Annotated in this window: 48 protein-coding genes and 1 pseudogene; 24 read left to right on the plus strand and 25 right to left on the minus strand. The window is 69.6% G+C overall.

All coding sequences use genetic code 11. From position 1 onward, the window contains the following. Nucleotides 1–137 precede the first annotated feature (137 nt). Nucleotides 138–659, minus strand: a complete 522-nt coding sequence (locus JF886_RS08180; protein ID WP_337311364.1) for a hypothetical protein — start codon at nucleotides 657–659, stop codon at nucleotides 138–140. A gap of 120 nt (nucleotides 660–779) precedes the next feature. On the opposite strand from JF886_RS08180, the gene JF886_RS08185 reads away from it, so the two are divergent. Both JF886_RS08185 and JF886_RS08190 read left to right on the plus strand, forming a co-directional pair. Next, the gene (locus JF886_RS08185) at nucleotides 780–968 is read left to right on the plus strand and encodes a hypothetical protein (protein WP_337311366.1); all 189 of its coding nucleotides are present in this window, start codon (nucleotides 780–782) and stop codon (nucleotides 966–968) included. A gap of 14 nt (nucleotides 969–982) precedes the next feature. Continuing rightward, nucleotides 983–1,162: an alpha/beta hydrolase family protein gene (locus tag JF886_RS08190; protein ID WP_337311369.1), complete on the plus strand. Its 180-nt coding sequence runs from the start codon at nucleotides 983–985 to the stop codon at nucleotides 1,160–1,162. A gap of 53 nt (nucleotides 1,163–1,215) precedes the next feature. On the opposite strand, the pseudogene JF886_RS16925 reads toward JF886_RS08190, so the two are convergent. Next, a pseudogene (locus tag JF886_RS16925) lies at nucleotides 1,216–1,356 on the minus strand (dihydrofolate reductase family protein); the annotation flags it as partial. Beyond that, nucleotides 1,353–2,216 (minus strand): DNA-methyltransferase, encoded by an 864-nt coding sequence (locus JF886_RS08200; protein ID WP_337311370.1) that lies wholly within the window; start codon nucleotides 2,214–2,216, stop codon nucleotides 1,353–1,355. The pseudogene JF886_RS16925 and the gene JF886_RS08200, both read right to left, overlap by 4 nt. Before the next feature lie 22 nt (nucleotides 2,217–2,238). Between JF886_RS08200 and JF886_RS08205 the strand changes: the two genes are divergently transcribed. From JF886_RS08205 to folK, 6 genes are all read left to right on the plus strand, one after another. Continuing rightward, a complete protein-coding gene (locus JF886_RS08205) occupies nucleotides 2,239–2,796 on the plus strand; it encodes an AhpC/TSA family protein (protein ID WP_337311371.1) in 558 nt (185 codons plus the stop codon). A gap of 68 nt (nucleotides 2,797–2,864) precedes the next feature. After that, complete coding sequence (locus JF886_RS08210) at nucleotides 2,865–3,041, plus strand: CsbD family protein (protein WP_337311373.1); 177 nt, start codon at nucleotides 2,865–2,867, stop codon at nucleotides 3,039–3,041. Nucleotides 3,042–3,280: 239 nt separating this feature from the next. Beyond that, nucleotides 3,281–3,787 carry a DinB family protein gene (locus JF886_RS08215; protein WP_337311375.1) on the plus strand — a complete coding sequence of 169 codons (507 nt, stop codon included), beginning with the start codon at nucleotides 3,281–3,283 and terminating at the stop codon, nucleotides 3,785–3,787. 73 nt (nucleotides 3,788–3,860) lie between these two features. Continuing rightward, nucleotides 3,861–4,364: a MaoC family dehydratase gene (locus JF886_RS08220; RefSeq protein ID WP_337311377.1), complete on the plus strand. Its 504-nt coding sequence runs from the start codon at nucleotides 3,861–3,863 to the stop codon at nucleotides 4,362–4,364. Then, on the plus strand, nucleotides 4,361–5,593 hold the full coding sequence (folP, locus tag JF886_RS08225; protein WP_337311379.1) for a dihydropteroate synthase: 1,233 nt from the start codon (nucleotides 4,361–4,363) through the stop codon (nucleotides 5,591–5,593). Before JF886_RS08220 ends, folP begins: the two co-directional genes overlap by 4 nt. Beyond that, nucleotides 5,590–6,021, plus strand: a complete 432-nt coding sequence (gene folK / locus JF886_RS08230) for a 2-amino-4-hydroxy-6-hydroxymethyldihydropteridine diphosphokinase (protein WP_337311380.1) — start codon at nucleotides 5,590–5,592, stop codon at nucleotides 6,019–6,021. The genes folP and folK overlap by 4 nt, the downstream gene beginning before the upstream one ends. Nucleotides 6,022–6,231: 210 nt before the next feature. Here the strand turns inward: folK and JF886_RS08235 are convergent, their stop codons facing one another. The 3 genes from JF886_RS08235 to JF886_RS08245 are packed head-to-tail and all read right to left on the minus strand — an operon-like array spanning nucleotide 6,232 to nucleotide 7,880. Continuing rightward, nucleotides 6,232–6,891 (minus strand): hypothetical protein, encoded by a 660-nt coding sequence (locus JF886_RS08235; RefSeq protein WP_337311382.1) that lies wholly within the window; start codon nucleotides 6,889–6,891, stop codon nucleotides 6,232–6,234. Further along, on the minus strand, nucleotides 6,892–7,161 hold the full coding sequence (locus JF886_RS08240) for a hypothetical protein (RefSeq protein WP_337311384.1): 270 nt from the start codon (nucleotides 7,159–7,161) through the stop codon (nucleotides 6,892–6,894). It abuts the gene before it with no gap. Nucleotides 7,162–7,172: 11 nt separating this feature from the next. Next, entirely contained in the window at nucleotides 7,173–7,880 is a 708-nt protein-coding gene (locus tag JF886_RS08245) for a response regulator (RefSeq protein WP_337311386.1), read from the minus strand. A 188-nt stretch (nucleotides 7,881–8,068) separates the two neighbouring features. Here JF886_RS08245 and JF886_RS08250 point away from each other — a divergent pair, with 188 nt between their 5' ends. From JF886_RS08250 to JF886_RS08270, 5 genes are all read left to right on the plus strand, one after another. After that, nucleotides 8,069–9,367, plus strand: a complete 1,299-nt coding sequence (locus JF886_RS08250) for a DUF4388 domain-containing protein (protein WP_337311388.1) — start codon at nucleotides 8,069–8,071, stop codon at nucleotides 9,365–9,367. Next, nucleotides 9,312–11,168 carry an Ig-like domain-containing protein gene (locus JF886_RS08255; RefSeq protein WP_337311389.1) on the plus strand — a complete coding sequence of 619 codons (1,857 nt, stop codon included), beginning with the start codon at nucleotides 9,312–9,314 and terminating at the stop codon, nucleotides 11,166–11,168. Before JF886_RS08250 ends, JF886_RS08255 begins: the two co-directional genes overlap by 56 nt. 125 nt (nucleotides 11,169–11,293) lie before the next feature. Beyond that, nucleotides 11,294–12,454, plus strand: a complete 1,161-nt coding sequence (locus tag JF886_RS08260; RefSeq protein ID WP_337311391.1) for an MGDG synthase family glycosyltransferase — start codon at nucleotides 11,294–11,296, stop codon at nucleotides 12,452–12,454. Continuing rightward, nucleotides 12,451–13,620: a DNA replication/repair protein RecF gene (gene recF, locus JF886_RS08265; protein ID WP_337311394.1), complete on the plus strand. Its 1,170-nt coding sequence runs from the start codon at nucleotides 12,451–12,453 to the stop codon at nucleotides 13,618–13,620. The genes JF886_RS08260 and recF overlap by 4 nt, the downstream gene beginning before the upstream one ends. After that, entirely contained in the window at nucleotides 13,620–13,907 is a 288-nt protein-coding gene (locus JF886_RS08270) for a DciA family protein (RefSeq protein ID WP_337311396.1), read from the plus strand. The genes recF and JF886_RS08270 overlap by 1 nt, the downstream gene beginning before the upstream one ends. 4 nt (nucleotides 13,908–13,911) lie before the next feature. Here the strand turns inward: JF886_RS08270 and JF886_RS08275 are convergent, their stop codons facing one another. The 4 genes from JF886_RS08275 to dnaA all read right to left on the minus strand — a co-directional run bounded on the left by JF886_RS08275 (nucleotide 13,912) and on the right by dnaA (nucleotide 19,674). Further along, nucleotides 13,912–15,831, minus strand: coding sequence for an ABC transporter ATP-binding protein (locus JF886_RS08275; RefSeq protein ID WP_337311397.1), 1,920 nt, complete (start codon nucleotides 15,829–15,831; stop codon nucleotides 13,912–13,914). A 90-nt stretch (nucleotides 15,832–15,921) separates the two neighbouring features. Then, nucleotides 15,922–16,878: a zinc-binding dehydrogenase gene (locus tag JF886_RS08280; RefSeq protein WP_337311399.1), complete on the minus strand. Its 957-nt coding sequence runs from the start codon at nucleotides 16,876–16,878 to the stop codon at nucleotides 15,922–15,924. 12 nt (nucleotides 16,879–16,890) lie between these two features. Continuing rightward, nucleotides 16,891–18,009 carry a DNA polymerase III subunit beta gene (dnaN, locus tag JF886_RS08285; RefSeq protein WP_337311401.1) on the minus strand — a complete coding sequence of 373 codons (1,119 nt, stop codon included), beginning with the start codon at nucleotides 18,007–18,009 and terminating at the stop codon, nucleotides 16,891–16,893. Between the two features lie 258 nt (nucleotides 18,010–18,267). Continuing rightward, nucleotides 18,268–19,674, minus strand: coding sequence for a chromosomal replication initiator protein DnaA (gene dnaA / locus JF886_RS08290; RefSeq protein WP_502711414.1), 1,407 nt, complete (start codon nucleotides 19,672–19,674; stop codon nucleotides 18,268–18,270). A gap of 370 nt (nucleotides 19,675–20,044) precedes the next feature. Between dnaA and rpmH the strand changes: the two genes are divergently transcribed. The 7 genes from rpmH (at nucleotide 20,045) to ndk (ending at nucleotide 24,689) form a co-directional block, all read left to right on the plus strand. Continuing rightward, nucleotides 20,045–20,191, plus strand: a complete 147-nt coding sequence (gene rpmH, locus JF886_RS08295) for a 50S ribosomal protein L34 (protein WP_337311454.1) — start codon at nucleotides 20,045–20,047, stop codon at nucleotides 20,189–20,191. Next, the gene (rnpA, locus tag JF886_RS08300; RefSeq protein ID WP_337311403.1) at nucleotides 20,188–20,583 is read left to right on the plus strand and encodes a ribonuclease P protein component; all 396 of its coding nucleotides are present in this window, start codon (nucleotides 20,188–20,190) and stop codon (nucleotides 20,581–20,583) included. Before rpmH ends, rnpA begins: the two co-directional genes overlap by 4 nt. Further along, complete coding sequence (gene yidD / locus JF886_RS08305; protein ID WP_337311405.1) at nucleotides 20,580–20,861, plus strand: membrane protein insertion efficiency factor YidD; 282 nt, start codon at nucleotides 20,580–20,582, stop codon at nucleotides 20,859–20,861. The genes rnpA and yidD overlap by 4 nt, the downstream gene beginning before the upstream one ends. Continuing rightward, entirely contained in the window at nucleotides 20,861–21,922 is a 1,062-nt protein-coding gene (locus JF886_RS08310) for a YidC/Oxa1 family membrane protein insertase (protein ID WP_337311407.1), read from the plus strand. The genes yidD and JF886_RS08310 overlap by 1 nt, the downstream gene beginning before the upstream one ends. Before the next feature lie 34 nt (nucleotides 21,923–21,956). After that, on the plus strand, nucleotides 21,957–22,703 hold the full coding sequence (jag, locus tag JF886_RS08315) for an RNA-binding cell elongation regulator Jag/EloR (RefSeq protein ID WP_337311409.1): 747 nt from the start codon (nucleotides 21,957–21,959) through the stop codon (nucleotides 22,701–22,703). 225 nt (nucleotides 22,704–22,928) lie between these two features. Further along, nucleotides 22,929–24,188: a M16 family metallopeptidase gene (locus JF886_RS08320; RefSeq protein WP_337311411.1), complete on the plus strand. Its 1,260-nt coding sequence runs from the start codon at nucleotides 22,929–22,931 to the stop codon at nucleotides 24,186–24,188. A 39-nt stretch (nucleotides 24,189–24,227) separates the two neighbouring features. Further along, nucleotides 24,228–24,689: a nucleoside-diphosphate kinase gene (ndk, locus tag JF886_RS08325; RefSeq protein WP_337311413.1), complete on the plus strand. Its 462-nt coding sequence runs from the start codon at nucleotides 24,228–24,230 to the stop codon at nucleotides 24,687–24,689. A 15-nt stretch (nucleotides 24,690–24,704) separates the two neighbouring features. On the opposite strand, the gene lepB is transcribed toward ndk, so the two are convergent. Further along, the gene (gene lepB, locus JF886_RS08330; protein ID WP_337311415.1) at nucleotides 24,705–25,454 is read right to left on the minus strand and encodes a signal peptidase I; all 750 of its coding nucleotides are present in this window, start codon (nucleotides 25,452–25,454) and stop codon (nucleotides 24,705–24,707) included. Nucleotides 25,455–25,850: 396 nt separating this feature from the next. On the opposite strand from lepB, the gene JF886_RS08335 reads away from it, so the two are divergent. After that, nucleotides 25,851–26,477, plus strand: a complete 627-nt coding sequence (locus JF886_RS08335) for a superoxide dismutase (RefSeq protein WP_337311417.1) — start codon at nucleotides 25,851–25,853, stop codon at nucleotides 26,475–26,477. Nucleotides 26,478–26,487: 10 nt separating this feature from the next. Here JF886_RS08335 and JF886_RS08340 read toward each other — a convergent pair whose 3' ends face one another. Both JF886_RS08340 and JF886_RS08345 read right to left on the minus strand, forming a co-directional pair. After that, entirely contained in the window at nucleotides 26,488–27,426 is a 939-nt protein-coding gene (locus JF886_RS08340; protein ID WP_337311419.1) for a ParB/RepB/Spo0J family partition protein, read from the minus strand. Further along, complete coding sequence (locus JF886_RS08345) at nucleotides 27,423–28,235, minus strand: ParA family protein (protein ID WP_337311421.1); 813 nt, start codon at nucleotides 28,233–28,235, stop codon at nucleotides 27,423–27,425. The genes JF886_RS08340 and JF886_RS08345 overlap by 4 nt, the downstream gene beginning before the upstream one ends. Nucleotides 28,236–28,494: 259 nt before the next feature. Between JF886_RS08345 and JF886_RS08350 the strand changes: the two genes are divergently transcribed. Then, nucleotides 28,495–29,142, plus strand: coding sequence for a hypothetical protein (locus JF886_RS08350; protein WP_337311423.1), 648 nt, complete (start codon nucleotides 28,495–28,497; stop codon nucleotides 29,140–29,142). 563 nt (nucleotides 29,143–29,705) lie between these two features. Here JF886_RS08350 and JF886_RS08355 read toward each other — a convergent pair. Genes JF886_RS08355 through sufU form a run of 4 tightly spaced genes read right to left on the minus strand, consistent with a single transcriptional unit; the run spans nucleotide 29,706 to nucleotide 31,914 of the window. Next, nucleotides 29,706–30,452: an anti-sigma factor gene (locus JF886_RS08355; protein ID WP_337311425.1), complete on the minus strand. Its 747-nt coding sequence runs from the start codon at nucleotides 30,450–30,452 to the stop codon at nucleotides 29,706–29,708. Next, nucleotides 30,449–31,051, minus strand: coding sequence for a sigma-70 family RNA polymerase sigma factor (locus JF886_RS08360; RefSeq protein ID WP_337311427.1), 603 nt, complete (start codon nucleotides 31,049–31,051; stop codon nucleotides 30,449–30,451). The genes JF886_RS08355 and JF886_RS08360 overlap by 4 nt, the downstream gene beginning before the upstream one ends. A 54-nt stretch (nucleotides 31,052–31,105) precedes the next feature. Next, the gene (locus JF886_RS08365; RefSeq protein WP_337311429.1) at nucleotides 31,106–31,471 is read right to left on the minus strand and encodes a metal-sulfur cluster assembly factor; all 366 of its coding nucleotides are present in this window, start codon (nucleotides 31,469–31,471) and stop codon (nucleotides 31,106–31,108) included. Continuing rightward, the gene (gene sufU / locus JF886_RS08370) at nucleotides 31,468–31,914 is read right to left on the minus strand and encodes a Fe-S cluster assembly sulfur transfer protein SufU (protein ID WP_337311430.1); all 447 of its coding nucleotides are present in this window, start codon (nucleotides 31,912–31,914) and stop codon (nucleotides 31,468–31,470) included. Before sufU ends, JF886_RS08365 begins: the two co-directional genes overlap by 4 nt. 53 nt (nucleotides 31,915–31,967) lie before the next feature. Here sufU and JF886_RS08375 point away from each other — a divergent pair, with 53 nt between their 5' ends. Together JF886_RS08375 and JF886_RS08380 are read left to right on the plus strand one after the other, a co-directional pair. After that, entirely contained in the window at nucleotides 31,968–33,176 is a 1,209-nt protein-coding gene (locus tag JF886_RS08375) for an MFS transporter (RefSeq protein ID WP_337311432.1), read from the plus strand. Nucleotides 33,177–33,416: 240 nt separating this feature from the next. Then, a complete protein-coding gene (locus JF886_RS08380) occupies nucleotides 33,417–33,881 on the plus strand; it encodes an SRPBCC family protein (RefSeq protein WP_337311434.1) in 465 nt (154 codons plus the stop codon). A gap of 127 nt (nucleotides 33,882–34,008) precedes the next feature. On the opposite strand, the gene JF886_RS08385 is transcribed toward JF886_RS08380, so the two are convergent. From JF886_RS08385 to JF886_RS08420, 8 genes are all read right to left on the minus strand, one after another. Then, on the minus strand, nucleotides 34,009–34,425 hold the full coding sequence (locus JF886_RS08385; RefSeq protein ID WP_337311436.1) for a VOC family protein: 417 nt from the start codon (nucleotides 34,423–34,425) through the stop codon (nucleotides 34,009–34,011). Between the two features lie 4 nt (nucleotides 34,426–34,429). Further along, nucleotides 34,430–35,677: a cysteine desulfurase gene (locus JF886_RS08390; protein WP_337311438.1), complete on the minus strand. Its 1,248-nt coding sequence runs from the start codon at nucleotides 35,675–35,677 to the stop codon at nucleotides 34,430–34,432. Beyond that, nucleotides 35,674–36,009, minus strand: coding sequence for a bifunctional 3-phenylpropionate/cinnamic acid dioxygenase ferredoxin subunit (locus JF886_RS08395; RefSeq protein ID WP_337311440.1), 336 nt, complete (start codon nucleotides 36,007–36,009; stop codon nucleotides 35,674–35,676). Before JF886_RS08395 ends, JF886_RS08390 begins: the two co-directional genes overlap by 4 nt. Beyond that, nucleotides 36,006–37,352 carry a Fe-S cluster assembly protein SufD gene (gene sufD / locus JF886_RS08400; RefSeq protein WP_337311442.1) on the minus strand — a complete coding sequence of 449 codons (1,347 nt, stop codon included), beginning with the start codon at nucleotides 37,350–37,352 and terminating at the stop codon, nucleotides 36,006–36,008. The genes JF886_RS08395 and sufD overlap by 4 nt, the downstream gene beginning before the upstream one ends. Beyond that, nucleotides 37,349–38,749, minus strand: coding sequence for a Fe-S cluster assembly protein SufB (gene sufB / locus JF886_RS08405; protein WP_337311444.1), 1,401 nt, complete (start codon nucleotides 38,747–38,749; stop codon nucleotides 37,349–37,351). The genes sufD and sufB overlap by 4 nt, the downstream gene beginning before the upstream one ends. Beyond that, on the minus strand, nucleotides 38,746–38,967 hold the full coding sequence (locus JF886_RS08410; RefSeq protein ID WP_337311446.1) for a P-loop NTPase family protein: 222 nt from the start codon (nucleotides 38,965–38,967) through the stop codon (nucleotides 38,746–38,748). Before JF886_RS08410 ends, sufB begins: the two co-directional genes overlap by 4 nt. A 469-nt stretch (nucleotides 38,968–39,436) precedes the next feature. After that, the gene (locus JF886_RS08415; RefSeq protein WP_337311448.1) at nucleotides 39,437–40,855 is read right to left on the minus strand and encodes a CUAEP/CCAEP-tail radical SAM (seleno)protein; all 1,419 of its coding nucleotides are present in this window, start codon (nucleotides 40,853–40,855) and stop codon (nucleotides 39,437–39,439) included. 3 nt (nucleotides 40,856–40,858) lie between these two features. Further along, nucleotides 40,859–41,323, minus strand: a 465-nt coding sequence (locus JF886_RS08420) for a NifU family protein (RefSeq protein ID WP_337311450.1), incomplete at its 5' end; no start/stop codon positions are given.

The following is a 41,323-nucleotide window of genomic DNA, read 5'->3' on the forward strand; positions in this document are numbered from 1 at the left end:
AGCGTGCCCGCCCTGATTGCCGCCATCGGTCGTTTCCTCACCGGCTGGAACAAGAACTCCCGGCCCTTCTCCTGGATCAAGCCCGCCGACGTCATCCTCGCCAAGGCGAACCGTCTACGTATTCCTGAGTCGGTGCACTAGTAGTTGTAGGTCACCGCGATGTCGGTGTTGGTGCCGACGGTGGTGAAGGTGATCGAGCCCGTCTGGGAGGGCGAGTCGGTGCGCGCGATCCTCCAGGTGTCGCCGCTGCTCGCCTGGCTCGGATCGTGCGTGTCGGTGGTCCAGCCGTTCTGGTGCAGCGCCTGCTCGTAGTAGGCCTCCACCTGTGCGAGAGCGTGAGGGTCGACGATCAGGAGCGTCTCGGTGTTGAGGTTGTTGCCCGCCTGGAAATGATCATGGGTCGTCGCCGCACCCGCTTCGGTGGGGAAATGCCGGAGCGGACTGCCGGTGAAGATGCGGATGAAGACGAACACGATCACCGCGATCGCCAGCAGCGCAAGGGCGGCGCAGCCTCCGCAGCCCCAGATCCACCAGCGGCGCCGGTTGACTGGCGCCGCTGGCACCCACGCCCGCGGCTGCTGCCCGTAAGGCTGCGGATACCCAAAGCCCGGATACGGTGGAGGCGGCGCGCCTGGAGGTGGCGGCGGCGGTTGCTGCATCGCGCGCGAGTGTACGCGCCACCCAACCTAGAATCGGGCCATGCCACACGCGCAGGTCGGCGACCTCGAGCTCGAGTACGAGACATTCGGCGATCAGTCGATGCCCCTCTGCTTCTGGTCATGGGGCTCGCGTACCAGATGATCGAGTGGGACGAGCGGGTCTGCCGGCTGCTCGCCGAGCGCGGCTTCTGGGTCATCCGCTACGACAACCGTGACGTCGGCCTCTCCACAAAGATGGACCATCTCGGTGTTCCCGACCTGGTCGCCGCGCTGGCGGGCAACCCCGTTCCCCCGGGCTGCGCGCGCTGACCATCCCCACCCTGGTGATCCACGGCGAGGATGACCCGCTGATTCCGCCGGACAACGGTCGTCAGACCGCGGCAGCGCTCTTCGAGGCGCGCCTGATGATGATCCCCGCCATGGGCCACAACCTGCCCCCGCGCGTGTGGCCGGAGGTGCTCGACGCGGTCGTGGAGGTGACGTCGCTCACTGCCACGGCGTGATGCATCACAGCGCGACACCGTACTGGCAACCGGACGTCGTCTGGTAGGGAGCGTGTGCCGCCGCCGATGACGATCGGCGCGACGAACAGGTGGCATTCGTCGACGAGCCCGGCGCGCAACGCCTGCCGTCCAGCGAGGTGATCGCCGAGTAGATCAACCGTGCCATCGCGGCCCTCGCGGATCGCCGGCGTCACACCAGCTCCGTCACGGGCACGGCATCGCCCAAGCGCCGGCGCATCACCGCGATGGCGCCGGGGCTGCTGTCGCAGAGAAGAAAGCGCCGGCCGAGCTCCTGGGCCGCGGCACCGGTGGTGCCGGAGCCCGCACACCAGTCGACGACGAGGTCAGCCGGCCGCGAGGACGCGGCGACGATGCGGCGCAGGATCCCCAACGGCTTCTGTGTCGGGTAGCCGGTTCGCTCGCGCGAGTTGGTGGGCACGATGGTGTGCCACCACACGTCGGTCGGCGTCTTGCCGCGCGCGGCCCGCTCGCTGGTCTGCAGCCCCGGCGCCATGTAGGGGATTCTCTCCACCTCTTCGAGGTCGAAGTGGTGGCCGCCGGCGGTGCGGGCGTACACCAGGATGACGTCGTGCTTGGCCGGCCAGCGACTGCTGCTGCGCGCACCGTAGTCGTACGCCCAGATCACCTCGTTGAGGAAGCACTCCCGTCCGAACAGCTCATCGAGCAGCACCTTGCAGTAGTGTGACTCGCGCGGGTCGACGTGAAGGTACAGCGTGCCGTGCGCGGCAAGGATGCGCCGCGTCTCCTCGAGTCGTGGCCGCAGCCAACCGGTGTAGTCACCGAAGCTGTCGTCGAAGCAGGCGACGTCGGTTCGGTCGCTGCGATAGCTGGCGCCGGCGAACCCGCGCCGCGCTCCGGCTGCGTCGCGCACCGTGCGCAGGCGAAAGCCGTCACGACGTGAACCGGTGTTGAACGGCGGATCGGCGTACACGAGGCCGGCGCAGGCGGCGGGGAGCGCAGCGAGCAATGCCAGCGATTCGCCGGCGACGATCAACCCGGCGCCCGGTTGATCGGGCGGCACAACCGTCGTCATCGTTTCAGCGTACTGTGGACGCATGAGGAATGACGGACACAAGCTCGCCGGCATCGATGTGCTCACCGCGGCCGGCCGGCCCACTCGGCTTGGCGACCTCTGGGAGACGCGGCCCGCCGTGGTGGTGTGGCTGCGCCACTTCGGTTGCCTCTTCTGCAAGGAGCAGACTGCTGAGTTCCGTGCCCGCCGCACCGACATCGAGGACCGCGGCGCGCGGCTGGCGTTCGTGGGCAACGGCGGGCCTCGCTACGCAAGCGGTTTCCGCGACGAGTTCTGCCCCGACTGCACCGTGCTCACCGACCCGGAGCTGACCAGCTACCGCGCCATCGGGGCACGCAGCGGACTGCTCAACACCCTGGGGCCGCAGGCGTGGGGAGCGGGGATCCGTGCCTTCGTGCGCGGGGCCCGCCAGCAGCGCACCCAGGGCTCGCCCTTTCAGCAGGGCGGTGTGCTGGTGATGACTCCCGGCGATTGCGTGGCGTACAGCTACCTGAGCAAGGCGGCGGGTGACCACCCGGCCGTGGACGAGGTGATCGCCGCCATTCCAGCCTCCGCGAGGACCGCGGCAGCAGCTCGCTGAGCCTCTGGCGCCGGCGGTGACAACGGGTCTAGGCTGAGGACGCACGTTCAAACGACGGAGGCACGACAATGGGTGGAGAAGCTGACAAGGCGGCCGGCAGGATCAAAGAGGCAGCCGGAGATCTCACCGACGACGACGAGCTGAAGGGCGAAGGCCAGTCACAGCAGGTTGCCGGAGACGTGAAGAACGTCGGCGACAAGGTCAAGGACAAGGCCGACGAGCTTGGGGACAAGATCAAGGAGTAGGGCGGGTTCTGCCCTCTCCCCTGTGAGTCGGAGAGGGGACGGCACGGGCTTCGTTCGCAGCCTCCGCGGCCGCTGCAGAGCCCCTTGGCTTCGCCGAGTGGGTCTCTGCGCTGCTCCGGCAAATGCTCTCTTCGCCCGTGCCGTCCCCTCTCCTCTCGTGGAGCCTGTCAGCCCTTATTGGATTGGGGGACTTTTCTGTGGGGTGGTCCGCGGATGTTTACTCGTAGAGTGGGCGCCCTATGACTGCTTCATACGACGACATTCCTCGTGAGGCTGACGAGCGCGCCACTCTGACGGCTTTTCTCGACTGGCAGCGCGCCACGCTGATGCGGAAGTGCGAGGGGCTGAGCGACGAGCAGCTGCGCGAGCGTGCGGCGCCGCCCTCGACGCTCTCCCTGCTTGGCCTGGTGCGTCACATGGCGGATGTCGAGCGTTGGTGGTTCCGGATCAACCTGACAGGTGAGCCGGTCGATCAACGGTACTCAACGGACGAGGATGAGGATGGCGACTTCGACAACCTCGACGCCGATGATGTGGCAACGGTGTTGGCGCACTGGCAGGCGGAGTGCGAGCGCGCGCGCGCGATCGTCGCCAGCCACAGCCTCGAGGACAAGGGCAAGAACAGGGACACCGGGCGGGTCATGTCGCTGCGCTGGACGCTGCTCCACATGATCGAGGAGTACTCGCGGCACAACGGCCACGCCGACCTTCTGCGCCAACGCATCGACGGCGCGGTGGGCTACTGAGCTCGCCCGGGCGGGACGCCGGGTGCGGATGGCTGGCTACAGTGGGTCGGTCGGTTTCTGGCGGAGGATGGTGATGCAGTTCGGTCGGTACTTCGAGGAGTTCGAGGTCGGCGCCACGTACAAGCACTGGCCGGGGAAGACCATCACGGAGTTCGACGACCACATGTTCTGCCTGCTGACCATGAACCACCATCCCCTGCACCTCGACGCCCACTACGCCGAGACGCAGACCCAGTTCAAGCGCAACGTGGTGGTCGGAAACCTCGTCTACAGCCTGGCGCTGGGGATGAGCGTGGCCGACGTCAGCGGCAAGGCGATCGCCAACCTCGAGGTGGAGTCACTCAAGCACGAGAACCCCACCTTCCACGGCGACACCATCTACGCGGAGACAACCGTGCTCGACAAGCGCGAGTCGTCGAGCAAACCGGACCGCGGCATCGTCAGCGTCGAGACGCGCGCGTTCAACCAGCGCGGTGAACGAGTGTGCATCTTCAGGCGCAGCGTGATGGTGCCCAAGCGCTCGGCGGTTGGCGATCTGCAACCGGCAGACCTGGCCCCCGGCGCCAGCGAGGCGTGATCGACGCCGCCGCGGCGGCACGGTACAACGTCCGCCCGCTCCTGCCGGGACCAGAGGAGGCGCTGCGCGACGCGATGCTCCGGCTCGGGCTTCCCGCTGAACGACTGACCGCGTTGGCCACGCACGGCGCCGTCGAGGCGCTCGCCGTCCAGGGGCTCGCCAGCGACCAGACACGGATCCTGGAGCGAGTGCTGCAGCAGCGCGGCGGGGTGGTTCTCAGCGACGCCGACGGCCGGCGGGTCCTGCTCCTTGCCCCGCTCATGGTGATGGGCGCGCTCCCCGCCGCGCTGGCCGAGTGGAGCGAGACCGCGGAGGCCCTCGGGCGAGCCATCGGCGACGTCCTGATGGCGCGCGGCGCCGCTCCTGCCCCCGTGCGCGCCGGTGACCACCTGCTCGACTTCTCGAGGCGGACGCTGGTGATGGGCATTCTCAACGTCACCCCGGATTCCTTCGCAGGAGACTCGCTCTACGACGATGTCGTTCGCACCGTGGAGCGCGCCCGAAGTTTCGTCGACTCCGGCGCCGACCTTCTCGACATCGGCGGCGAGAGCACCCGTCCCAACTCTCAGCCCATCAGTGCCGCTGAGGAGATGACCCGCGTCCTGCCGGCTCTGCGCACAGTCTGCGCTGCCGTCGATGTGCCGGTGAGCATCGACACGCGCAAGGCCGAGGTTGCGGCTGCAGCGATCGCCGAAGGAGCGGTGATCGTCAACGACATCTGGGGCCTGCGCGGTGACCCCGGGATGACCGATGTCCTCGCCGCCCACCCGGAGGTGGCCGTGATCGCCATGCACAACCAGCACGGCACCGAGTACGGCGACCTCATGGAGGACATCTGCGCAGCGCTGCGCGAATCGGTGCGCATCGCCGGCGCGCACGGGGTGAGCGCGGACCGGATCGTGGTCGATCCTGGCTTCGGGTTCGCCAAGACGGCCGCGCAGAACCTCGAGCTGATGCGCCGGCTGCGTGAGCTCCGCGGTCTCGGCCGTCCCGTGCTGCTCGGACCATCGCGCAAGAGCACGATCGGCGCCATCCTCGGCGGTATGCCGCCGCCCGAACGGGTCGAGGGAACGCTCGCCCTGCTCGCGCTGGCGGTCGAAGGGGGCGTCAGCATGGTGCGCGTTCATGACGTCGCCGCCGCGGTGCGCGCGGTCCGTGTCGCCGATGCGGTGGTGCGTGGCACGCCGGCGGAGATAGCCGAGCTGCCCCCACCGGGTCCCACCGGGTGACCACCGACGTCGCCTGGGTGGCGCTGGGCAGCAACCTCGGCAACCGCGGACGAGCGCTAGCTGCGCTCCGGGAGAACCTCGCCCGCAGCGGCGTGGCCATCGAAGCGACCTCGAGCGAGATCCTCACCCGCCCGGTCGGGGTCACCGGCCAGGCCGACTTTCACAACCAGCTGCTGCGGCTGCGCGCGCCCGAACCGTGGTCACCGCGGCGCTGGCTCGAGCACACTCGAGCAGCCGAGCTGGCCGCCGGCCGCCGCGACACGTACCACTGGGGCCCGCGCCGGGCCGACGTCGACATCATCCTGCTGGGAGAAAGGGGCGACCTCGCGGTCAACGAGCCGGATCTCGTTGTGCCGCACCCCGAGATCCACAACCGCCCCTTCATCACTCGCCTCCTCAGCGAGCTGGACCGCGGCAAAGCCACCTAGAGGCATGCTCCGCAGCGAAGCACCGGGACGCAGCTGGCCGGCGCACTCGTTCGGAAGGTCGGTCGGCGGGGAGACATCTCTGCTGCGCAAGTTCTGCAGGCGCCCGAGGCAGTGACGGACGTGCCAGTGGCACGTGCGGCGCTGCCGCCAATGGCGCCGAAGCCTGTTTGCAGCGAAGCGGAGATGTCTCCCCGCCGACCGACCCGCCCCTTAGATGGGCAGCCGGTCCGCCAGCTGTGGCACGAGTCGAAGCGCCGTCTGCACCTGCCGCGCAATGAGCGCCAGGTCTGGCGGCTTCTCGAAGTCGATGAGCCAGGAGTGCTCGGCGGTGAACTTCTCGACGAGCGTGGTGCGCCCGAGAGCGGCGAGCCCGATGTGCACCGAGGGGCGGTCGTCGTCGGGGAAGGCCTTGCCGATCAGCGTCTGCACGGTGTCGACCCAGGTGCCCACCTCGCCGACGTCCTGCAGCTCGTAGCCGCCGTCGCCGAGCACGAACTCCGCCTCCACCTCGACGAACGGCTGCGGCGCGAGGTGCTGGTGGGGGCAGTCCTGGGCGTCCTCCTCGTCGTGGTAGAGCTCGCAGTCGGCGCCCGCGCCGTAGCTGGCGACGTAGGTCATCAACGCGTCCCATGAGAAGTTGACGTGGACGTGGTAGCGAGACGGTGGCTCGGATGGAGAGAGCCGCACCGTGCACTCAAAGCGACGCTCGCCGATCCCCGGCTCGACATGGTGGCGCACGTCCTCGATGCTCAGCCCGCTCCCGTCGATGGCCTCGAGCAGGTCGGAGGCGAACTCCTCGTAGGAGGGGAAGGGAGGCCTGGCCTGGGGGTTGTCGCTGGGTGGGAGACCTTCAGCGGGGTGCTGCGACACCTACAGTCCCAGCCGAAGCCGGCGAACGTGGCGAAGGACGACGACCAAGAGGTCGACGCCGAACAGCGCGACGGCCACGATCGCCGTCCAGAACACCAGCGGCGCTTCGGCCCCGGGTGTCTTCCAGTCGTACACGGCGAGGATGGCGGCGAGGAACAGGCCGGCGGCCACAACGGTGAGCGCGGCGACGTTGATGGCCACCAGCGGGTCCGGGATCGAGCGCGGGGCCGCGGCGGGCCCGCGGGATCGGAGCATCGGCGGGGTGGGCATCGAGGGTCAGTCTACCGGGCACCCTCCGGGCGCGTATTGGTGAAGCGGTAGCCGATCCCGGGGACCGCCAGGATGTAGCGCGGCTGGCTCGGATCGGGCTCGATCTTGCGGCGCAGGTTGCGCACGTGCACGTCGATGACGCGCGTCTCGATCGGGTGCTCGTAGCCCCAGACGGACGAGAGGATGCGATCGCGCGAGAGCACCTCTCCGGCGTTGCCGGCGAGGAACGCGAGCAGATCGAACTCAGTGTGAGTGAGGGTGATGTCGTCGCCATCTCGAACCACGCGACGTTCGCCGGTGTCGATGACCAGGCCCCGGAAGGTGAGCCGCCGCCCCTCGCCGTTGCGGGCGGACGGCTCGTGCACCTTGCGTAGGTGCGCGGCGATGCGCGCCAGCAGCTCGCGGGGACGGAACGGCTTCTGGATGTAGTCGTCGGCGCCGATCTCGAAGCCCAGGACCACGTCGATCTCGTCGCTCTTGGCGGAGAGGATCACCACCGGGACGCGGTGGCCGGCGCGACGGATCTCGCGGCAGATGTCGAAGCCGCTCATGTCGGGCATCATCAGGTCGAGCAGCACCATGTCGGGTCGCATCGCCTCGACGGCGGCGAGCGCGTCGGCGCCGCGCTCCACCTCGGTGACCTCATACCCCTCGGACTCGCATGTCAGCCGGACGGCCTTGCGGATCATGGCGTCGTCATCGACGACCAAGACCCTCACCTGCCGAACTCCACTTCACCGTCCTTCACAACTCTTGACGCTCCGCCGATTCTAGGCGCGCCGGGTAGGTTTGGAAGCAAAGCGGCGAACTGGCCGCAGAGTGGCGCGGTTGGTACCATACGGAGCCGTTTTCGGGCGAGCTCCGGCTTATGGAGATCCGGACCGCCCAGTCAGAGGAGCCAGCCCACGTGCAGACCCAGGGTTCGCTGAAGGAGTCCGACCTCGCCTCGCTCCTCCAGACCATGCAGTCGGAGCGCGCCACCGGAACGCTCACCCTCGAGGACGGCACCGACAGCTGTTCCATGTTCTTCCTCTTCGGTCACCTCTTCCACGCGGTGAGCCCCGAAGGCGACGGCGAGGACGTGGTGACCCGCGCACTCGCCTGGCACACCGGCAACTTCCACTTCGACCCGCGCGCCAAGCTGCCCGCCGAGGAGACCATCAAATCCTCGCCCGCGGAGCTGATCGCGGCCGCCGAGGAGGGCGGGGAGCCGGCAGGCGTTGCCGCGGCAAGCTCGAGCGGCGCGCCGTCTCTGCGCGCCGTCGAAGGTCAGACCGCATCCGCGTCGACGGCTGCACCGGCAGCCGATGCCTCGATCTGGAGCCCGGTTGCCTCGGGCCCCGACCCCAACACCGAGGCGCCGTCGCCGTGGAGCACACCAAGCTCGGTCGACGGCGGCGAGCCCGCGGGCGCCGACTCGTCAACCCCCGGCGGACGCGGCGGCGAGGCGGCGCCGGCGTACGCACCGGCGGAGTTTTCACCGTCGTATGCCCCCGCCGAGCCGGCACCGGCAAACGACTCGGCCGCCGAAGCGCACAGCACCATGCCGAGCACGCCGGCGGGCGGCTCGGGTGAGCCGGCGCCGGTGGGATCCCTGCCCATCCCGTCGGGAACCGTGCAGTACGAGGGCCTGAAGAGCGCGTTCGTCGACTTTCCGCGCCTGCTGCGCACACTGCGCAGCGATCACCACACCGGCTTCATCCGACTGTTCAGCGGTTCCTCTACCGGCGTGCTGCTCTTCCGTGACGGCGAGCTCGTTGACGCGGAGGCCGGCGATGACGGAGCGGCGCACGGCGAGGAGGCGTTCACCATCTTTCGGCGCGGCATGGACACCGGCGACGGCCTCATTGACGTCGTCGAGCTCGACAGCGACACGGTCACATCCGTGGCCCGCCTGCTCACCGGACCCCCTCTGTTCGCCGGCTTGCTGGCACGGTTCGTCAACTTCCCTGCGCTGCTCGAGTACCTCGCCGAGGAGCGCCTCGACGGCTCCGTGATCGTCGTGGGTGGCACCGAGACCGGCGTGATCCTGCTCAAGCAGGGCAGCGTCCTGGCGGCGTACACGGCCGGCTCGCGTGTGCCGCTCACCAGCACCGACGCGGTCGCCGCGCTGGCCACGGAGCGGCCGGCGCGCATCGAGGTGCGCGGTGATGACAGCTCGCGCGGCGGCATCGACGCAGAGGCGGTCCTGTCCCGGCCGTCCTAGCGCGCTGGTAGCCTCTGCCGCCGCGAAGCACCGTCGCCTGCAGGGCACCGCGCGCCTGCTGGTGGGGGTGCTCGTGGGCGGGGCGCTGGCGGTGGCGCTCAGCAGCTGCTTCTCGGCTCCGCCGCAGATCATCTCTCTCGAGCCGAATCGCGGCTCGACCTCGGTTCCCGCGGACTCGACGGTGCGGGTGGTGTTCGACCGCGCTGTCGCCCACGCCAGCGTCGTCGGCCGCTTCAGCGTCATCGCCACCCCCACCACAGCGCAGACCGTCAGCCCCGCCATCCCCGGGTGTGACTTCAGCACCGTCTTCGCTGCGGCGACGACAGCACCGTGCTGGATCCACTGGCTCGACCCGCAGCCTGGCTTCGAGCTGATCCACCAGGGCGCTGTGTTCCGGCCCGCGACGCGCTACACGTTCACCCTGGCGGGCGGCTTCGCCGATGCGCAGGGGGATCGCAACGACCTCGATCACCACTGGGACCTGACCACCGCTGCCGCCCCGCTGGTGAGCGCGAGCACGCCGGCCGATCGCGGCTCCGACGTCGCCGTCGACACCCGGCTGGCAGTCTCCTTCTCGGCGCCCATGGACGCACCGTCCACCGCGGGGGCGATCGCATTGCTGCCCGTAGTCCCCGGAACGAGGGTGGTGCGCAACCTCAACGACCACAGCCGCTTCGTGATCCTCCCCGGCCAGATGCTGGCGCCGCGAACCACATACAGCATCTCCGTCGGCGGATCCGCCCGTGGAGAGGATGAGCAGTTCGTCGGCCTGCCCACCGTCGTGCGCTTTACCACCGGGGCCCGCCTGGAGAGCACGCACGCTGTGGTGCTCGCCGGCCTGGCGGCCGAGGACCCCACCCAGGTCATGCTGCCCGCGCTCGCGCCAGCGGCGCCCGGTGAGCCGAGCGCCGCCCCGGTGGTGCTGACCGCGCCGCGCTGTGCGCTCGCCATCGGCTGCGGCGCAGTGGCCAGCGGGACACCGCTGCTGACCTACACCGCCGCAGCCGTGTCCCCGGACGGTTCTCACGTCGCCGTGGTGGTGCGCAACGTAACGGCACGCACCTCGAGCCTGCAGGTCATCGACACCATCGACGGCGCCGTTCTCGAGGACCTCCCCGCCGGCACGCTGCCCTCATGGTCGCCCGACGGCGCCCAGCTGGCTTTCGCGACACCGACCGGCGTCGACCTGCTCGACCTGCGCTCGGGTGCGGTGTCGGCGGTGGCGGCGCAGACCAGCCTGGTGGCACCGCCGCTCTGGGTGAAGACCACAACCCTGGTGCTCAGCACCGCCGCCAGCGCGACGACGCCGGCGGCCGTCGAGCTCGTCAACCGCCAGCTCCAGGCGCGGTATTCGCTTCCCGGTGCGCCCGGCGCGTCGATCGCGGCGGCGGTGTCACCCGGCGGCGCCCGGATCGCGCTCGGCACCGCGACAGGAGGTGTGCTCGTCGTCCCCGCTCCGGGGGCGCCAGGAAGCGCGCAGACACTAGCCGGCCACCTGCAGCCACTCGGCTTCGCCGGAGAGGGGACCCTGGTGGCGGTCAACACCAGCTCGGCGGCCGCGCAGCTGCTGCGTATCAGCGTCGTCGGCGGCGACACCACGGTGGTCGTGCTCGGAGCCGGCACCACCGACCTGAGCAGCGTGCGCGTGGCGCCGGATGGACGCCGCCTGGTGTGCCTGGCGGTGGACGCGCATGGCGTGCGTCAGGCGTACGTGGCCAGCGCCGACGGCAGTGGGGAGCTGGCCATGACGCGGTTCCTGAGTGGCGGACTCGAGGCCCGGTCGGTGGGCTTCTCCGACTGACCGGCGCCGCCACGACATGTGCGTTGGCGCAGGCGACTTCATGTCGGCGGAGCTGACACCGATGGCCGGGGGGTGCCCGAGGGGGGACCGCAGTTCCCCCTTCGCATGTGGGTAGGCTGCGGGCAGTGCCACTGCCCCTGCTCTTTCTCATCGCCGACACCGGTGGCGGACATCGCGCGGGAGCGACCGCGGTCGCGCGGCGGCTGGAGATGGACCGGCCCGGTGAGTTCGACGTCCACATCGTCGACCCGGTCGGCACCGCCTCGCCGACCGTCCTCAGCCGCACCGCCGACCTCTACGGGCCGCTCATCCACCGGGCGCGCTGGCTGTGGGCGGTGCTCTATCACGCCACCAACTCCGCCGCCGTCGTCGGCCTCATGCAGCACTCCGCGTTGCGTCCGCTGCGCGGCGCCATCCAGGAACTGATCGCCTCGCTGCGCCCGGCCGCGGTCGTCTCCTTCCACCCATTGCTCAACCACCTCGCCGCGGACGCCGTGCACTCCGGGGCACATCCGACGGTGCCGGTGATCACGGTGATCACCGACCTCGTCGACGTGCACGCGGGCTGGGCGTCGCGCGACGTCGACGCGGTGGTCATCCCGTCGCCCGGTGGGCTGGACCGCTGCCGCCGCGCCGGCATCCCCGCCGAGCGCTGTCATCAGCTCGGCCTGCCGGTCGACTCCGCGTTCGCCCGGCCCATCCCCGACGATGCCGAGCGCCGCGGCCTGCGCGCCCGCTTGGGGCTGGCTGAGGAGCGCTTCACGGTGCTGGTGTGCAGCGGCGCGGACGGCTCCGGCGGCCTGGACCGGCGCGCGCGCGCCATTGCGGGGTCGGGGCTCAACGTCGGGCTGGCCGTGATCTGCGGGCGCAACGAGCGCGCGCGCAAACGCCTTCGCGGCCTGCGTGACTGGTCCGGGCGGCCGGTGCCCGTGCTCGGCTTCGTCGCCAACATGGCCGACTGGATGCGCGCCGCCGATGTGGTGGTTACCAAGGCCGGACCGGGGACGATCGTCGAAGCCCTCTGTTCGGGGCTGCCGCTGCTCCTCACCTGGTACATCCCCGGGCAGGAGAGCGGCAACCTGGAGTGGCTGGTCGACATCGGCGCCGGTCGCTACGTGCCCAGGCCACGCGAGCTGGTCGACACCATCACTGAGCTTGCCGCGCCGGGATCGCCCGGGCTGGCAACGATGCGCGCCGCCGTCGCCGGCGCGGCCCGGCCGGAGGCCACCGAGCGGATCGCCGCTCTCATCGCGGACATGGCGTGCTCCGCGGTGGCGCGCGCGTGAGCGCGCTGGTTCTATCCCCGGTGGCCGAGGGCGCCTGCAGCCTGGAGCGGCTGCGCATCTTCGCCTTCCGCAACTACGCAGAGCAGTCCGTGGAGTTCGGTCGCGGCATCAACGTCGTCGGCGGGCGCAACGCGCAGGGCAAGACCAACCTGCTCGAGGCGGTGGCGACCCTGCTGCTCACCCGCTCGCCGCGCGCGTCGAGCTCGGCCGACGTGGTGGCGTGGGGCAGCGACGAGGCGCTGGTCGAGGCCAAGGTGCTCCGGCCCGCGGCCGACCGCACCCTGGCTGTGCACTTCCGCCGCGACCTCGCCTCGGGTCGGGTCACCCGCACCGCCACCGTCGACGGCAGCCCGCGCCCCGCCCGCGACCTCCTGGGGCTCTGCCCGGTGGTGCTCTTCTGGCCCGAGGACCTCCAGCTCGTCAAGGCCGGGCCGGACATGCGGCGGCGCCTTCTCGACGTCGTCCTCGCCCAGCTCGACCGCCGCGCCGCCGCCGACCTGCTCCGCTACCGCCACGTCCTCGAGCAGCGCAACGCCCTGCTCCGCCAGCTGCGCGCCGGCAGCGCGGGCCTCGACGCGCTCGCCGGCTTCACGCGCGAGCTCGTCGAGAGCGGATCGCGCATCCAGGTGGCGCGCGCGGAGCTGGTGGCCGCGCTCATCCCGCACGGGCGCGAGGCGCTCGCCCAGATCGGCGGCGGCGAGGAGCTCGGGTTGCGCTATCTCCCGGACGGTGGCATGGAGGCGGGCGCCGGCCACGAGGAGGCGGAGCACACCCTTGCCGCCACCCTGGTGCGCCGCCGCGACGAGGAGATTGCCCGCGGCGCCACCCTGGCCGGACCGCATCGCGACGACCTCGAGCTGCTCATCGGTGGCCGGCCGGCGCGCAGCGCGGCGTCGCAGGGCCAGCAACGCAGCATTGTGCTGGCCCTCAAACTTGCCGAGGTGCGACACATCGCCTCGCGTGCCGGGGTCATGCCGGTGCTACTCCTCGACGACGTGCTCAGCGAACTCGATCCCGGGCGACGTCGCGACCTCGTCGCCGGCATCGCCGCGGCGGGGTTGCAGACGCTGATCACCAGCAGCGAGCCCCTTCCGGAGACGCTGCCACCGGGCACGCGTCGCTTCGAGGTTGCGTCGGGACGCGTGACCGCGGTGATGGAGAGCTGATGGACCGCCTCTCCGACCTCATCGACCCAGCCCTGCGCGGGCTCGGGGTGCGCGGCCGTGTGCGCGAGGTGCAGGTGCGCGACGTCTTCAACAACGTGGTCGGGCCTGCACTTGCGCCGATGTGCCAGGCGATCAGCCTCGAGCGCGGCGTGCTCCTGGTCGGCGTGGCCAACACCTCGTTGAGCCACCAGCTCCATCTCGATTCGGTGCGCGTCGTCGCGCTCCTCAATGAGAGGCTCGGCACCGCTGCGGTGCGTCGCCTGCGCTTCACCACGCTCGAGGTCTGAGGACTCAGACCGTCGTCGACTCGGGCGCCGGTTCCGGCGTTGCGGCCGCGCCCTCCCGCCCCTGGCTCTCGAACTGGGTGCGGTACAGCTCGGCGTAGAGCCCGGCCTGCGCGAGCAGGCTGCGATGCGTTCCCTGCTCGACGATGCGGCCGGCGTCGATGACCAGGATGACGTCAGCGTCGCGCACCGTGGAGAGGCGGTGCGCGATGACCAGAGAGGTGCGCCCGGCCAGCGCGTGCCGCAGCGCCTCCTGCACGGCCGCCTCCGACTCCGAGTCGAGGTGCGCGGTGGCCTCGTCGAGGACCACGATGTCCGGCGCCTTGAGGAGCAGGCGGGCGATGGCGATGCGCTGCTTCTCGCCACCCGAGAGCCGGTAGCCGCGATCGCCGACCAGGGTGTCGAGGCCGTCGGGTAGGGAGGCGACCAGCGGGAGGATCTGCGCGGCGCGCAGCGCCTCGATCAGCTCCTCGTCGGTGGCGTCGGGCTTCGCGTACGCCAGGTTGGAGCGGATCGACTCGTGGAAAAGGTGCGCGTCCTGGGTGACCACGCCGACGGTGGCGCGGATCGACTCCAGCGTGGCGTCGCGGACGTCGATGCCGTTGAGGCGCACGGCGCCGGCGCGCACGTCGTAGAGGCGCGGCACGAGGTGGCTCAGCGTGGTCTTGCCGGCTCCCGACGGGCCGACCAGCGCCACCAGCTGACCGGGCCGGGCTGTGAAGTTGACGTCGAACAGCACCTGCTGATTGTTGGTTCGCTCGAGCACCGCCACCGCCTCGAGCGAGGCCAGTGAGACCTCCTCCGCGGAGGGGTAGCGGAAGTCGACGTGGTCGAACTCGATGGTCGCGGGTCCACGCGGGATCGGCACTGCGTCAGGCTTTTCGGCGATCATCGGGGGCAGGTCGAGGACCTCGAAGACGCGGTCGAAGCTCACCAACGCGGTCATGATGTCGACCTGCACGTTGGAGAGCGCGGTGAGCGGGCCATAGAGGCGGCTGAGGTACGCGGTCAGCGCCACCACCGTTCCCACCATGAGCACGCCGCGCGCCGCCTGCGCGCCACCGAGCCCGTACACCAATGCTGTGGCCAGCGACGCGGTGAGCAGCAGCGAGGTCATGAAGATGCGCGCGTACATGGCCTGCAGGATGCCGATGTCGCGGACCCGGCGCGCCTTGGTGGCGAAGCCGCGCACCTCCTCGGCGGGATGGCCGAAGAGCTTCACGAGCAGCGCTCCCGAGACGTTGAAACGCTCGCTCATGGTGGTGTTCATCTGCGCATTGAGGTTGTACGACTCGCGGGTGATGCCGGCCAGGCGACGTCCCACCCAGCGGGCCGGGAGCAGGAACACCGGCAGGAGGATCAGCGAGAGCAACGTGATCTGCCACGAGAGGAAGAACATCGCCACCAGGGTGATGCTCACGCCGATGACGTTGCCCACCACCGACGAGAAGGTGTCGGTGAACGCCTGCTGGGCGCCGAGCACGTCGTTGTTGAGCCGGGAGATGAGCGCGCCGGTCTGGGTGCGTGTGAAGAAAGAGATCGGCATCTCGTTGATGTGCGCGAAGACCTTGGTGCGCATGTCGAAGATCAGCCCCTCGCCGACGCGCGCGGAGAGCCAGCGCTGGAGGAGGCCGAGGATGGCGTCGAAGATGGCCAGGGCGGCGACTCCACCGGCGAGCACCGCGACCAGGTTGACATTGTGGCCGAGGATGCCGTTGTCGATGATGGCGCGGTAGATGAGCGGGTTGATCGCCCCGACGATGGCGTCGACGATGATCAGCACGAGGAAGATCGAGAGCGGGACGCGGTACGGTCTGGCAAAGCCGGCGATCCGGCGCACGACCCCAGCGGTGAGCTTGTGCCGCTTCATCTCCTCGTCGCGGCGCATGGAGCGCATCAGCCCCCAACCGCCCATGTGCATGCCCATCAGACGAGGCTCCCTGTCGCTGTCATACAGCGTCGAGCATGACATCTCGGCGCGATCCTTCCGCCCCGCGGCGAACCGATCCGGACCGGGTCAGCGGCCTGCCGGCGTCACCTCGAGCACCACCTTGCCGAGCTTGTCACCGGCGCCGAAGCGATCGTAGGCGGCCTGAGCCTCCCCGAGGCTGAAGACGGCCGCGACCGGGACGCGCAGGCGCCCCTGCGCCAGCGCCGGGAGCACCTCGGCCTCCACGCGGCGAGCGCAGATCGCCTTCTCCTCGAGCGGGCGTGCTCGCAGCGTCGAGCTCATCAGGTGGCCGCGCCTCATCATCAGGGCACGGAGGTCGATCTCGGTACGGGCGCCGGCGCCGATGCCGATGACCACGATGCGCCCGCGTGGCGCGAGGGCCGCGAGGTCGGCGCTGAGGTTGGGCGCGCCGACCAGCTCGAGGATGACGTCGAACGGGCCGTGCCCGGCGGCGGCGTCCGGGGCCACGGCGAGGTCGGCGCCGAGCGCGAGAACTTCGGGGCGCAACCGCTCGGAGCGAACGCTCGCGCAGACGCGCGCTCCGGCAAGGTGGGCCAACTGCACCGCGGCCACGCCGACGCCCCCGGCCGCGCCGTTGACGAGCACGCTCTCACCGGGATGTAGCTGCGCCTGGGTGAAAAGGGCGTCGTGGGCGGTGGTGAACACCTCGGGAAAGCCTCCTGCGGGCGTCCAGTCCACGCCGTCGGGCACCGCCATCAGCAGCCGCTCGTGCACGGTGACGAGCTCTGCCTGCGCGCCGCCGCCCACGACCGCCATGACACGGTCGCCGATGCTCCACCGGGTCACCCCGCGACCGAGCGCGGTCACCTCGCCGGCGAGCTCGAGCCCGGGGATGTCGGACGGGCTGCCCGGTGGGGCCGGGTACAACCCCTTCAGCTGCATCGGGTCTGCCCCGTTGATGCCTGCCGCGCGCACCGCCACGAGCGCCTCGCCCGCGCCCGGCTGCGGGTCGGGATGTTCGTCGATCGTCAGGCGGTTGTCGACGATGGTGACCGCGCGCATGCGCGGAACAGCCTACGGGACGCGCACCGGCATGATGATGCAGAGGTAGTCGTCGCGCCCCGAGGGGCGGATCACGCCCGGCTGCAGCGAGCCATTGAAGCTGAGTTGCACCTCGTCGGAGTCCATAACGCTGAGAGCGTCGAGAACGTAGCGCGCGTTGAACGCGATCTGCACGTCGTCGCCCTTGACGTTGGCCGAGAGGGGGGCCTCGTCGTCACCTACCTCGGCGGTCTGGGCGACCAGGGTGAGGGTGTTGTCGCCGACGCGCAGCCGCACCGGATTGGCCGCGTCACGCGCCAGCACCGAGGCGGTCTTGGCCTCACGGAGCAGCGATGCGGTGGGCAGCTTGACCGTGGTGGTCGACTCGCCGGGGATGACCTGCGCGTAGTTGGGGTAGTTGCCCTCGATGAGACGCGACGAGATCTCGACGTCCTTGAGGCTGAAGAACACCTGGTTGCGCTGCTCGCTGAAGCTGATCGACACCGTCGGCCGGGTCGGGTTGACCGCGCGGGCCACCTCGCTGAGGTGACGCGAGGGAACGATCACCGAGCCGGTGAACGCCTTCTCGCCGCTCGACTTGGCCTCCAGGGTCTTCACCGCGAGGCGATGACGGTCAGTGGCGGCGAGCGTGAGCCGCTCTCCCTCGACCTGGAAGAGCACCCCGGTGAGCACCGGCGAGGCCTCGTCACCGCTGGCGGCCATGGCCGTCTGTGCCACCGCGTTGGCGAACACCGCGGCGTCGAGCTCGATCGCCGCTCCCGCATCGCGCGCCGGCAATGGCGGGAACTCCACCGCGTCGATGCCATGGAGGTTGGTTCGGTGCACCCCGCAGCTGAGCTTGAGCACCTGGGTGTTGACGTCGAGCTCCATGGTGCAGGGCGCCTCGGCGAGCGATGCGACGTACTCGCTGAGCAGCCGCGCCGGCACGGTCGTGCGCCCGTCGAGCTCTATCTCGGCGGGAACCGTGGCGGCCATGGTCAGATCGAGGTTGGTGGCGGTGACCCGCAGGCCGCCGTCAGTTGTCTCCAACAGCACGTTGCCGAGGACCGGCAGCGTTGAGCGTGGTGACACCGCACGCGAGACGAGCGACAGTGCTGCGCTGAGCGCGGATGGGGAGACGGAGCACTTCATGCTGTCAGACCTCAGGGTGTGCCGGGGTTGTCACCAGACTCCATTAAGACTGGTGACAGAGTCTTTGAAACAGTCGTAGACGTAGAGGGCGCCGAACGGGGGATAACCGGCCAAACGGCCGCGTGCAGCGGGCATATCGCCAAGGACAACCTGTGCAAGCGCGATGCCGACATCACGATTCCATCCACAGGGCGGTCACCGTGGAGTTTCGCGCACAGGTCGACCGGAACATATCCACAGGACTCTCCCCGTCCCCCATCAGTGCTCGTGGAGCCGCTGGCGGATCTGGCGCAGGTCACCCTGCAGACGGGAATCCTCGAGCACCAGGTCGGTGATCTTCTCGATGGCGTGCAGCGCGGTGGTGTGATCGCGGCCGCCAAAGGCGTTGCCGATCACCGGCAGCGAGGACTCGGTCTCCTCGCGCACGATGTACATGGCCACCTGGCGGGGGAAGACGATGTGCTTGTCGCGACGCTTGCCCTTCATCTCCTCGAGCGAGATGGTGAAGTACGCCGCCACCGTCTCCTGGATCAGCTCGATGCTGACCGGGGTGCTGTCGCCGACGGGGATGATGTCGCGCAGGATGATCTGGGCGGCGTCCAGCGTCACCGGTTGACCGTTGATGGAGGCGTGAGCGAGCACGCGGATGAGCGCGCCCTCGAGCTCGCGGATGTTGCGCTGGATCTTGTGGGCGATAAAGCTGCAGACGTCGTCGGGCACCAGCGAGCCGTGCGGGCCAAGCTTGGTGTTGAGGATGGCCAGCCGGGTCTCGAAGTCAGGTGGCTGGATGTCGGCCATGAGGCCACCCTCGAAGCGGCTGCGCAGGCGGTCCTCGAGAGTGGGGATGTCCTTGGGCGGCCGGTCGCTGCTCACCACGATCTGCTTCTGGATCTCGTGGAGCGCGTTGAAGGTGTGGAAGAACTCCTCCTGGGTGCGGTCCTTGCCGGCCAGGAACTGGATGTCGTCGATGAGCAGCACGTCGACGCTCCGATAGCGGGTCCGGAAGTCCGAGGTGCGGTTCTCCTGGATGGAGCCGATCATCTCGTTCATGAACTTCTCGGAGGTGATGTAGGCCACCTTGGGCGGGCGGCGGTGGCCCTCGCGGACGGAGTGGCCGATGGCGTGCATGAGATGCGTCTTGCCGAGCCCGACACCGCCGTACAGGAAGAGTGGGTTGTACGCCTTGCCGGGAGCGTCGGCGACAGCGCGGCAGGCGGCATGGGCGAAGCGGCTGCTATTGCCCACCACGAAGGTGGAGAAGGTGAAGTTGGGGTTCAGTCGCGTCGCGTTACTGCCGTCAGTGGCAGATTCTCCCACAATCCCGTAGGCCGGCTCGGGCGCGTCCGCGATGGGGGCGGGCTCGTCCGGGGGTGGACCGGCGGCGGGGTCGACGGTGATGACCACCTCGCAGTCCCGGCCCAGCAGGCCGCTGATGGTCTCGCGGATCACCACTGCGTAGCGTTCGATCAGCCAGTCACGCGCCAGTCGCGTGGGCACCCCGATGGTGAAGGTATGGCCGTCGCTCTCTACCAACCGCGCGTTGGCCAGCCACGTCTCGTAGCCGGGACGGGCCAACTGGAAGCGCAATTCCTCCTGCGCCGCCTGCCAAATCTGCTGCGTGCCGCCGGGCGTCGACGTGGGGGCCTCCGTGTCGTCGGGGGCAATCACCTCCACGTCGCCGGGAATGCCCGTAGCAGACAAATCGTTGCCCCCGTGGTGACCGTCAGCCCGACACCTTCGCCGCCCATCTTTTGCACAGGATGTGCACAAGAGTGGATAAGCGAACCTGTGGCGCACCGACGGAAAAACGATGGAAGGGCGATGTTGTGAGACGTCGCCCGTCGGGGCAGCGAGCAGTCTAGCAACGCGAAGACCGGCTCACAACGGGCAGCGCGGACCCGCGTGCAGAGGCCCGGCCGGCGGCATCGCTGCTATACTCCGCCGGCCACTCCGATGACCGGAGACATCTGCCGCCGCGTTCGGCGCGCCCACCTCACACCCGGTCGTCGATCCTCCCGTCTGCGGAGCGCCGGACATCAAACGGACCTACCAACCCAAGAAGAAGTACCGGCGTAAGACCCACGGGTTTCGCATCCGCATGTCGACACCCGGGGGACGCCAGGTGCTCAAGGCGCGGCGTCGTAAGGGGCGCAAGCGCCTGACCCCCGCGCCGACGCGGTGATCTCGCGACATCGCCTGCGTGGGCGACGTCGCTTTGCCTCCGTCCGTGCCGGCGGCCTGCGCGCCTCCGCCGCCGGCGTGCGCGCCCAGCTCGCCGTCAATGAGCTCGACGTTGCCCGCGTCGGTTTCGCCCTGGTGGGGTTGCGCTCGTCGGTGCAGCGCAACCTGCTTCGCCGCCGCTTGCGCGAGGCGATCCGTCCCCTGCTCGACCGCCTCACCGGCCGCGACCTGGTGATCGTGGCCGGCGCGGACGCCGCCGGGTTGACCTTCGCCGAGCTGCGGACGGCGGTGGAGACCTCGGTCTTCCGCGTCCTGGAACGGGCGGAGAGCGCCGCGGGGAGGTCGACGGCGGACAATGGGGTGATGACCCGCCCGCCGCAGGCGCGCCGATGACCCGCCTCAGCCTCCTGCTGATCCGGGTGTACCGGGTGAGCATCGGCCCGCTGTTCGGCATGATGAGCAGCTGCCGGTACGAGCCCACCTGTTCGCAGTACGGGTATGAGGCGATCTCGCGCTTCGGCGCGCGTCGCGGCTGGTGGCTGGCGCTGCGCCGGATCGGGCGCTGCCATCCATTCCACGCCGGCGGCCTTGACCCCGTGCCCGACGAGTACGTGAGCTGGCGCGCCGCGCGCCGCCGCAAGCGTGCGGTGCTGTCCGGAGACTCGGTGTGATGGTCGGCATCTCCATCTTCGACGCCCTGGGCGAGCCGTTCCGGTACTGCCTGGAGTTCTTCACCAACATCTTCAAGACCATCGGGCCGCTCAACTCGATTGGCGCCTTCGGTCTGGCCATCGTGATCACCACGCTGATCATCCGCGGCGCGCTCTTCCCCATCTTCGGCTGGCAGCTGCGCACCAGCCGGCGCATCCAGTCGGAGCAGCGCCTCATCGCCCCGCAGCTGGCCGAGCTCCGCAAGAAGTACAAGCGGGAGCCGCAGAAGCTCAGCGAGGAGATGAAGAAGCTCTACGCCGAGCACCAGGTGTCGCCGTTCAGCAGCCTCTCCGGCTGCCTGCCCGCGCTGGTGCAGATGCCCGTGCTCATCGGGCTGTACCGCGGCATCACCAACGCCACCACCAACCTCAAGGGTGTCGGCAAGGGGTTCCTGTGGATCACCGACGTGTCGCAGTCGGGCGGCCAGGCCTGTTGCGGGGTGGTCAAGGCCGGCGTCAAGAGCACCGATTGGGGTCAGCTGATCAATCACCCGGCGGTGATCATCCTGCCGTTCCTGGCCGCAGTCCTCACCTTCGCGCAGTCGCGAATGATGATGCCGCCACCGCGCCCGGACATGACCGACCAGGAACGGACGATGACCAACGTCACCAAGCAGATGTCGATCATCTTCCCGATCATCATCTTCGTGCTCAGCCTCAACTTCCCCCAGGGCCTCGCGCTCTACTGGGTGACCGGGACGCTCTTCATGGTCCTGCAGCAGTACCACCTGGTCGGCTGGGGCTCGCTCAAGGTACCGGCGTGGTTCCCCGGCGCCGGCCGCGTCACCGCACTCTCGTATCCCAAGCACGATCCCGGCGCCACCGCAGCTCGACCCAAGTCGGCGGCGACGCAGACAGCGATCGCGCCCGCCGGCAACGGCAGCCGCCCGGCGGGGCGACGTGGACGGGGTGCAGCCCAGAAGGTGGCCGCCGCGCCGCCGGCGCCGGCCGTCGCGACCGGCGCCGTCAACGCGCCGCCGGCGCGGATCCCCAAGAGACGCAACAACAAACGCCGTCGCTAGCCGCAGCGGCGCACCGACCGGCGAGGAGATCCAGGTGAACGAAACCGAAGAAGGCACAGTCCAGGCGACCGCGGCGCCGGGTGTCGAGGGCAGTGGCGCCACCGTCGAGGAGGCCACCGCCCAGGCGCTTGCCGAGCTCGGCGCCCAACGCGACGACGTGGTCGTCGAGGTCCTCACACGCGGCGGGGCGCGTCCCGTCCCCGGCGAGTACCTGTCGTCGAGCGCGGCGAAGGTGCGGGTGAGCCGGATCGACGAGCACACCGCGCGCGGCCGCGCCCTGCTCGCCGCCCTGCTCGAGCAGATGGAGATCCCGGCGCGTGTCTCGGTGCGGCGCGGCACCAGCCCTCGCGCCGGTGAGGCGGAGGCGCCGATGATCCTGGAGGTCTCCGGCGACGACCTCGGGCTGCTGATCGGTTGGCGCGGCGAGACCCTGCGCGCGTTGCAGACGACCGTCAACCTGATGATGGGCGACGAGCAGTCCGACGTCCAGGGGCGGCGGCTCATCCTCGACGTCGAGCGCTACCGGGCCCGCCGTGAGGACCAGGTCCGCGAGCTGGCCCAGCGCCTCGCCGACCGGGTCAAGGCGAGCGGTGAGCGCTACACGCTCGATCCGATGCACGCATACGAGCGGCGCATCATCCACCTCACCCTGCAGGACGACACGGGAGTGCGCACCGAGAGCAGCGGTCACGAGCCGGCGCGACGCGTGGTCATCCACCCCACCGGTCCTGCCCAGGGAGGACTTCCGTCGCGGCCCGAGCGGGGGCGCAACCGCTGGTAGGGCGAAGGGGGAACGCTGTTCCCCCCTCGGGCTCCCCCCATCTAGCGGTGTCGGTTCCGGCGACATGAAGTCGCCTGCGCCGACGGTATGGGCGAAGGGGGAGCTGCGTTCCCCCCTCGGGCACCCCCCATCAAGCGGTGTCGGTTCCGGCGACATGAAGTCGCCTGCGCCGACGGTATTTGGGGGTTATTGACGTTGGTAGCTCTGGCTGCTGATCGCGGCCATGTGCGGACCGTGCTTGACGGCGGCGTGCGCCTGCTGGCTGCGCCGATGCGCGAGCGCGCGTCGGTGAGCATCGCTTTCATGTTCGGCACCGGGTCGCGTGTGGAGAGCGCCGGCGAGTGCGGGCTCGCCCACTTCATCGAGCACATGGTGTTCAAGGGTGGGGAGACATACCCCACCGCACGTCAGATCAGCGAGGCCGTCGAGGGCGTCGGCGGCGTGCTCAACGCGTCCACCGATCGCGAGGCCACCATCTTCTGGGCAAAGGTGCCCGCAGAGCGCATCGACGTCGCCGTCTCCGTGCTGAGCGACATGCTCTTCCGGCCGCGCTTCCTCCCTGACGACGTCGAGCGCGAGCGCCAGGTGGTGATCGAAGAGCTGCGCATGTATGAGGACAGCCCGCAGGACCACGTGCACACGCTGTTCGACGCGGTGATGTGGCCCGACCACCCGCTCGGCTGGGACGTGGCCGGCACCGAGGCGACGGTGCAGTCCTTCAGCGCCGACGACTGCCGCCGCCACCTGCAGCGGCACTACAGGCGCGACGACCTTGTGGTGTCCGCCGCCGGCGCGCTCGACAGCGCCGCGATCGCCGAGCTGGTGTCGGCGTCGCTGCAGCGCTGGCCGGATCACGCTGGGGAGAGTGTCGAACCGCTGCCGGCCAGCGCACCCTCGGGCGCCGCAGTGAGCATCCTCGACCGCCGCGCCAGCCAGGCCAACATCGTGCTCGGCGCGCGCGCGCCGTCGTACCGGGATGAGCGCCGCTTTGTGGCGGACATCCTCAACGTGGTTCTCGGTGAGGGGATGTCGAGCCGGCTCTTCCTCGAGCTGCGCGAGGAGCGGGGACTGGCGTACGACGTGCACTCATTCCTCACCCGCGTCGCCGACAGCGGAACCCTGGCCATCTCGCTGGGGTGTGAGCCCAAGCGAGCGCTGGTGGCGATCAGGGCTGCCGTCGCCGAGCTGAAGCGGCTGGCGACCGAACCCGTGCCCCACGCGGAGCTGGAGCGAGCCAAGGAGTACGCGCGCGGGCGCCTCTCCGTGCAGCTGGAGAGCACCTCGGCGCTCTGCAACCACCTCGGACAGCAGGAGCTGCTCACCGGTGAGATCCTCCTGGCCAGCGACATCGCCGAGCGTCTCGTCGCCGTCGACCCGGAGTCGGTGCGCGCGCTCGCCGCCGAGATCCTCAGCGGCGGTCTGCGTGCTGCGGTGGTCGGTCCCTTCCGCAAGCCCGAGCCGTTCCTCGAGGTGCTCAGCGCCTGACTGCGGTGCCGCGGGCGCGTTCGGATATGGTGGTCCACCATGCAGAGTGAACGCACGCTGGTGTTGATCAAACCCGACGCCGTGCAGCGCGGACTCGTCGGCGAGATCGTCGGACGGCTCGAACGTCGCGGCCTCCATCCCGTCGGCATCAAGCTCATGAAGGTCACCACCGCGATGGCCGAACGCCATTACGGCGAGCATCGGGACAAGCCCTTCTTCGGCGGCCTCGTCGAGTTCATCACCTCCTCCCCGGTCGTCGCCATGGTCTGGGAGGGGCCCGGTGCGGTCGCGCTGGTGCGCACCATGATGGGGACCACCAACCCCCAGAGCTCGCCGCCCGGCACCATCCGCGGCGACCTCGCGGTGAGCCTGGCGATGAACGTCATCCACGGCAGCGACTCGCCGCAGAGCGCGGCGCGCGAGGTCGCCATCTTCTTCTCGGAGAAGGAGTTGCTCGACTGGGAGAGCAGCGGCGCCGGCTGGATCCTGTCGGACGACTGACGGCGCGCGGCGGGCTCAGCCCGCGGCGGCGCTTCTCTGCCGGCGACGGCGACGGCGTGACAGAAGGAATGCGGGCGGCAGCGCCAGGATGATCGCGGGAGCGACCGGCGTCTCCAGGACCACGGCGGTCGAATCGGGCACCAGCGTGGGCCCGGCGCCGAGGCCGAAGTGGCCAAAGGGGAGGACGCGCACGAACGCCTTGGCCAGGATGTTCTTGCGCGGCACCAGCCCGAACATGCGCGAATCGCTGGACCGGTTGCGGTTGTCTCCCATCACGAAGTACTTGCCGGCCGGGATGGTGAGCGGCTGCGGGGCTGACGACTCGGTGCCGCTCGGCAGGCAACAGAAGTTCATGGTGTCCCACTTCTCGGGGAGGTAGGGCTCTTGGAGGCGCTGCCACGCTCCCTGGCCGCCCGGCTTGATCAGCAACGCCGTCGGCGAGCGGCTGCCGTCGATCTCAATTTTGTCACCAGGAATCCCGATCACACGCTTGATGAAATCCTTGGTGGGATCGCTGGGCGGCATGAGCACTACGACGTCGCCACGCTGCGGATCGCCGAAGTAGTACGAGATCTTGCTGGCCAGCAGCAGGTCATTGTTCTGCAGCGTCCCCACCATGCTTTCGCCGTCCACGCGCACCGTTTGCAGCGCACTCCAGATGGCGATGTACAGAACCACCGCGATGATGAGCACCTCAAGCACATCGCGGACGAGCCCGTGACGGCGGCGGCGCGGCCTCGGGGCGTCGGTGGGCTCAGGCTGCACGCGGCGTGATTATGACAGGGGGCGGAGGGAATCCCGGTCTCCGTCTGCGGTGCGAGAGGTCAGCGGGGAGACATCTCCTTGCGCCTCAAACAGGCTTCGGCGCCAGTGGCGGGCGAGCCGAACGCTATTCGCGTCCGTCTCACCCTCGGGCGCCTGCAGAACTCGCGCTGCGGAGACGTCTCCCCGCTGACCTCTTTCCAACAATCGACCTCTGCCGCAACGCCCCATGTCTCCGCCTCGCTCAGACGTTCGCTGTCGATAGCTGCAAAGCGGCGGCTGATCCGCTCCTTTCGCAGGCGTCTCCCGCGGCGCTCATACGTTCGCTGGGGTGCGCTGCCACAATATCGGTTCACCCCAGGGGCGGGGCGCCGCCGTCAACATCAAGCGAGGGACACCATGGCACTGCTGACCAAGACGCCGTACAAGGCACGGGAGTTCGATCTCTCAGGCCTGGTCGGCATTTCCGACAAAACGATGGAGACGCACTTCGGACTTTATGCCGGTTATGTCAAAAACACGAACACCCTGAACGAGCAGCTCGTCGAGCTCACCCAGACGGGCAAGGTGGGCACGCCGGCGTACGCGGAGATGACCCGCCGGCTGGGCTTCGAATACAACGGCATGGTGCTCCATGAGTGGTACTTCGGGAACATGACCAAGACCGGCAACGGTGGCGAGATCTCGAGCTCGTCGGAGCTCGGCCGTGCGCTCGGCGAGTCGTTCGGCGACCTCGAGACCTGGCGCAAGGACTTCGTCGGCGTCGGCGGGATGCGCGGCGTCGGCTGGGCGGTGACCTACCTCGACCCCGCCAGCGGCCGGCTCAGCAACCACTGGATCACCCTCCACGAGGACGGTAACATCGCCGGCTTCAAGCCGATCGTGGTGATGGACGTGTGGGAGCACGCCTTCCTGCTCGACTACAAGCCGGCGGACCGGCCGAAGTACATCGAATCGTTCCTGGCCAACCTGGACGTTAGCGCGGCCGAGGCCCGACTGGGCGGCGCCGAGCGTCCGATCGGCTGACCAGGTCGGATCAGAGAGGGGCGCCTCCCAACCGGGTGTAGAGGGCGTCGAGGTCGCCGTCGTCGTGGAAGGCGATGGCGACCCGACCGCCGCGTCCCCGCCGCTCCAGCTCGACCGGCAACCCGAGCCGCTCCTCAAGGCCACGGCGCAGCGCCTCGTCGTCCGCGCTCAGCGCCGGCCGCGCGGTCGTGGCTCGCGGCGGGTGCGATCGTCCCTGCTCGGCCTGGACGGCGTGCTCGGTCCGCCGCACCGACCAGCCCGCGTCCACGGCCTGCCGAGCCATCGCCTCCTGCCGATCGGCGTCGGGAAGCCCGAGGAGCGCGCGGGCGTGGCCGGCGCTGATGGCTCCGTCGACCACCGCTCGCTGAACGGGCGCTGGAAGGCCCAGCAGGCGGATGGTGTTGGAGACGGCCGGGCGGCTCCGTCCCAGGCGCAGCGCGATCGCCTCATGGGAGAGGCCGAAGGTGTCGGCGAGGCGTGAGTACGCCGCGGCCTCTTCGATGGCGGTGAGATCGGCGCGGAGCAGGTTCTCGGTGAGAGCGGCTTCGAGCGACTCCCGCGCCGACTGGGCGGCAGGCCGGACGATGGCCGGCACCCGGCCGAGACCGGCCACGCGAACGGCGCGGAGCCGTCGTTCGCCGGCTACGAGCTGGTAGCGCGCGCCGGCGCGCTCGACCACGATGGGGTGGAGCAGTCCGTGGGTTCGGATCGACTCGCCCAGCGCCACCAGGGCGTCCTGGTCGAATTCCCGGCGCGGCTGCTCGGGGTTGGCATCGACCAGCGCGGGGTCGATCTCGACGAGGGCGGCCGAACTCGAGGAGGAGGCGGTGGCCTCGTCGTCCCGCGTCCCCTCGGCAGGGGTGTCGCCGATGGGACCGAGCAGCGCGTCCAGCCCTCGTCCCAGGCCGCGCCGGCGGGCGCCGCTTCGGGGCGGCGGCAGCGACGTCACCGGCCGGCTCCCACGCCGGCCCCGGCGTGGACGGGTCGGGCCTGGCCGGCGAGGCGGGCGTCGAGGTTGGCGGCGAGCTCGGCATAGGCAACCGCACCCCGGCAGGTGGGGTCGTACAGGTCGACGGGCACCCCGTGGCTGGGTGCCTCGCTGAGCCGGACGTTGCGCGGGATCAGAGGCGAGAGCAGGTCGTCGGCGAAGCGGGCGCGCACCTCGTCGACCACCTGGTGGGCCAGCGCGAGCCGGCCGTCGAACAGGGTCATGACGATGCCCGCGATGCGCAGGCCCGGGTTGAGCTCGCGGCGCAGCAGGGCGAGGGTGTGGGTCAGCAGCCCGAGGCCCTCCAGCGCGTAGAATTCGCACTGGATCGGAACGAGCAGCGCCTGGGCGGCCACCGCCGCGTTGACGGTGAGCAGTCCGAGGCTGGGCGGACAGTCGATCAGGACGTAATCGACGTCGTCGACAGCCTCGACCGCTAGCGCGAGGCGCCGCTCGCGCATGGGCAGCTCGATCATCTCGATCTCGGCTCCGGCGAGACTGAGGTCGGCGGGCACGAGGTCGAGCCCCTCCACGACGGTGCTGATGCGCGCGTCGGCGATCGGCCGGCCGCCGATCATCACGTCGTAGCTGGTGGTCTCGACGGCGGAGCGGTCGACCCCCAGCCCGGAGGTTGCGTTCGCCTGGGGATCGATGTCGACCACGAGGACCCGTCGCCCCATGACGGCGAGCGCCGATCCGACGTTGATCGTGGTCGTCGTCTTGCCCACACCCCCCTTCTGATTGGCGACGGCGAGCACGTGCGGGACCACAGTCCGGATTATCGACCGCCGCCACCGACCCCTGCTGGCCCGGAGTTATCCACCGTATCCCCAACGTTGCCGACGCGCCAATCCTCCGTCCTGAGATCAGTTTGGTCGTCTCGTGCCCCTGCTTGTGGACAACCCGGTCGAAATGGTTAGCCGTGCAAACACTGTGGATGGTGATTCACGTGAAACGTCGCTCGCTGCTGCTCACCGGCGAGGCCACGTCTGCGACCGGGCACCGCGGGCCGATCCGTACAATCCGCCCGTGCCTGCCAAGCGCGCCTCCAACTGGCGATTCGTGGTCGCCGCGCCCCCGCGAGAGGTCTTCGCCGTCATGGAGCAGATGATCGGCACCCCGCCCTATCGCTTCGAGGTGGTCGGGGAGGACACCGGGCGCATCGTCGAGTACCAGCGCAACAGCCTGGTGGGGCATTGGCGCCGGGTCGACGGGACCGCGAAGTTCATGGGACGGCGTCGGCGACCGGCGCGCAACCAGCGCTGGGTGACCTGCACAGCCAAGGTCGACGACGCCGGGACGGTGATTCAGCTCGAGGCGAGCAAGGGACGCGGCGCGGTGCCCCGCGCTCTCCAGCTGATCGGCGTGCTCAGTCGCGGAGTCGACGATCCGCGCACGATCTACCGGGTGCGGTTCATTCCGCCCGGGCCCGTCACGCTGGTGTCCTCCTGGGCGGGAATGCCCTACACGTTGTATTCCGCCCCGCACCGCGGCGCGTCCCGAGGGGCAGAGATCTTCACGGCCACGCGCATGGAGGCGGTTCCCGGCGGCACGCCGGAGTTCGTCAAGGTCAGGCTCAGCGACTCCACCGAGGGGTACGTCGAACGCGACCAGATCGTCGCCGCGCCGGAGACGGCCACCCGCCAAGCAGGGGTCGAAGCGGCCCGCTACGTCTGACCCGAAGCACCCCCGTTAGCGGAGGCGACTTCACGTCGCCGGAGCTGACACCGCTGTAAGGGGGAACAAGGTTCCCCCCTTCGTAAAAAGCAACGGCGGAACCCGTACACCACGGATTCCGCCGCTCTGCGTCGAAGCGTCGGGTACCTCGAGACGGCTGGCGTCTCTCCGGCGCGCGGACGTTGGCGACCGCGCTACCTGGTATCCGCCCCGGCGATCAGCCCGCCACTCCGGCGCGGGTCGGCTGAGGACTACCGGAACAATCGGTCATGGGCAGGACCCTCCTTTTCTCAGAGTGCCCCGGCGCCGGTCCGCGTGCGTCGGTGGATGAGTGCGGGCGGTGGCGGGGCCGAGAGACGCACAACCAGTGTAGCGGCCGCAGGGGCAGCCGGCCACAGCCGTGCCCGTGCCGGGTTCTCATGTTACTGCCAGGACTGGCCAGATCGCCAGCGGCGGTGCCACTGCGGTCGAGCTGCTGCGGGTAATAGAAGCGACGTGTCAGCTGCCGAACGGGCTTGCCACACAAGGAACATGGCGCTCGACGATGGGCGACGTGCGCACGCTCATGAGGCGCTGATCGAGCCCTGGATCACCTTCGCCCCCGTCGGGGTCGCGCTGCCACCGGCCGGCTCCGCCGTGGCCGCGACGGCGCTGTACGCGGCCAGGTCGCCGTGGACCGCCGCGCTCCAGGTGCCGTCCGGGTTGTGGCTGAGGTACGCGGCAGCCACCGCCAAGCCGTCGGAGCGGATCAGCCAGACCTCGTACACCGAGCCACCGGCCGACACCGCGCCCGGGCTGGGCAGACCACTGGCCGTCAGCACCGCCTCATTGCCGCCGCGCTGGTAGGTCAACTGGGCGCTCGCGTGTGGCGCGGCCGCTGTGGCGGTGAGCGCGACCGCGACCGCGACCGGTGCCGGGGCACCGTTCTGGCGGTTGAGCACTGCCCACGAGGAGAGAGCGATCACCGCGACCGCCGCCGCCCCTGCGAGGGCGGTGAGGCCCCGCGACGCGGGGATTGCGTCCCAGAGCCGGTGCCACCACGGTGCCGGCTGAGCCCTGGCGGCCCGCTCGGCCGCCTGGGTCGTCTCGGCGTACACCGCGCGCATCAACCGACCGCGAAGCTCGGGCGGCGGATGCACAGGCTCGAGCGCTAGCGGCAGTCGGGCGGCTGCCGCCATGTACTCGCCGGCCACGCGCCGACACTCGGCGCATCCCGAGAGGTGCAGCTGCAGGGCGGACTGTTCCTCGGCATCGAGGGAGCCGACAGAGAGCGCCGCGGCGAGCACCTCGGCATCCTGATGGCTGATCACGCCATCCCCTCCGCAAGCCGGAACTCGAGCACTCCGCGCAGCTTGCGCAGGGCGAGGCGGGTGCGCCCCTTGACCGTTCCCAGGGGCACGTGCATGAGCTCGCTGATCTCCGTCTGCGAGTAGCCGCCGAAATACGCCAGCTCGATTGTCTCGCGCTGTTCCACGGAGAGCTCGGTCAACGCCGTGCGGATCTCGGCGCGCTCGATCTCGTCGGCCACCTGGTCCCACGTGTCCGACACGGACGTCGCTTCGATCGGAGCGTGCTCGAGGGCGACGTCATGGCGGGCGCGGCCGGCTCGCCCGCGCAGCCGATCGAGAGCACGGTGGTGGACGATCGAGCACACCCAGGTGCGCAGGCTGCCGCGGTCGCTGCGATACGTCGACGCGCGTCGCCAAATGCTGAGAAACGCTTCCTGGACAACGTCTTCAGCGGTCGCAGAGTCGTTGACGACGCGCAGGGCCAGGGTGTAGGCCAAGCCCGAATAGCGGTCGTACAACATCTCGATTCCCTCAGGTTCCGCTCGGGCCAGCAGGTCGAGCATCTTGTCGTCGGAGACGTTCACGCCGGGGGTCGCGGTTGAGTCGGTCTTATCTCGCACACGCACCCCGGATACGCACGCCGATCCCGATTGGATCACTGCCCGGTCGGGGGGTCAGTAGATGCCCAGCTCCAGCCGTGCCTCTTCGGACGCCATCGTGCGCGGGTCCCACGGGGGCGACCAGACCAGCTCCACTTTCACATCCTTCACACCGGGAAGCCCATGGCAGACCGCGTGGGCCTGGCCCTGGATGAGGCTGCCCATCGGGCAGTAGGGCGTGGTCAGGGTCATGCTGATGGTGAGCAGGCCGCCGTCGTCAATCTCGGATCCGTACACCAGCCCGAGCGAGACGATGTCGATGCCGATCTCGGGGTCGAAGACCTCGCTGAGCGCCGCGAGCACCAGCTCCGGCGAGGCCTTGGCCGTCTGCGGCTCCTCGGCGGCCGAATCGACGCTCACCGCCGCGTCGGTGTCAGTCATGGTCGATCCTCCGCGTGCCCGAGCGCCTGCAGAAGCGCGTTGCAGGGCAGGGTCGCACACTTGACGCGCACCGGGTAGGCGCGAACGCCCTGCAGCGCCTCGAGGTCACCGAGGTCGTCGCAGCTGCCGCCCTCGACGAGCATCGCCCGGAAGCGATCGGCGACGTCTCGCGCCCGCGCCCGCGAGCCGCCGCTCACCTCGTCACAGAGCATGCTGCAGGCGGCCTGGCTGATCGAGCAGCCGGTGCCCTCGAAGGCGATCCCGGCGAGCTGATCACCGTCGAACCGGACCGAGATGTCGATCTGGTCTCCGCACAGCGGGTTGTCGGCCTCCACCACGGCGTCGGCGGGATCGAGCCGTCCGCGATGGCGGGGATGGCGGTAGTGGTCGAGGATGATCTCGCGGTAGAGGTCGTCCGCCACCGGTGTAAATCCGACTTGCATGGTAGGGATTGTACCCCGGCGTGGACCTTCGCCCTCGGCGCGACAATCCGCGGGTGCCCCAGTGCCTCCGTCCGCGCACGTCCCCGATCTTCTGGCTGCTCAGCGGCCAGCTGATCATGTTCACCGGCGTTGCCGCGATGTTTCCGATCGCCCCGCTGTACGTGCGCCGCCACGGGGGAAGCTCGCTCGGCATCGCGCTGTTCATCGCCGGGCCGCTGATCGCCAACATGCTGGTGCAGGTGCCCGCCGGGCGGCTCACCGACCGGGTCGGGCGCAGGCCCATGCTGCTCGGCTCGCGCGCCATCTTTGCCGTTCTGGCCTTCGCGCTGTTCGCCGACGTCGGTCCGCTCTGGCTGCTCGCAGTGCTGCGCACCCTCCAAGGGGTCGTCTCCGGAGCCTATGTCCCCGCCCTGCGTGCCGCCATCGTCGACCTCAGCACCCCCGAGCAGCGCGGCCAGCGATTCGCGCAGCTGCAGGCGTGCGAGATGGTGGGGCTGTTGGTCGGCCCGCTGCTGGGCGGGGCGGTTGCGCTCTGGCGGGACTCTGCGGTGTTCGGGGTCACCGGCGCTGCCGTGCTGGTCGGGTTGCTCGCGATGCGGCGCATTCCCGAGACGCGGGTGGAGCGACCGGCCGGCGAGCGGGAGGTGCCGCTGCGCTGGTGGCGCACACCCGGGATCCTGGTGCCGTGCCTGGCGCTGCTGGCAATCGGCACGGTGTTCTCGATGTACGACGTGGTCTGGCCGCTCTACCTCTCAGCACGGGGCAACGGCGCCTTCGTCATCGGCCTGACCGTAAGCCTGTTCGCCGCGCCGCTGCTGGCGCTGGCCGCACCCGCCGGACGGGTGTCGGACCGATTCAACAGGCGCTGGCTGATGCTGGGCTCCTTCGCGGTGGCCGGCGTCTGCGCGGCGACGTACCCGGCGCTGCGGTCGCTTGTGCCGATCATCGCGGTGGGCACGCTCGAGGCCTGTGCCGTGGTCCTGATCGAGCCGACCCTGTTCGCCGTCATCGGCGACAACAGCAGCCCCGCTCAGCGCGGTCGAGCGATGGGCATCGGCGGGCTGTTCCAGTTCTCCGGTATGTCGTTCGGTGCCCTAGTGCTGGGCGCGCTCTACGGCGTCGACGAGCGCATCGCATTCTGGGGAGCTGGTGGTGTGCTCCTCGCTGCCGCGGTCATGTGCGCCGTCGCCCTCCCGGCGCGTCCGTTGCACCGGGGCGCGGGTCCTGTTGAACAGGGGGCGCTCAACCCGCTGGAGGCGTGATCCTCCCAAGGTCGCAATGAGCCGCGAGCACGGACGGCGCGCACGCGCAACGTCTTCATGCTCGGAACAGTCGGCGACGCGGCCACCGCCGTGATCACGTTGAACCACAACGGACCGAACGCCATCCGAGGGGCATCCGAACTCAGAATGTGGCACCGATGATGTATGGTTGTGTGACATGGCACTAGGCATCTTGCCCTCGCGGAACTCCCGCGCAACACCCTGACAAAGGAGCCACCCATGACCGCATCGGTTGAGAAGAGCATCGACGTCGACGTCCCCGTCCGCACCGCCTACAACCAGTGGACCCAGTTCGAGACGTTCCCTGAGTTCATGGAGGGCGTCGTCGAGGTGAAGCAACTCAGCGACACCACGCTCCACTGGAAGGCCAAGGTCGCCGGCACGGAGAAGGAGTGGGACGCGACCATCACCGAGCAGCAGCCTGACGAGCGCATTGCCTGGAAGGCGGTCGACGGCGCACCGAACGCCGGCGTGGTCACCTTCCATCGCCTCAGCGATGACAAGGCGCGCGTGATGCTGCAGCTGGAGGCGGAGCCCGAGGGATTCATCGAGGAGGTCGGCGACAAGCTCGGCGTCTTCAACCGCCGCGTCGAGGCAGATCTCAAGCGGTTCAAGGAGTACGTCGAGTCGCGCGGCAGCGAGACCGGCGCCTGGCGGGGCGAGGTCAAGCAGCCGACCAGCTAGCGCGCGCACTCGCGCCGGCCGGCGGGCGCGGTCACAGCGACCGGACGACCCGGGCGGGGTTACCGACCGCGACCATGTTCGCCAGCGCGCATTCGCTCACGCTGGCTGCGCGCGTCCTCGCCCATCGTCAGTGGAGGTGGACGGAGCCGTCCTCGGCGAGTCTCCAGCCCGGATTGTGCGCCACCTCCCAAGGGTGGCCGTCCGGGTCGATGAACACTCCCGAGTAGCCGCCCCAGACGTTCTCCGCCCCGGGGCGGCCGATGGTGGCGCCTGCCGCCTCAGCCTGGGCCAGCACGCGGTCGACCTCCGTGGGGGACGCAACGTTGTGCGCGAGCGTGACCCCGCCCCAGCCCCCGCTGTCGGTCACAGCGCTGTCGGCGGTGAGCTGACCGCGGCCCCAGAGAGCGAACACCATGCACCCGGTTTGAAAGAACACCACCTCGCCGTCGGCTGACTCGCCCGACCAGCCGAGCGCCTCGTAGAAAGCCTTGGCTTGTGGGACATCACGGACACCGAGGGTTATCAACGAGATGCGCTGTTCCATGCCGCTATCCGAAGATGCGGCGTACTTCACCGAGCGCAGCCCCGAGGGCGTCGATCTCCTCGTGCGTGTTGTACAGGTACACCGACGCGCGTGCCGTGGCCGCGACATCGAGTCGCTTCATCAAGGGCTGGCAGCAGTGATGGCCGGCGCGCACCGCCACGCCCTCGCGGTCGAGGATGGTTCCGACGTCGTGGGCGTGCACTCCGCTGACGTTGAAGCTCACCGCCCCGCCACGGTCATCGAGGGTGCGCGGTCCGTAGACCTCGACACCGTCGACCTCCTCGAGCACTGCCAGCAGGTGGCCGGTGAGCTCGAGCTCGTGCGTGTGGATGCGATCGCGGCCGATGGCGTCGAGGTAGTCGCAGGCGGCGGCAAGCCCCGTGGCCGCGCCGACGTCGGGAGTGCCGGCTTCGAACTTATGGGGAACGGTGCTCCACGAGGAGCGCTCCAGTGAGACGCGCAGGATCATGCTTCCCCCACCGAGGAATGGAGGCATTCGCTCCAACAGCTCGGGGCGCGCCCAGAGCACGCCCGCGCCCATCGGTCCGCACATCTTGTGGCCGCTGAAGGCGAGGAAGTCGCAGTCCAGGTCGCGAACCGACACCGGCATGTGCGGGACGCTCTGCGCGGCGTCGACGCACACCAGCACATCGTGCTGATGCGCTGCCGCGACGATGTCGCGCAGCGGGGCGACCGTGCCGAGCACGTTGGACTGATGGCTGAGGCTGATCAGCTTGGTGGGCGGGGCGAGCAGCTCGTCGAGGTTGGAGAGATCGAGCGCGCCGTCGTCGTGGACGCTGAGGAAGTCGAGCGTCAGCCCGGCCCGCTCGGCGGCCAGCTGCCACGGCACCAGGTTGCTGTGGTGCTCCATCTCGGTGAGCACGATGCGGTCGCCCGGCGAGAGCAGCTCGCGCGCGTACGACGACGCCACCAGGTTGAGTGCCTCGGTCGTGTTGCGCAGGAAGACGACGCCTTCAGCGGGCGCGTCGATGAACCGGGCGACCCGCTGGCGCGCGCTCTCGAAGACGTCGGTGGCCTCATTGCCGAGGGTGTGGACGCCGCGGTGCACGTTGGCGTTGTGCTCCTGGTAGTAGGCGTCGGTGGCGTCGAGAACGGACTGCGGCTTCTGCGAGGTGGCCGCGGAGTCGAGGTACACCAGCGGGTGCCCGTTGACGGTGCGACGCAGGATGGGGAAGTCGGCGCGCACGCGGGCGACATCGAGCGGCGCCGTCGCAACGCTAATGTCAGTCATCGGGCGTCCTCGCTGAGCGCGATGCGGATAACGCCGTCGGTGGTGTCGATCTGGTGCACGCGCACCGGCTCGACCGCGGGGAGAGACAGAGGATCGCCCGTCTGCAACGAGAACGCGGACCCGTGCAGCGGGCACTCGATGGCACAGCGCGATGTGTCGAGATCCCCATCACTCAGGGAGGCCTCGGCGTGGCTGCAGGTGTCGTCGAGGCAGTAGAACTCGCCGTCGAGATTGAAGATGGCGAGGGGGACGCTGTCGATCTCGACGCGTGCCGCATGTCCCGGTGGCACATCCTCGATGCGCCCCACCTCCACCCAGGTGGCCATCCTCATGCGTCCACCAGCGCGATGCCGGCCTGGGCCTCGCCCTCGAGCTCGTGGTCGAGGAGCTCGCCGACGAGCCCGGCGACGCCGGGATGCGGGCAGTGGGCCAGGGCATCGTCGAGAAAGCCGCGCACGATCAATTGGTCGGCGTCCTCGGCGGTGACCCCGCGAGCCATCAGGTAGAAGCGGTGGTCGTCGTCGATGTGGCCGGCTGTGGCGCCGTGCCCGCAGCGCACGTCGTTGGCGCGAATCTCCAGGCGGGGCACGGAGTCGGCGGTGGCGCCATGGCTGAGGATGAGGTTGCGGTTCTGCACGTAGGCGTCGGTCTGCTGGGCGATGCGGTCGACGTCGATGAGACCGCTGTAGACGCTGCGCGCGCGGTCGCGCACCGCCACCTTGAGCTTGAGACGGCTGGTGGTCTGCGGGGCGCGGTGGGCCTGCAGCGACTGGTGGTCGAGGTGTTGCGCTGCATCACCGAACGCCAGCCCGGTGATCTCGGCCTCGGCGCCGGGGCCGTCGAGCAGCACCTCCCAGTACGCCTTTTGGAGGCGCGACCCGAGCGTGGCCCCGAACATGCGCAGCCGGGCGTTCTGGGCGAGCAGGGTGCGGTGCATGGCGACATGCCAGGCGCCCTCACCCCATTGCTGGAGCACATGGTGGTCGACGTGCGCGTCGCGTCCCGCGACGATGATCGTAAGCGCGTCGCTGAACAGCTCGTCATCGCCGGTCGCGGAGACGTAGTCGTCGAGGAGCGTCAGCGACGAGTTGTCCTCGAGCAGGACGACTGTCGCCGGGAAGGTGGCGGCGTGGTCACCGGCGGCGCCGTGCGCCACCCACACCGGCACCGACGCGTGGACCGAGCGCGGCACGTAGATGAACGCTCCGCCCTTCCACATCGCGTTCCACAGTGCCAGGAACGGCGATTCGCCGACCCCCACGCCGGCCAGGGCGCGCTCCACCAGCTCTGGGTGCAGCTCGGCGGCCTCGTCGAGCGAGCTGAGCACGACGCCAGCGGCGGTGAGCTGGTCGCTCTGCTCGATGCGCGTCACAGGCGACGCGTCGACCATCAGTGCGGCCTCTGGCGCGGCCCGGTCGCGGCGCCGGCGAATGGCGGCGATCAGCGCCTCGTCGACCCCCTTCGCCGGGTGGAACTCGTGGAGGTCGAGCTTGGAGATGTCCGTGCGGCGCCAGTCCTCGTCGCGCTTCGACGACGGCATGGGCATGGCGGTGAACGCATCCCACGCCGCGCGACGGCGGTCGCGCAGCCAGCCGTCAGCGGAGGCGATGCGTTCCTCGACCGCTTCCGTGAACGCCGGCGCGTCCGGCGCGGCGATCCCGGCGCCGGTGATCACCCGACCGACCCCTCCATCGACAGCGCCAGCAGGCGGTTGAGCTCCACTGCGTACTCCATCGGCAGCTCCTTGACGAAGGGCTCGAAGAAGCCGTTGACGATGAGCGCGGTGGCCTCGTTCTCATCGATGCCACGCGAGGTGAGGTAGAAGATCTGGTCCTCGCCCACCTTGCTGACCGTCGCCTCGTGGCCGATGGTCACGTCCGGGCTCTCGACGTCCATGTAGGGATAGGTGTCGCTTTGCGACTCCTCGTCGAGGAGCAGGGCGTCACAGCGCACGTTGATCTTCACGTTCTGCGCTTTCGGATACACCTTGATGTGGCCACGGTACGAGGTGCGACCGGTGCCCTTGCTGATCGACCGCGAGACGATGTTGCTGGTGGTGTTCGACGCCACGTGGATGCACTTGGCGCCGGCGTCCTGGTGCTGTCCCGGGCCGGCGAACGCCGCGCTGAGCACCTCACCGTGCGCACCTTCGCCCATCAGGTAGATGGCCGGGTACTTCATCGTCACCTTCGAGCCCAAATTTCCGTCCACCCACTCGACGGTGGCGTTCTCGTGCGCGATGGCGCGCTTGGTGACCAGGTTGTACACGTTGTCCGACCAGTTCTGGATGGTGGTGTAGCGGATCTTGGCGCCCTTGTGAGCGATCAGCTCCACCACCGCGGAGTGCAGCGAGTCGCTCGAGTAGTTGGGCGCGGTGCAGCCCTCGATGTAGTGGACCGAGGAGCCCTCCTCGGCAATGATCAGGGTGCGCTCGAACTGACCCATGTTGTCGCTGTTGATGCGGAAGTAGGCCTGCAGCGGCACCTCGACATGGACCCCGGCGGGCACATACACGAACGAGCCACCCGACCACACCGCTGAATTGAGCGCGGCGAACTTGTTGTCGTTGGGCGGGATCACCGTGCCGAAGTACTTGCGGAAGATCTCCGGGTGGTCGCGCAGGCCGGTGTCGCAGTCACAGAAGAGGACGCCGAGCTTCTCGAGGTCCTCGCGGATGCTGTGGTAGACCACCTCAGAGTCGTACTGCGCCGAGACGCCGGCGAGGAACTTCCGCTCAGCCTCGGGGATGCCGAGGCGATCGAACGTGTTCTTGATCGACTCAGGGACGTCGTCCCACGAGCGTGCCTGCTCGCCGGCGGGCTTGACGTAGTAGTAGATGTCGTCGAAGTCGATCCCCGAGAGGTCGGCGCCCCATGTCGGCATCGGCCGCTTCATCCAGTGGTCGTACGCCTTGAGGCGGAACTTGAGCATCCACTCCGGCTCGCTCTTGTGGTCGGAGATGGCCGCGATCACCTCCGGCGACAGGCCCTTCTCGGTGCGGAAGACGGAGATGTCGACGTCGTGGAATCCGTACTGGTAGTCCTTGGTCAGCTCGTGTGCCTGGACGGTCATGCCTGTGCCTCCGCGACCACGCCGGTCAGTGACGTGCGTGATGCCGCAGCCTCGGCGGCGACGGGGCCGATGATCGGCTCGTAACCCTCGCTCTCGATCTGGCGCGCCAGCTCCGGACCACCGGACGTGATCACGCGCCCCTGATGAAGGACGTGCACACGGTCGGGCTTGAGGTACTCCAGGATGCGCGGGTAGCGGGTGCTCACCAGGACGCTCATGTCAGGACCGGCCAGGCGGCTGACGCCGTTGGAGCCGGTGCGGAGGGCTGTGGACGCTCTGGTTGGGAAATCCCTACTGCCATGGTCAGGATTATACGTCGGCGGCGTCCGCCCCGGCCGCGCCGGGTCAGCGGCCCCAAGTCACCCCTAGGAGAGCTGATGGCGCAGCCAGGGCGGGCGGCTGGCGCCGTGGTGCGGCTCGGGAGAGGATCGCTCCTGATGACCTTCGTCGGCCTCGACCTCGGCAGCGGAGGCGTCCGAACAACCGTCCTCGAGACTGCGACCGGTCGCCCACGCCGCGGTGCCGCCGGCCACCGTCGCCGGCCGGGCGAACGCTTCCCGGTGGCGGACCCACGGTTCGCTGGGTTCGACCTGGGCGTCGCACCGCTCGGCGATGGCGATGCGGAGTTCGCCGCGCGCCTGGGGGAGAGCCTCCAGCCGCGACCTGATCGCCGCTCCGAGCGAGTCTCTAGATGGAGCCCGCCGCCGGCAGTGGACGGAGCCCGCTGCGGGCGTGCTGGAGACTGGTCGGCTCGGCGCAGCAGAACCACGACTCGCTGAGCCTCGGAGGCTCCGCGGTGGCGGCCGGCAGCGGTCGCCGGCCGGCCGCCCAGGTGACCCCGGCGGCGGCTGCCGCGGCCGCCGCGCGGGCTCGCACGGCCCCGTGCACGGCGTGGGGCGTGTCCCCGGCATCGGTGCGGGCAGCGATCAGGCTGGTAAGGTCGGTCTGGAGTACGTCCATGCGAGGATCGGGGTGCTCCCAGCGATGACTGAAGCTCTCCGGCTGGTAGGCGCGCAGGTGCGGTCGGAGCTCCTCGCGCTCCAGCAGCAGGGAGTCCGGCGGCAGCAGCAGCCGGATGCTCAACTGCACTGGGTCCACGCTGCCGAGTAGTTTCTCGTCGAGAATGAAGTCGAGGAGGTCGAGGTAATCCCGTAGCGTCGTCCAGGGGGTGAACGGCAGCAGCGAGGGTCGTGGTTCGATGCCGTGCTCGCGGAGCAGACGGACCGCGGCGAGCGTCTGGGCGTGGGTGTGGCCCTTCTCCAGGACGCCCAGCACCGTGTCACTGGTCGACTCCGCCGCGGTGATCGCGAACAGCAAACCGAGGCCGTGGAGCTCCGGCCAGAGCGCGCGGTGCTCGAGGATGTGCTCGACCTTGGTGGTGATGTCGAAGCTGAGCGACGGGTGCCGCTGGTGCAGCGAGCGGACCGCGCGGAGTGCGTAGGGCGCCGCGTTGAGGAAGTCGGGATCGGCGAAGCTCAGGTGCATGGCGCCCATCTCGACCAGCTGGTCGACGTCGGCGAGCAGGGTCTCCTGCTGCACAACGCGGAGCCGGCCCCCGTAGACGGCGGGGACTGGGCAGTGCCGGCACCGGTGCACGCAGCCGCGGGTGAGCTCGATCGCGGCCGCGGGGCGAGCCTCACCGTCGATCATCAGGCGCGCATACCGGCTCAGCGGGGGCAGCAGGTCGCGGGCCGGGACCGGGAACCGCAGCCGGTCGAGCACCACGCGGCGCCCGGAGGGCCTGCCGTCGGCAATGCGCACCAGTTCCTCCTCGAACTCGCCGCCCACGGCATGGTCGGCGGCGCCCGGCGGAAGCGAGGCTGCGCAGAGCGGTGCGTAGAGGCCGTAGAGGACGATCGTTGCCGCCGGATGCAGGCCGCGCACCCGCTCGGCCACGCCGACCGCGAGCCGCATGGCAGTGTGCATCGGCACCGCCAGTGCGACCGTCTCGGCCCATCGCACCAGCGAGGCGTCGAAATCGTCGACGGCCAGGTCCAGCGCGCGCACTTCGTGCCCGGCGTCGCGCAGGAATGCTGCCGCGGTGGCGACGTGCAACGGCTGGCGTCCCAGCTCGTAGCAGGAGACCAGCAGGACCCGGGTGCCCACGGGCTACTTCTTGGCCGCCTGGTAGTAGGGATTGGCGCCCTGGGCGTGATCGGTGGTGTCGCGCACCTCGCGGATCGCGGGAAAGGTGTCGAGGATTGCGGTGCGCACCCCCTGACCAAGGGTGACCTCGGCCATGCCGCAGCCCTGGCAGCCGCCGCCCATGTGAATGAACGCGACCCCTTCCACGACATCGAGCAGATCGATATGACCGCCGTGGGACGCAACCGACGGGTTGATCTCGGCATCGAGCAGGCGCTGCACCGCTTCGGCGACGGGATCGAGCCACAGCGGGTTGGGATTCACCACGCGCACTGCGCCCATGGGGAGATCGGCATCGAGGCTGATCCCATCGAGATACGGTGCGGAGCCAAGAGGAATGTGGATGGGAATTCCGTCGATGGACTCGACGATCATGTCGCCCTGCCGCTCCTCACCGGATGCGACCAGCTGAATGTCGTAGACGAAGGC

The organism is Candidatus Aeolococcus gillhamiae (assembly GCF_016464765.1).
Lineage (GTDB): Bacteria > Chloroflexota > Dormibacteria > Aeolococcales > Aeolococcaceae > Aeolococcus > Aeolococcus gillhamiae.

Coding starts and splice junctions, on each gene's coding strand:
- JF886_RS08180 (WP_337311364.1), bottom strand. CDS start 659: ATGCAGCAACCGCCGCCGCCACCTCCAGGCGCGCCGCCTCCACCGTAT.
- JF886_RS08185 (WP_337311366.1), top strand. CDS start 780: ATGGGGCTCGCGTACCAGATGATCGAGTGGGACGAGCGGGTCTGCCGG.
- JF886_RS08200 (WP_337311370.1), bottom strand. CDS start 2,216: ATGACGACGGTTGTGCCGCCCGATCAACCGGGCGCCGGGTTGATCGTC.
- JF886_RS08205 (WP_337311371.1), top strand. CDS start 2,239: ATGAGGAATGACGGACACAAGCTCGCCGGCATCGATGTGCTCACCGCG.
- JF886_RS08210 (WP_337311373.1), top strand. CDS start 2,865: ATGGGTGGAGAAGCTGACAAGGCGGCCGGCAGGATCAAAGAGGCAGCC.
- JF886_RS08215 (WP_337311375.1), top strand. CDS start 3,281: ATGACTGCTTCATACGACGACATTCCTCGTGAGGCTGACGAGCGCGCC.
- JF886_RS08220 (WP_337311377.1), top strand. CDS start 3,861: ATGCAGTTCGGTCGGTACTTCGAGGAGTTCGAGGTCGGCGCCACGTAC.
- JF886_RS08240 (WP_337311384.1), bottom strand. CDS start 7,161: ATGCCCACCCCGCCGATGCTCCGATCCCGCGGGCCCGCCGCGGCCCCG.
- JF886_RS08255 (WP_337311389.1), top strand. CDS start 9,312: ATGACAGCTCGCGCGGCGGCATCGACGCAGAGGCGGTCCTGTCCCGGC.
- JF886_RS08270 (WP_337311396.1), top strand. CDS start 13,620: ATGGACCGCCTCTCCGACCTCATCGACCCAGCCCTGCGCGGGCTCGGG.
- JF886_RS08275 (WP_337311397.1), bottom strand. CDS start 15,831: ATGGGCATGCACATGGGCGGTTGGGGGCTGATGCGCTCCATGCGCCGC.
- JF886_RS08280 (WP_337311399.1), bottom strand. CDS start 16,878: ATGCGCGCGGTCACCATCGTCGACAACCGCCTGACGATCGACGAACAT.
- dnaN (WP_337311401.1), bottom strand. CDS start 18,009: ATGAAGTGCTCCGTCTCCCCATCCGCGCTCAGCGCAGCACTGTCGCTC.
- yidD (WP_337311405.1), top strand. CDS start 20,580: ATGACCCGCCTCAGCCTCCTGCTGATCCGGGTGTACCGGGTGAGCATC.
- JF886_RS08310 (WP_337311407.1), top strand. CDS start 20,861: ATGGTCGGCATCTCCATCTTCGACGCCCTGGGCGAGCCGTTCCGGTAC.
- ndk (WP_337311413.1), top strand. CDS start 24,228: ATGCAGAGTGAACGCACGCTGGTGTTGATCAAACCCGACGCCGTGCAG.
- JF886_RS08335 (WP_337311417.1), top strand. CDS start 25,851: ATGGCACTGCTGACCAAGACGCCGTACAAGGCACGGGAGTTCGATCTC.
- JF886_RS08365 (WP_337311429.1), bottom strand. CDS start 31,471: ATGACTGACACCGACGCGGCGGTGAGCGTCGATTCGGCCGCCGAGGAG.
- sufU (WP_337311430.1), bottom strand. CDS start 31,914: ATGCAAGTCGGATTTACACCGGTGGCGGACGACCTCTACCGCGAGATC.
- JF886_RS08380 (WP_337311434.1), top strand. CDS start 33,417: ATGACCGCATCGGTTGAGAAGAGCATCGACGTCGACGTCCCCGTCCGC.
- JF886_RS08385 (WP_337311436.1), bottom strand. CDS start 34,425: ATGGAACAGCGCATCTCGTTGATAACCCTCGGTGTCCGTGATGTCCCA.
- JF886_RS08390 (WP_337311438.1), bottom strand. CDS start 35,677: ATGACTGACATTAGCGTTGCGACGGCGCCGCTCGATGTCGCCCGCGTG.
- JF886_RS08395 (WP_337311440.1), bottom strand. CDS start 36,009: ATGAGGATGGCCACCTGGGTGGAGGTGGGGCGCATCGAGGATGTGCCA.
- sufB (WP_337311444.1), bottom strand. CDS start 38,749: ATGACCGTCCAGGCACACGAGCTGACCAAGGACTACCAGTACGGATTC.
- JF886_RS08410 (WP_337311446.1), bottom strand. CDS start 38,967: ATGAGCGTCCTGGTGAGCACCCGCTACCCGCGCATCCTGGAGTACCTC.